The following is a 57671-nucleotide window of genomic DNA, read 5'->3' as shown; positions in this document are numbered from 1 at the left end:
GGCCTGGGTCGTCGGGGCCTTCTCCGACGCGGACGGCGACTTCTTCTCGCCCTTCGGCGCCCGGCGAATGCCCGAACGCCACTTCTTCATCGCCTCGATCAGCTGGGGGTCGAGCCACTCGGCCACAGCCCCCGCCACCACGCTCTGCCCGGTCTTCTTCCGCACCGACACCGACTCGCCGACCGACCCCCACCCCAGCGCGGGCAGCAGGAACTGGTGTACCGGCCGGTGGACACCGCCACCCGTCAGCTTCTCGGTCAGCGGAACCGCCTTCGGCGCCTGCTGGTCGGACGCCTTCAGCCAGCCGCCCTTGTCCAGCGACTGGCCCGGGTACACCTTCCGCGCCGCCCCGATCAGCGAGTTGCCCCGGTGCAGGTGCAGTCCGTACCAGGGCGCCCGCATGCCTGGGTACATGGTGTTGAGCCACAGCGAGATCTCCGCCAACTCCACCGCCGTCTTGTTGAGGTCGACGCCGTAGGCGTTGTGGAGGGCGATGTACGCCTTGACCTTCTGGAGTTCGCGCGGGTACTCCTCCGGGTCGATCTGCTCGTCCCGCTCGTGTTGCGCCAGCTTCAGGTAAAGTTCGGCCAGCTGGTTGACCGCCTCGTTCAGGAACGCGCCGGAGCCGAGTGCCGGTTCGCACACTCGCCAGCGCAGCACCTCCGCCGCCGTGACCTCGGACTTCTCCGGCTCACGCGGGTCCACCCGGCCCTCGTCGTCCAGCCGGAAGCGGAGCGTCTGCTCGACCGTCGCCTGGGTCAGGGACTCCGGCGTGTAGTACGAGGCGCTCGTCTGCCGGTCCCGGCCGGCCAGCCGGTATACGTACGAGCCGACCGGGTGCACCACCGAGTCCGGCTCGCCCGTCTCCGGGTTGATGCCCTCCTCCTTGACGAAGACGCTGTCGCCCGGCGCGTCCGAGTACAGCCCACTCCGTACCTGGTCGGTCGTGATCAGCCAGGACCCGCCCTCCGGGTTGCCGCCCTTGGCGACCTCGTACATGGGTTCGGTAGCGATGAAGCCGGTGTACGACATCAGGCCCTCGTACACCGCGCCGAGGTGGTTGATGCTGAGGTTGGCGTAGCTGATGAACCCGCCGCGGCCCTTCCCCCGGCCCTCGACCAGCGTCAGGTGGCGAAGGACCTGATGCAGCACCTTGTTGCGCAGCCGCAGGTCCAGGGGCTTCGCCGGGGCCGGCGAGCCGTCAGGGAGAGCAGCGTGCGGGTAGGAGATCCGCTGCCCGACCAGCTTTATCGACTTCGGGTCGAACAGCCGCGAGCGGAGCGCCTCGATGCGTACGCTCTCGTGGCCGTCGTCCTCGGCCAGTTCGGGCGCCTCCTCGATCGGCGCGTTTCGGTCGGTGACCGTGTTTGCCACCGGGTGGCCGGTGAAGACCTTCTCGAAGAGCAGGGCCAGCGACTCATGGAAGTGGAACCGATCCCGGGACGCGCTGCCGAGTTTCTCCTGGACGACGAGCTCGCGCAGCCGGGCCACGCTGTACCCGGTGGCGTATGCCTCGCTCTTTACCGGCAGGATGTCGAGCTCGGGCCTGGCCTCCGCGTACAGGAGGAACAGAATCCGGTACAGGTAGCGCAGCGACTCCTCGGTCAGCAGACGCGGTAGGTCGCCGGGCTCCTTCAGGGCGTCGGGCAGCCAGTCCGGCAGGTCTTCGGGGTGGACGCCGGACTCCTCGCGGGCTCGTCGCAGCACCTCGTTGGCGATGAGCTGGACGGACTTCTGCAGTCCGACCCGGAGTTCGGCGGTCACGCCCACCGAGTGGTCCCGGGACTCGGCGACCAGCTTGGCGATCTCGTCGTCCGAGCCGTCCTCGCCGGGCCGCAGGGACGAGGCCGCGAAGATCGCCGCGATCAGGTCGATCTCGTTGGCCTTCGCCCCCTTCGCCGCCTTGCGCGGCAGCGCCGTGTCCAGGTTCACCGCCAGATAACGGCCCCGGGAGAATGCCTGCCGGTCGGCGAGGATCATCACGCTGCCGAAGAGGAGCAGCGCGTAGCGCGGGGCGTTCTCCGCGTTCAGCACCCACGAGGCCAGCTCGCGGACGGTCGTCAGCGTCTTCGAGGCCGAGAGCCGGACCGGGGCGGGGAGGAGGTTTGCGGGACCGTCGCCCCGGGTGGCGTCCAGGTCCTCCGCGAAACCACCGGTCAGGACGAGGAGGCCGGGTTCCGAGTGGGCCACGGGCACGGCGACCGGGCCGGTCGGGGTGTGGGCGGTGAAGTGACCCGGCCGCGGGGTGAAGTCCAGCGCCTCCAGCAGGCGTTCGTGCCACCCGGCCAGGGTGGCTCGCCACTCGCCCTCGGGCGTGGTGTCCGCTTCCGTCTCCGACGGCGTCGGCTGGAAGGAGGGCGGTTCCATGTCCGGGCCCGCGGCCTTGAGCGCGGTGGCGGCCGTCTCCTGCGCGGCGACGGCCGGCGCGTACGGAAGCGCGTTGTACTTCTCGGCGTCCGGGCCGAGCACCGCCCGTACGTCCATATAGGGGCGGGTCAAGTCGCGCAGGTTCTGCCGGGGAGTGGCCTGGCCCTGACGCTCAAGGGCCGACCATTCCTTGAGGGGGCCGCTCGCGAGCTGCTTCGGCAGGATGTCGTCCAGGTAGAAGGACGGGAAGTACTCGCGCTCGTTGATCAGGGAGTCGAACGTCACGCCTGCTGCTCCTGCTCGCTGCTGTTCATGGGGGTGCGGTCGAGGGGGCGGGGACTCATGCGCCGGGCTCCAGTACGGCCAGGACCCGGACCATCGGGTCGCCCGAGGTCCGCAGCCGGGCGGCGGCCTCGGCCAGGCGGTCCGCCGCGTCGTCGCGGGTGGAACGGGTGAACCCCGGAAGCAGATCCTGCCGCCAGTCGCCGACTTGCTTCTCGTACGCGCGCAGCGGGGCGTCGACCTCCCGGTCGGCGATCTCCCGCAGACCGTCGAGCGCCCGCCGGGTCTCGGCCACGGCCTTGGGGACCAGCGGCTGAAGGTCCTCCAAGGGACCCGGGGTGTAGTGGTCGGGCATGTCCGGGCCGATGCCCAGTTCGGCGAGGAGCTCCGGGGTGAGTTCCCGGACCCGGGGTTCCGGCTCGTCGACGCGGTCGACGGCGAGCCAGGCGACCAGGGTCGGCCGCCCCTCGGCGTTGGACCACACGCCCTGGGTGAGGACCACCGGCGTGGGCGCGACCAGGGGATCGACCTGGAGGACCTGGGCCTGCTGACGGCCGAGCTGGACGAGCACTTTGTCGGTGATCCACTCGACCACGGGGTGGAGTTCGCCGACGTAGTGGGCGTCCGGCCAGAGCGAGGACGAGCCGGAGTCCTCGCGGGCCCTCTTGAGGGAATCGGCCGCGTCCTCGCGGCTGAAGGTCAGCTTCATCCGGCGGGCGATGTTCTGATCGCGCAGATACCCGGGTGGCAGCACGTCGAGCCGGTCGGCCAGGTCCTCGGGGGTGTCGAAGCTGAGGTCGGTTCCGGTGAAGGCGGTGTTGAGGTGGAACGACTCCAGCTTGGCAAGCTCGTCCAGGCCGGTGCGCACGTACAGGAGACGGTTCCGCTCCGGGGCGGGGTCGAACAGTCGCAGCTCGTCCACGGTCGGGATGCCGGAGTCGTCCGTGGTCGAGGCGGGTCGGTCCCGCACCGGATTGGACTCTTCCAGCGCGTGGGACCCGTAGTCGTCCAGGTCGAGGTCCAGGCCGAAATCGAAGTCGGCGTCGAAGCCGGAGACATCGGCTTCCGGCTCCACCGGGGCCGGGCCGGTACCGAACTCGCTCATCGTCCGGCGGGCCACTGGGAACTCGTCGCTCAGAGCGCCGCCTTCGGCGAGCGCGTCCACGTCGACGGCCTGGAGATCGGCGACCGCCTCCTCGGGCGGAGCGTCGCGGAGCAGCGCCTCCATCACCCGGCGCTCCTCCTTGCTCCAGTCGTCCTCCTTCGTGGCGGCCTCCACCGCACCCAGTACCTCGTGGACCCGTGCCTCGCGGGCGAGAACCTTCTCTGCGACGGTCCGGTCGTCAAGGGCGCCGTCGACCTCACTCCGCAGGATCAGCGCCCGGAATTCCGGGTTCTTGGCCTGCCCGTAGCGGTCGATACGGCCGTTGCGCTGTTCGACCCGGATCAGGCTCCACGGCAGATCCCAGTGGACGAGGTGGTGGCACTGACGGTGGAGGTTTACGCCCTCGGAGGCGCCGTCGCCGGTCAGCAGCAGCCGTACGTCGCTGCCGGCGCGCGCGAACTCGTCCACGTAGTCCATCTGCACGGTGTCGGAGACCTCGCTGTGCATCACCTTGACGGCGGCTTCACCGTCCTTGGGATTTTTCCAGCCCAACAGCGCGGGGAGGACCGTGCCCAGCCAGTTGAGGGTCTCGCGGCGCTCGGAGAACACGACCGCGCGGGTCGGGCCGCCCGGTCCGACCTTGATCTGCCGGAGATAGGTGACGAGGGCGGCAAGCTTGGCCGTGGCCGCGACTCCGGCCGCCGACGCCTGCTCGATCTCGCGGGCGAGTTCCGTGAGCCGGAGCAGCGAGGCGACCTCCGGCACCGCCGAGTGAGCCTCCGCACCAGTCACCGGCGGATCGGTGACGTTCTTGTGCCCCTCCGGCAGGGCATGTCCCAGGCCGGCCAGCTTCTTGCGGGCCGTCACGAACAGCGCGCGGTGCGAGGACAGGAAGGACTTCAGCAACACGTATGGGAAGAGATGATCAGCCCCGTGCGGGTCCGGATTCCGCAGCCAGCTCTCGGTCAGCTCGGAGAAGACGCGCTCCTCCAGCTCACCCGCTGTGCAGGGGATCGGCTTCGACTCGCCGCGAGGCGCCCACGCGCCGTCCAGCGCCTTGGCCACCTCCTTGCTCACCTTGGTACGACGCAGCATGAGGTGGTGCAGCTCGGACGCCTTCGGGTTCTGCTCGTCCTTGACGGCCATGGGGTCCAGGAGCCGGACCAGGCCGGTGAAGTCCCGCATCACACCGTTGTGCGGGGTGGCGCTCGCGAGGATCAGGGCGTCGGTCTGCTTCGCGAGGAGCTCGGCCAGGATGCGGCGGTCGCTGGCGCGGTTGATCAGGTTGTGGGACTCGTCGATCACGACGGCGTCCCATTCGATGCCCTGGAGCCAGGCGCCGTAGCGCTTGGCGTTCTTCAGAGTGTCCATCGAGATGATGACGCGCTTGTAGTAGGCAAACGGGTTGCGGCCGACCGGGATCTTCCGCTCGATCCGGGAGATGCCCACGCTGTCCAGGCGGACGAGGGGCAACGAGAAACGGGTCCACATCTCGTGCTGGAACTGCTCGAGCACCGGCGCCGGGGTGACCACGAGAATGCGCTCGCCGCGACCACGGCGGATCAGCTCACCGAGCAGGATCCCGATCTCCAGGGTCTTGCCGAGGCCGACGACATCACCGATCAGCAGGCGCGGCCGCAGCGGATTGGCGAGCGCCTTCTCGGCCGGCCGCAGCTGGTAGTCCATGCGGTCGAGCAGAAAGCCCTCGGTGAGCGCGAGACGGCGCTCGATCTGGGGGAGCGGGGTCTTGCGCAGGACCGCTTCCAGGAACAGCCGACTGAGGCGGTATCCCTCGGACGTGTCGTGGACGAGCCGGGTGTTCTCGGGGCGGAGGACGCGGGGCATGCCGTCGAGCGAGGTGAGGAAGCGCGCCCGGTGCCCGCGGACCAGCTCGGACGCGCCGGTTGCGTCGATCACAAACTCACCGGGGCGGACCAGGTCGCTGTGGCGGACCAGCCACTCCTCGTCCCGTACCTCGATCACAGTGCCCGCCGGGGGCGGGCCCGAGGGGAGGTCGGACGCTGCGTCGGGCATGGCGGGCGGTTCCTTTCGACAGGACGGTGGGACGCACACCGGACTAGGCGTGCGCGGTTCTGTTTCTACCGGTGAGGGGGTGGCGCGAGGCCCCTTTTGAAGCCTAAACGGACAAAGGCCCCCGCGATCCGGGATCTACAGCTCGTTCTCGAGGGTCCGTACCGAGCCCCATGCCCTGGCAGGTCAGAGGCGCCCGCTGTGGGCGTATGCCCTCCGCAGCCGCTCGGCGGCTCGCAGGGCGACGGGCGGTGCCACGGCGGGCTCGGCCGCCGAGGGGGGCTGCGGCGGCGCGAGGCGATAACTGGTCGCCGTCGGCTGCGCGAGGCCTGGTGCGGCAGCCTCTGGAGCCGGTTGCGCGGCCGGGTCCACCACGGTCGGTACATACCCGGCCGGGCCGGGCTCGGGCTCGGCCGCCACGTCCAGGGGCTCCAAGTTCTCCGCCTCGGCGGCCAGGAACTCGTCGAACAGGTCGGGCGTCCACGGACTGTCCGGAGCGGCCCCCTGGTCCACGGCCTGCTGGGCCGCCTGCTGGACCTCAGGGTCGACCAGGTCGGAGAGGGCCTTCGCGGGGAGGTCGGGGATCAGACCTGACTCCGCGACGAGGGCCCGCAGCTGGTCCGCGGCGGTCTCTTCCGTTAGCCCGTGACCGGCGAGCAACTGGCGCAAGTCGCTCTCGATCTCGTCGAGCGACGGCCGCTGCGCCGCCACCTGCACCAGAATCCGGCCCAGCAGCGGCAGGTACGGCGCGTACACGTCGTCCCACTTCGGTGCGGTGGGCAAGGGAGAGTATGGGTACGGAGGCCGCTTGGCGGCCGCGAAGAAGAGCACTGCCCCCAGCGAGTAGATGTCCGCCGACTCCGTGACGTGCTTGGTGTCGGTCGCCTGCTCCAGTGACATATAGGACGGGGTGCCGAAGCTCGCGCCCGTCTTGGTGAGTGCGGCGTCGCTGTCCCGTTCGGTGAGGACGGCGAGACCGAAGTCGAGCACGACGGGGCCGTCGGGACCGAGAGCGATATTGCCCGGCTTGAGGTCCCGGTGCAGCAGCTTGGCGCCGTGGATGGCGCGCAGAGCGTCCACCAAGGCGAGGCCGAGTGCTCCGTAGGGGCCTACCGCCAGTGGACCGCAGGTGTGGACGAGCTTGTGAAGAGTTGGGCCGTGGACGAAATCCATGGCCAGCCACGGCTGCTCGGCGTCGGTGTCAGCCCCGAGCAGCGCCGGGACCCGGGCACTGACCACCGTACGCATCGTCTCGATCTCCTGCGCGAACCGCGCCCGGGCCTCCTCCTCGGAATGCTCGGAACTGTCCCGCAGCTTCGACGGCTTGATCACCTTGACCGCCGCCAGAGCCGGCTGGGCGGACTCCCTGGATTCGGTCAGGTGGTATCCCGTCTCCAGTTCGGGGCCGAGGTTCTCCAGCGGGAGCCTGCGCCCGAGGTACGTCCGGCCCATCCCGCCCTGTCCGAGCACGGCCAGCAGTTCGAACGGACCCAGTACCGCCGGATCCTTCTCCTCGTTCAGCTCGTACATGGCTCGTGCCCCCACCCGTGTCGAACCTTGGACCTGGTTTCGTCGGCGGATGCATGCGGCTTTGGGGAGCCGGACGCTTGGAAGGGCCGCGTCCGGCCGACGGCGCACACAGCTCGTCGGCCAGTTTACGGCGGGTGCTCCCCTTCTCTGCTGGGACCGGAGTAGGCCAGGGTCCGAGGCCGGATCAGAGCGCGTACTGGCTGAGAACTGACCTGCGGGGCTGGAGCATCGGCTGAAGATCCCGGCGCAGCAGATCGGCGTCCGGCTCGGGCAGCCGCAGTGATGCACGGCGCATCCGGGCACTCCAGGTCTTTGGGTCCGGGAAGACCTGAAGCTGCGGGACGAGGTCGGCGACGACCACCCCCTCATGGCGCTGGGCGAGTCCGTGCACCTGGAGGGCACATCCGGAGGTGAAGTCCCGGTCGCCGAACGAGACGGGGACCGGGAGTGTCGCGACGTCGGACGTGACGGTCGCCAGGCCCATGATCCGCCCCCGGTCGCGCCCGGGATTCCGGAAGCAGCCCCTCGTCGTATAGAGGAAGATCTCGTCACCCTTCTTCGGGAGCCCGGTGGTGCGCCCGGCGGGGAAGGCCATCCGCTGGTTCTCCAGCACCCAGGCCAGGGGCTCCCGGTCGCCGATGATGATTAGATGCGTCGCCATCAGGCCCCGCCTCGCAGCTGCTCGCGGAGGTCCTGAAGGCGGATCTCCGGGTTCCCCTTGAGGACGTACTTGCCGTAGCCGTTGATGTCGACTCCGGTCTGCGCCTTGAGCGCGGGCGAAGGCTTGGAGAACTCGCGGCCGTCCTCGATCTTGATCCAGCCGTCTGCTGTCACCGTGGCCTCGTGGGTCAGCCCGCGACGCGGCTGGATGTGGATCAGCTTGTCTCCAGCCTTCAGCAGACCGGCCCTGATGAAACGCATCAAGTCTCCGGGGCGACGCTCCGCCAAGGTGGCCGGCGGCTGGCGGGAGCTGCCGAGGAGTAGCCGCCGGAGCACGTCGTTGGGGGTGTCCACCAGCGGCTCGCACTGACTCTGCAGGAACGCGAACACCTCGTCATCGATCTCGATGGAGCGCATGGGCGCGGTCGGCCTCCGATCATCTCCAAGCATTCAACCCCTAAAGTTTGCCAGATTTGCAGTTTTCTGGCAAGTGCGGCCGTGGCGGTGTCAGGGCATGGCGGACTGCCCCTGCTGCGGATTGGATCGAGGTTTTCGCTGAGGGGTGGCGGTCGCTTCGCTTGCCCTGGCTCGGTCGTCTCGCCGTCGTCGACCAGTAGGCCGGGCGTCCGATCGTCCCAACACCGTGCGGATTACGCCGCGATATTCCGCTGCCGCAAGACGCGGGGGTGCGCGACCGGCTGACCGTCTGGGAGTCGTGGTCCTGGTCCAGTAGGACTTGCGTGGACTGGCGGGAGGTGCTGGGCACTGCAGGTCGCTCGTGGGCAACTCCAGTCCCTTAACGGGTCGATGGAGGTGCCCGATCTCCTTGGCGACGCCAGAGGGCGTCGGCTGGAGTGCTCTTGGCGGCTTGGAAACGGAGAAGCGGGACACCGTTGCCTGACTAGGTCCAGATTGCCTGGTCACCGGCCGGAAGGCAGGAGTCGCACGTGACTTCTCTGCTGTTGCTGTTTTGGCATGTACGACAAAGGCCCTGACCGACATTTCTGCGGTCAGGGCCTTGGCACCGAAGTGCCCCCGGCAGGATTCGAACCTGCGCACACGGCTCCGGAGGCCGTTGCTCTATCCCCTGAGCTACGGGGGCGTGTCGGCCGGTTCGCGGTTTCGCTCGCGGCGACGGGTAGAACACTACCAGCTTCCGGAGGGTGTCCTGCAACCTTGATCGAAAAGGGCGGGAGGAGGGGGCCGGGTGGTCGCTCGGGAGGGGTGGAAGTGGGGAAAACCCGGACGCGGGGGCGGGGGCGCGCCTACTCTCGGGTTGTGCCTGGCTTGTCCGGCCGGGTCCTTGTTGTGGACGACAACAAGGTCATCCGGCAGTTGATCAGGGTCAACCTCGAGCTGGAGGGCTTTGAGGTCGTGACCGCGGCCGATGGTGCCGAGTGTCTGGAGATCGTGCACCGGGTGCGGCCCGATGCGGTGACCCTGGACGTCGTGATGCCCCGGCTCGACGGGCTCAACACGGCCGCCCGGCTCCGGGCCGACGCGCGCACGCGGGACATTCCGATCGCGATCATCAGCGCCTGCACCCCCTATGAGATCGAGAGCGGCTGGTCCGCCGGGGCGGACGCGTTCCTGGCCAAGCCGTTCGAGCCGGCCGAGATGGTGCGGCTCGTGCGGAGGCTGGTGGGGTGGCCGGAGGGGGCGACGGGGGGCGCCGAGTCCGTCGTCCGTCCCGCAGGGTGAAACCGGTTCGCGGACCGCGGCACCTTCTCCCCTAGGCTTGCCCTGTGACCCCCGCCGATCTGTCCCGCACCGTGTTGCACACCGTGCGCCGCGCCGTCGAGGACGACGAGCTGCGCGTGCCCGTGCCGGAGCGGGTCAGCGTGCGGGTGCCCCCCCGCCCCGGCTGTGGCGACTACGCCACCAACGTCGCCCTCCAGCTCGCCAAGGCCGGCGGCGACGCCCGGGAGATCGCCGGAGTGCTCCGGCGCCGGCTCCTCGCCCGGCCCGGCATCGCCCGCGTCGACATCGCCGGCCCCGGCTTCCTCAACATCACCCTCGACGGAGACGGCGCCTCGGGTGAGGAGATCGTCCGGGAGGTGTTCGCGGCGGAGTACGAGGGGGAGGCGCTGCCGCTGTCGCCGCCGGTGGAGGACGTCGCTCGGCTCGGGGGTGACGCCGCTCGGTGGAGCGCGGTCTCCCCGCCCGGGCTCGACCGGTCCCTCCTGCTCGTCCAGAAGGACAGCAATCCGCTTTTTCGCGTCCGGTACGCCCATGCCCGGGCGCGGGCGCTCTCCCGGAACGCCCGTGATCTCGGGTTCGACTCGTTTCCCGGGGCCGTCGACAGCAGTGCCGGCCCCCTCCTCGGCGCCCTCGCCGACCACGCGCGCGTCAGCGCCGCCCGCGCTCCCGAGCGGCTCGCCCGGCACCTGGAGCGGACCGCCGACGCCTTCCTGAGATGGCAGGCCGGCTGTGCCGTCCTGCCTCGCGGTGACGAGAAACCCTTGGCCGTTCACCGCGCCCGCCTGGCCCTCGCCGAGGCCACGGGCAAGGTGCTGGCCAACGGCCTGACCCAGCTCGGCATCACCGCACCCGCACACCTGTAACAAGGGGATCGCCAGTCATGAGCCGCTCCGCCCACCCCGCCGGGCCCCGCTACGCCGACGTCCTTCCCGAGGGCCACTACGTCGCGCCGCCCACCGACCTCAACGAGCTCGATCCCCGCGTCTGGTCCCGGACCGTCGCCCGTGGCGACGACGGCGTCGTCACCGTCGGCGGAATGGACGTCAAGCGGCTCGCCGAGGAGTTCGGCACGCCCGCCTACGTCCTCGACGAGGACGACTTCCGGGCGCGCTGCCGCGCCTGGCGGGACGCCTTCGGGCCCGACGCCGACGTCTTCTACGCCGGGAAGGCGTTCCTCTCCCGCGCCGTCGTCCGCTGGCTGCACGAGGAGGACCTCAACCTCGACGTCTGCTCCGGCGGCGAGCTCGCCACCGCCCTCGACGCCGGGATGCCCGCCGAGCGCATCGCCCTCCACGGCAACAACAAGTCCACCGACGAGATCACCCGCGCTGTCGAGGCCGGCGTGGGCCGGATCGTCGTCGACTCCTTCCAGGAGATCGTGCGCGTCGCGCACATCGCCGAGCGGCTCGGCAAGCGCCAGGGCGTACTGATCCGGGTGACGGTCGGCGTCGAGGCGCACACCCACGAGTTCATCGCCACCGCCCACGAGGACCAGAAGTTCGGGCTCCCGCTGGCCGGCGGGCAGGCCGCCGAGGCCGTCCGCAGGGCGCTCAAGCTCGACGGGCTCGAGCTCCTCGGCATCCACTCCCACATCGGCTCGCAGATCTTCGACACCTCCGGCTTCGAGGTCGCCGCCCACCGCGTCGTCGGGCTCCTGCGGCAGGTCCGCGACGAGCACGGCGTCGAGCTCCCCGAGATCGACCTCGGCGGCGGCCTCGGCATCGCCTACACCGCCGACGACGACCCGCGCGAGCCGCGCGAGATCGCCGTCGCCCTGCGCGAGATCGTCACCCGCGAGTGCGGCGCCGCCGGGCTCGCCGTGCCCCGGATCTCCGTCGAGCCTGGGCGTGCCATCGTCGGCCCCACCGCCTTCACGCTCTACGAGGTCGGCACCACCAAGGAGCTGCCCGGACTGCGGACGTACGTCAGCGTCGACGGCGGCATGTCCGACAACATCCGCACCGCGCTCTACGACGCCGACTACTCCGTCGCCCTCGTCTCCCGCGCCTCCACCGCCGAACCGATGCTCTCCCGCGTCGTCGGCAAGCACTGCGAGAGCGGCGACATCGTCGTACGGGACGCCTTCCTCCCCGCCGACGTGGCCCCCGGCGACCTCCTCGCCGTCCCCGCCACCGGCGCCTACTGCCGCTCCATGGCGAGCAACTACAACCACGCGCTGCGCCCCCCGGTCGTCGCCGTCCGGGACGGCGGGGCGCGAGTGATCGTCCGGCGGGAGACGGAGGAGGATCTCCTCCGTCTCGACGTCGGCTGACGAAAAAAACCGGAAACAGTAGAAAAAATCCTGGGTGACAGCGGTCTCGGATGCTGGACGGGGAGGAATTCCCCGTCCAGTGGGTGAGACTGTGGGTCAACCGAAGGTGTATTGAGAAACGAGGTCGGATGATGCGTACGCGTCCGCTGAAGGTGGCGCTGCTGGGCTGTGGAGTCGTCGGCTCTGAGGTGACGCGCATCATGACGACGCACGCGGACGACCTCACGCAGCGCATCGGAGCGCCCGTCGAGCTCGTCGGCATCGCCGTGCGCCGCCCCGACCGGGTGCGCGAGGGGGTGCCGCAGGAGCTGATCACCACCGACGCCACCGCCCTCGTCAAACGCGGCGACATCGACGTCGTCATCGAGGTCATCGGCGGCATCGAGCCCGCGCGCTCCCTCATCACCACCGCCTTCGAGCACGGCGCCAGCGTCGTCTCCGCCAACAAGGCGCTCCTCGCTCAGGACGGCGCGGCCCTCCACGCCGCCGCCGAGCAGCACGGCGTGGACCTCTACTACGAGGCCGCCGTCGCCGGCGCCATCCCGCTGGTCCGGCCGCTGCGCGAGTCCCTCGCCGGCGACCGGGTCAACCGGGTGCTCGGCATCGTCAACGGCACCACCAACTTCATCCTCGACAAGATGGACTCGAGCGGCGCGGGCTACTCCGAGGCGCTCGACGAGGCCACCGCGCTCGGCTACGCCGAGGCCGACCCGACCGCCGACGTCGAGGGCTTCGACGCCGCCGCGAAGGCCGCGATCCTCGCCGGCATCGCCTTCCACACCCGGGTGCGGCTGGACGACGTCCATCGCGAGGGCATGACGGAGGTCACCGCCGCGGACTTCGCCTCCGCGAAGCAGATGGGCTGCACCATCAAGCTCCTCGCCATCTGCGAGCGGGCCGCCGACGGGAAGTCCGTCTCCGCCCGCGTCCACCCGGCGATGATCCCGCTGACCCACCCGCTGGCGTCGGTGCGCGAGGCGTACAACGCCGTCTTCATCGAGGCGGACGCGGCCGGCCAGCTGATGTTCTACGGCCCGGGCGCGGGCGGCGCGCCGACCGCCTCCGCCGTCCTCGGCGACCTCGTCGCCGTCTGCCGCAACAAGGTCGCCGAGGCCACCGGCCCCGGCGAGTCCGCCTACACGCGCCTGCCGGTCTCCGCCATGGGCGAGGTGGTCACCCGCTACCACATCAGCCTCGACGTGGCCGACAAGCCGGGTGTGCTGGCCCAGGTCGCCACGATCTTCGCCGAGCACGGCGTCTCCATCGACACGGTCCGCCAGCAGGGCAAGGACGGCGAGGCATCCCTCGTCGTCGTCACCCACCGGGCCACCGACGCGGCCCTGTCGGCCACGGTCGAGGCCCTCCGCAAGCTGGACACGGTGCGCGACGTGGCCAGCATCATGCGGGTCGAGGGTGAGTAAGGCGTCAGGCGAAGCAGGGAACAAGGGATAACGAGAGCAATGTCTGCCAACAACAGCCGTCCCGCCGCTTCCGGCACCCACCAGTGGCGCGGCATCATCGAGGAATACCGCGACCGTCTTCCGGTCACCGCCGACACCCCCGTCGTCACCCTGCGGGAGGGCGGCACCCCGCTCGTCCCCGCCCAGGTGCTCTCCGAGCTCACGGGGTGCGAGGTCCACCTCAAGGTCGAGGGCGCCAACCCCACCGGGTCCTTCAAGGACCGCGGCATGACCATGGCCATCACCCGGGCGAAGGAAGAGGGAGCGCGCGCGGTCATCTGCGCCTCCACGGGCAACACCTCCGCCTCCGCCGCCGCCTACGCCGTACGCGCCGGCATGGTCTGCGCCGTCCTGGTGCCCCAGGGCAAGATCGCCCTGGGGAAGATGGGGCAGGCGCTCGTCCACGGCGCCCGCATCCTCCAGGTCGACGGCAACTTCGACGACTGCCTGACGCTGGCGCGCGGGCTCTCCGAGAACTACCCCGTGGCGCTGGTGAATTCGGTCAACCCGGTGCGCATCGAGGGGCAGAAGACGGCCGCGTTCGAGATCGTGGACGCGCTGGGCGACGCCCCGGACATTCACGTGCTTCCCGTGGGTAACGCGGGGAACATCACGGCCTACTGGCGTGGATACCGCGAGTACGCGGCCGACAAGGTCTCGACCCACAACCCGCGGATGTGGGGATTCCAGGCTTCCGGTTCCGCGCCGATCGTGCGGGGGGAGCCGGTGAAGGAGCCGCACACCATCGCCACGGCCATCCGGATCGGCAACCCGGCGTCCTGGGAGTTCGCGGAGGCCGCGCGGGACGAGTCCGGCGGGCTGATCGACGAAGTGACCGACCGACAGATTCTCGCGGCGTACCGGATGTTGGCGTCGCGGGAGGGTGTTTTCGTCGAGCCGGCTTCGGCGGCGTCGGTCGCCGGTCTGCTGAAGGCGGCCGAGCTCGGGCTCGTCGATCCCGGGCAGAAGATCGTGTGCACGGTCACCGGGAACGGGCTCAAGGATCCTGATTGGGCGGTGGCGGGGGCGCCCCAGCCGCTTACCGTTCCGGTGGATGCCGGGGTCGCCGCGCGGGAGCTCGGGCTCGTCTGAGGCCGTTGTGCGAGTGTGGACGGGTGGGCAGGTTGTGCCCACCCGTTCCGCCCTGCGGAACGCCTGCCCACAACCGGGCAGCTGGTTGTAAAACCGACAGATGCACAGGTAGCAGTGCGACACGCATCGTGCGCCTCCTGTGCGCCCTATGTCGCCACTGAACCTTCCTTCGATAGGCTGTGTTCACTCCGCCCCGTCGCTGACCGTGCCGTCCCCACGCGGTATCGCCGTCGCGGCCCTTGCGGATGTCGCATGCCATCAACCACGGCCACACCAAGGAGAGTCATCGAGCGATGGCCGGTCCCGCCTTCCGCGCCGCCGCCGTCCGAGTGCGCACCCCCGCCACCAGCGCCAATCTCGGTCCCGGCTTCGACGCCCTCGGCCTGTCCCTGGGTCTCTACGACGATGTCGTGGTCCGGGTGGCGGAATCGGGGCTCCACATCGACATCGCCGGTGAGGGCGCCGAAACCCTCCCGCGCGACGAGAGTCACCTGCTCGTACGGTCCCTGCGCACGACCTTCGACCTGCTCGGCGGCCAGCCGCGCGGCCTGGAGGTCGTCTGTGCCAACCGCATTCCGCACGGCCGGGGTCTCGGCTCCTCCTCCGCCGCCATCTGCGCGGGCATCGTCGCCGCCCGCGCGGTGACCATAGGCGGGGCCGAGAAGCTCGACGACGCGGCCATGCTGGAGCTGGCCACCGAGATCGAGGGCCACCCGGACAACGTCGCGGCCTGTCTGCTGGGCGGGTTCACCCTCGCCTGGATGGAGTCCGGGGTGGCGCGGGCCATTCGGATGGACCCGGCGGATTCCATCGTTCCGGTGGTCTTCGTGCCGTCGGCCGCCGTGCTCACGGAGACCGCGCGGGGCCTGTTGCCGCGCAGCGTCCCCCATGTGGACGCGGCTGCCAACGCCGGGCGTGCCGCACTTCTCGTCGAGGCCCTGACCAGGCGTCCCGAGCTGCTGCTGCCGGCCACCGAGGACCGGCTCCACCAGGAGTACCGCGCTCCGGCGATGCCGGAGAGCGTGGCCCTGGTCAACCGACTGCGGGCGGACGGCGTCCCCGCGGTCATCTCCGGCGCGGGCCCCACGGTGCTCGCGCTGGTCGAGGACGGTGCGGCCGACAAGGTCGCACGGCTGGCGGGCGAGGGATGGGCGGCGAACCGCCTGGCCCTCGACTCCGGGGGGACGAGCGTGCTGCCGCTCGCCTGACCAGCGGCGAGACAGCGGCGCCCGGGGCGTCCAGGGGGTGTCCCGGGCCAGGAAAAAACACGATTGCCGGTCTTGGAGAGGGGGAATGTTCGTGGGATCCGGTAGTGTTAACCTCAAGTCTGCACCCGAAGCCACATCGGCTCGGTGCTCTGTGTCCCGATCAGGGACCGCTTTTCTTCCGGGAGCCTCCCCAACTGCCTGAGCAGCCTGCCTGAGCAGTTTCGAGCACGCTCCGGAATCGGCGTGGGCGACATGAGTGAAGCGTTATGTCGTGCCCTTCCCTCATTCTTCACGCCGGTAGCAACGCACTGATTTCTTCCGCCGTGACAACCGGCGGACCACCGCCCCGGCCCGGTCCGCGACGAAGGACCGCAGCCGGACAGCACAACCGGTCGCCGAGCCAGACAGGCCGACGCCCGCTCCAGGGAAGGACCCCTTCGTGAGCGACACCACCGATCTGATGGGCGTGAACGCCGACAGCTCCGTCGGCAATGCCTCCGCGCCCGCCACGGACGCTCCCGCCGCGCCCGCCACCGGTGCTGCCACCGCCCCCAAGCGGCGCCGCTCGGGCACCGGCCTCGACGCCATGGTCCTGGCCGAGCTCCAGCAGCTCGCTTCCGGCCTCGGCATCAAGGGCACCGCGCGGATGCGCAAAGGCCAGCTGATCGAGGTCATCAAGGAGAAGCAGGCCGGTGGCGGCGCCGCCGCGCCCGCCAAGACCGAGGCCGCCGCGGCGGCGGCCGAGGCCAAGCCGAAGCGCCGTGCGACCTCCCGGGCCCGTACGGGCGAGGCCGCGGCCGAGAAGCCCGCCGAGAAGGCTGCCCAGCAGCAGATCGAGATCCCGGGCCAGCCGGGTGGGGACGAGGCCCCGGCCGGTGAGCGCCGTCGTCGGCGTGCCACCGCCCCCGCGGGCAGCCCCGAGCAGGCCGTGGCCGAGGCCCGTACCGAGGCCAAGGCCGAGGTCCGCGTCGAGGAGCGCGCCGAGGCCAAGGCCGAGGCCGCCGTCGACACCGCCGAGGGCAAGGCCAAGGGCGAGCGCCAGGACCGTGCCGAGCGCGGCCAGAAGGGCGAGCGCCGTGAGCGTGGCGAGCGCGGTGAGCGCGGCGAGCGCCGTGAGCGCGACCGCCGTGGCGGCCGCGACGGCGAGGCCGGTCAGCAGCAGCGTGGCGACCGCCAGCAGCAGCAGCGCGACCGCGGCCCCCAGGGCGGCCCGCAGGACGAGGACGACTTCGACGGTGGCCGTCGTGGCCGTCGCGGCCGCTACCGCGACCGTCGCGGCCGTCGTGGCCGTGAGGAGTTCGGCGCCGGTGAGCCGCAGGTCGCCGACGACGACGTGCTGATCCCCGTCGCGGGCATCCTCGACATCCTCGACAACTACGCCTTCATCCGGACCTCCGGCTACCTGCCGGGCCCGAACGACGTCTACGTCTCCCTGGCCCAGGTCCGCAAGAACGGCCTGCGCAAGGGCGACCACGTCACCGGCGCGGTCCGGCAGCCGAAGGACGGCGAGCGCCGCGAGAAGTTCAACGCGCTCGTCCGTCTGGACTCGGTCAACGGCATGGCGCCCGAGACCGGCCGCGGCCGCCCCGAGTTCGGCAAGCTCACCCCGCTCTACCCGCAGGACCGCATGCGGCTGGAGACGGACCCGGGCGTGCTGACGACCCGCATCATCGACCTGGTCGCCCCCATCGGCAAGGGCCAGCGCGGTCTGATCGTGGCCCCGCCGAAGACCGGCAAGACCATGATCATGCAGGCGATCGCCAACGCGATCACCACCAACAACCCCGAGTGCCACCTGATGGTCGTCCTGGTCGACGAGCGTCCGGAAGAGGTCACCGACATGCAGCGGTCGGTCAAGGGCGAGGTCATCTCCTCGACCTTCGACCGCCCCGCCGAGGACCACACCACGGTCGCCGAGCTGGCCATCGAGCGCGCCAAGCGCCTCGTGGAGCTGGGTCACGACGTGGTCGTCCTGCTGGACTCGATCACCCGTCTGGGCCGCGCGTACAACCTGGCCGCCCCGGCCTCGGGCCGCATCCTGTCCGGTGGTGTCGACTCCACGGCCCTCTACCCGCCGAAGAAGTTCTTCGGTGCCGCGCGCAACATCGAGGACGGCGGCTCGCTGACCATCCTGGCCACCGCGCTGGTCGAGACCGGCTCGCGGATGGACGAGGTGATCTTCGAGGAGTTCAAGGGCACCGGCAACATGGAGCTCAAGCTCGACCGGAAGCTCTCGGACAAGCGCATCTTCCCGGCCGTGGACGTGGACGCCTCCAGCACCCGCAAGGAGGAGATCCTGCTGGGCGGCGAGGAGCTGTCCATCGTCTGGAAGCTCCGCCGGGTGCTCCACGCGCTGGACTCGCAGCAGGCCATCGAGCTGCTCCTCGACAAGATGAAGCAGACGAAGTCCAACGCCGAGTTCCTGATGCAGATCGCCAAGACCACGCCGTCGCCGGCCAACGGCAACGACTGATCCTCGGCGACCGCCGTCAGGGCCTCACGGGCCCGCGGAACCTCCCCCGTCACCTCCATGACGGGGGAGGTTCCGTTTTTTGTGATCTTCCCGTGACCTTTTGAGATATCCGCCACAGCCGGACGCCGCCGAAATGGCCGGAACCGGTGCCCTCGGAATGACCGAAACCCCAGGTGGCAGTGGGCGGAACGCGATCACACGGCGCACTTTCGCCACAGGTTTTCTAAGACGGTCCTCAGAATCCGCTGTGCAACCCTGACGCAGACTTCCCCGTCAACCAGCAGGGGGCGAACGTACAGCGAAGGACTGAGGAGCGCATGGCCGACGACAGCAGTGGTACGCGGGCTTCGCACCGCCGCCGTGCCGGGGGCAAGCGCGGTCGCCGCCGCAAGCCCCCCGTGCGCCGCAAGGGCCGCCGAATAGCCGCCTGGAGCGCCGGCGCCCTGGTGCTGCTCGGCGGCACCGGCGCGGGGTTCCTCTACTTCAAGCTCAACGGCAACCTCAGCAGCGTCGACATCAACGGCGCGCTGGGCAAGAACCGGCCCCAGAACATCGACAACGGCTCGATGGACATCCTGGTCCTCGGCTCCGACTCCCGGGCCGGCGCGAACAACAAGTACGGCCGGGACGAGGGCAGCTCCCGCTCCGACACGGCGATGATCGTCCACGTCTACGCGGGTCACCAGAAGGCCAGCGTCGTCTCCATCCCGCGCGACACCATCGTCTCCCGCCCCGAGTGCGTGACCCCGAACGGCAAGACGGCCCCGGCGGTCAAGCGCGAGCAGTTCAACGAGGCGTACTCGATCGGCGGCGCCGTCTGCGCGGTCAAGACCGTCGAGGCGATGACCGACATCCGCATGGACCACTACATGGAGGTCGACTTCGCCGGCTTCCAGAAGCTGATCGACAACCTGGGCGGCGTGGAGGTCACCACCACCAAGCCCATCAACGACAAGTGGAGCCACCTCAAGCTGGACGCGGGCACCCACAAGCTCAACGGCGAGCAGTCCCTCGGCCTGGTCCGCACCCGCCACGGCGTGGGCGACGGCAGCGACCTCGGCCGGATCAAGCTCCAGCAGGCCTTCATCAAGGCGCTGATCAACCAGGTGAAGTCCATCGGCCTGTTCACCAGCCCCACCAAGCTCTACGGCATCGCCGACGCCGCCACCAAGTCGCTGACCACCGACAAGGACCTGGCCTCCGTCGACAAGCTCTACGGCTTCGCGAACAGCCTCAAGGGCATCAGCTCGGAGAACATGCACATGGTGACCCTCCCCGTGGGCCCCGACCCCCGCGACCAGGACCGCGTGGTCCCGCTCACGGAGCAGTCCACGCTCCTGTGGCAGGCGCTGAAGAACGACCAGCAGATCCCCGAGGCGGCCGTCAAGGACGGCGACGGAGCGAAGACCCAGGCCGACGGCGTCGTCAAGTAGCCCCGGCACGCCCCGGCGCCCCCCGTCCGAGCTGCGGGAATATCCGGCGGCCACCCCCCGTTTTGGGGGATACGGCCAGTACTGGCAGACTGGTACGTCGGCCCCGGTTCACGTACGGCAATCCCGCCTGTGCGACCCGGAGCCCTCCCGAACCTAGGAGAACCCCTTGAAGCGCGACATCCACCCGGAGTACGTGGAGACCCAGGTCAGCTGCACCTGTGGCGCCTCCTTCACCACTCGTAGCACCATCGCCGCCGGCAACATCCGCGCCGAGGTCTGCTCCGAGTGCCACCCGTTCTACACGGGCAAGCAGAAGATCCTCGACACCGGTGGCCGTGTGGCGCGGTTCGAGGCCCGCTTCGGCAAGCAGGCCGCGGCCAAGAAGTAGCGACCCGCAGGCGCCGGTCCTCGGGCGCCCAGTTCACCCTGGGCGCCCGGACCGGCGCTTTGTCGTCCAGCAGGCCCGTCACTTCCAGCAGCTAGGGAAACTTGATGTTCGAGGCAGTCGAGGAACTGATCGGCGAGCACGCCGACCTCGAGAAGCGGCTCGCCGACCCCGCCGTGTTCGCGGACCAGGCCAATGCCCGCAAGCTCAACAAGCGCTACGCCGAGCTGACCCCGATCGTCGGGACCTACCGCGCCTGGAAGCAGGCCGGCGAGGACATCGGCACGGCGCGCGAGCTCGCCGCCGAGGACCCCGACTTCGCCGCCGAGGTGAAGGAGCTGGAGCGCGGCCGCGAGGAGCTCACCGAGAAGCTCCGCCTGCTGCTGGTCCCGCGCGACCCCAGCGACGACAAGGACGTCATCCTCGAGGTCAAGGCCGGCGCCGGCGGCGACGAGTCCGCGCTCTTCGCGGGCGACCTGCTGCGGATGTACCTGCGCTACGCCGAGCGCGTGGGCTGGAAGACCGAGATCATCGACTCCACCGAGTCCGAGCTCGGCGGCTACAAGGACGTCCAGGTCGCCATCAAGACCAAGGGCGGCAACGGCGCCACCGAGCCCGGCCAGGGCGTCTGGGCCCGGCTGAAGTACGAGGGCGGCGTCCACCGCGTCCAGCGCGTGCCCGCCACCGAGTCCCAGGGCCGGATCCACACCTCCGCGGCCGGCGTGCTCGTCACGCCCGAGGCCGAGGAGGTCGACGTCGAGATCAACATGAACGATCTCCGCATCGACGTCTACCGCTCCTCCGGCCCCGGCGGCCAGTCCGTGAACACCACCGACTCCGCCGTGCGCATCACCCACCTGCCCACCGGTGTGGTCGCCTCCTGCCAGAACGAGAAGAGCCAGCTCCAGAACAAGGAGCAGGCCCTGCGCATCCTGCGCTCCCGGCTGCTGGCCGCCGCCCAGGAGAAGGCCGAGGCCGAGGCCGCGGACGCGCGCCGCAGCCAGGTGCGCACCGTCGACCGTTCCGAGAAGATCCGCACCTACAACTTCCCGGAAAACCGCATTTCGGACCACCGTGTCGGTTTCAAGGCGTACAACTTGGACCAGGTGCTCGACGGCGAGCTGGACGCGGTCATCCAGGCGTGCGTCGACGCCGACTCGGCGGCGAAGCTCGCCGACAACCAGTAATCTCCGCCCCGACCGCACGCCCCGCCGACCCGGCGCCCGACAAGAAGTGAGGAAGGCCCAGTGAACCTGCTGCTCGCCGAGGTGGCCCAGGCCACCCAGCGGCTGGCCGACGCCGGCGTACCTTCCCCCCGCTTCGACGCGGAGGAACTCGCCGCGTTCGTCCACGGCGTCAAGCGGGGGGAGCTCCACAACGTCAAGGACGCCGACTTCGACGCCCGGTACTGGGAGGCCGTCGCGCGCCGTGAGGCCCGTGAGCCGCTTCAGCACATCACCGGGCGGGCCTTCTTCCGCTATCTGGAGCTCCAGGTCGGCCCCGGCGTCTTCGTGCCCCGCCCGGAGACCGAGTCGGTCGTCGGCTGGGCCATAGACGCCGTCCGGGCCATGGACGTCGTCGAGCCCCTGATCGTCGATCTGTGCACGGGCTCCGGCGCCATCGCGCTCGCCCTCGCCCAGGAGGTGCCGCGCTCGCGCGTGCACGCCGTGGAGCTGGACGAGACCGCCCACTCCTGGGCCCGCAAGAACACCGAGGGCACCCGGGTCCGGCTCCACCAGGGCAACGCCCTGACGGCCCTGCCCGAGCTGGACGGCCAGGTCGACCTGGTCATCTCCAACCCGCCGTATATCCCGCTCACCGAGTGGGAGTACGTCGCCCCCGAGGCCCGCGACTACGACCCCGAACTCGCCCTGTTCTCCGGCGAGGACGGCCTGGACACCATCCGCGGCCTGGAGCGCACCGCGCACCGGCTGCTGCGTCCCGGCGGCGTCGTCGTCATCGAGCACGCCGACACCCAGGGCGGCCAGGTGCCGTGGATCTTCACCGAGGAGCGGGGCTGGGCCGACGCGGCCGACCACCCCGACCTCAACAACCGCCCCCGCTTCGCGACCGCCCGCAAGGCGATGCCCTGATGGTCCCGGCGGCCGTCACCGGCGAACGACACCAGACAGAGAATCCGTACGAGGAGGTCCGTTAGATGGCACGGCGATACGACTGCAGCGACGCGACCGACCGCAAGACCGGTCTGCGTGAAGCGGCCGCCGCGGTCCGCCGCGGCGAGCTGGTCGTGCTGCCCACCGACACCGTCTACGGCATCGGTGCGGACGCCTTCAGCCGCGAGGCCGTCGGCGACCTCCTGCACGCCAAGGGCCGGGGCCGGGGCATGCCCTCGCCCGTCCTCGTCGGCTCCCCGAACACCCTCCACGGCCTGGTCACCGACTTCTCCGAGCAGGCGTGGGAGCTCGTCGACGCCTTCTGGCCCGGCGCCCTCACCCTCGTCGCCAAGCACCAGCCGTCGCTGACCTGGGACCTCGGCGAGACCCGCGGCACCGTCGCGATCCGGATGCCGCTGCACCCGGTGGCCATCGAGCTGCTGAGCGAGTTCGGGCCCATGGCCGTCTCCAGCGCGAACCTCACCGGCCACCCCGCGCCGCAGAGCTGCGACGCCGCGCAGGACATGCTGGGCGACTCGGTCTCCGTCTACCTCGACGGCGGCCCGACCCCCGCCGACGTGCCGTCCTCCATCGTGGACGTCACCGGCAAGGTGCCCGTCCTGCTGCGCGCCGGCGCCATCAGCGCCGAGCAGCTCCGCGAGGTGGTACCCGATCTCGAGGTGGCCAATTGATCGCCCCGCAGGGGCGTGGCATAGCGGGACCGGACACCTCCACCGACACCTTCCGCATCCTCCACGTCAGCACCGGCAACGTCTGCCGCTCGCCCATCACCGAGCGGCTGACCCGCCATGCCCTCACCCGCCGGCTCGGCGACCCCTACACGGGCGGCCTGGTGGTGGAGAGCGCGGGCACCTGGGGCCACGAGGGCGCGCCCATGGAGGCCCACGCGGCCACCGTCCTGGCCGACCTCGGCGCGGACCCCCACGGCTTCATCGGCCGTGAGCTCCTCGACGAGCACGTCATCCGCGCCGACCTGGTCCTGACCGCCACCCGCGACCACCGCGCCCAGGTCATCTCCATGGGGCACTCGGCGGGTCTGCGCACCTTCACGCTGAAGGAGTTCACCCGGCTGGTGCGGGCCATAGACCCCACGACCCTCCCGGACCCCGAGCGGGCCGGCGGGGTGGTCGAGCGCGCCCGCGCCCTGGTGCAGGCCGCCGCCGCCCTGCGCGGCTGGCTGCTGGCGCCCAACGCGGAGGCCGACGAGGTCCACGACCCCTACGGCGCCCCGATCACCTTCTTCCGCTCCATCGGCGACGAGATCAACCAGGCGCTCGACCCGGTCGTCACCGCGCTCACGGGAGTCTCCACCCGGGCCTGAGCCCCGCCTCGCGCCGGGTGATCCGCCGCCGCGCGAGATACCACCCCACAATCGGACAAATCGCCCGATCGCGGGCCTACAGTGGGTCCTGAGACCGTCGCGCCGCACAGCCCGGAGCCAGCGATGACCATCAGCCCCACGCCCACCAGGGACGCCGGCACGTCCCGTGCCGCCGCGACCGGGGCACGGCCCCCGGCGCTCCCCGCCTGGGGACGCGGTTTCGCCGCGCTCACCCGCACCGACCCCGAACTCGCCGGGCTCCTCCTCGCCGAGGCCGAGCGCCAGGCGACCGGGCTCCAGCTCATCGCCGCCGAGAACTTCACCTCCCCGGCCGTCCTCGCCGCCCTCGGCTCCCCGCTGAGCAACAAGTACGCCGAGGGCTACCCCGGCGCCCGCCACCACGGCGGCTGCGAGCTCGTCGACCTCGCCGAGCGCACCGCCGTCGAACGCGCCAGGGCCCTCTTCGGCGCCGAGCACGCCAACGTCCAGCCGCACTCCGGCACCGCCGCCGTCCTCGCCGCCTACGCGGCCCTGCTGCGCCCCGGCGACACGGTCCTGGCCATGGCCCTGAGGGAGGGCGGCCACCTCACCCACGGCTCGCCCGCCAACTTCTCCGGCCGCTGGTTCGACTTCGCCGGTTACGGCACCGACCCGGACACCGGCCTCATCGACTACGCGGAGCTGCGCGCCTTGGCGCGCGAGCGGCGGCCCCGCGCCATCGTCTGCGGCTCGACGTCCTACCCCCGCCACCCGGACTACGCGGCGTTCCGCGAGATCGCCGACGAGGTGGGCGCGTATCTGATCGTCGACGCCGCGCACCCCATGGGGCTGATCGCCGGGGGAGCGGCCCCCAACCCCGTCCCGTACGCCGACATCGTCTGCGGGACGACCCACAAGGTGCTGCGCGGGCCGCGCGGCGGGCTGCTGCTGTGCGGCGCCCGGCTCGCGGAGCAGGTGGACCGGGCGGTCTTCCCGTTCAGCCAGGGCGGCGCCCAGATGAACACCGTCGCGGCGAAGGCCGTCGCCTTCGGCGAGGCCATGGCGCCGGCCTTCACCGACTACGTCCACCGGGTCGCCGGTAACGCCCGGGTCCTGGCCGGGGCGCTGGCCGCCGAGGGGCCGCGCGTGGCCACCGGGGGCACCGACACCCACCTGGTCGTCGCGGACGTCTCCCCGCTGGCCCTGGAGGCCGCCACGGCCCGCAGGAGGCTCGCGGCGGCGGGGATGGTCCTGGATGTCTGTGGGCTCTCTCCCGGGCCCGCACGCGGCCTGCGGATGGGCACGGCGGCCGTCACCACCCAGGGGATGGGCGAGGCCGAGATGGAGCGCGTCGCGGCCCTTCTGGGGGCCGCCCTGCGCGGCGACCGCCCCGAGGGCCGGCTGCGGATGGAGGTGGCCGAACTGGTCGCCGGCTTCCCGCCGTATCGCGCGGGAGGATGAGGCCCGGCGGTCGGCCGAGTGATCCACAACGTGCCCAGTTGTGATCATTTGCAACCGGGGCCGGGCACCTTACGTCTTCCCCTCCGTTCACGGTTCGGGGGCGGACCCGAATATGGTGTGAGGCTGTGATGTCCAGCGCTATCCCTGGGGCAGCCCGTGCGTGAATACCTGCTGACGTTGTGCGTCACCGCGGCGGTCACCTACCTGCTGACGGGCCCGGTGCGGAAGTTCGCGATCGTGGCCGGCGCCATGCCGGAGATCCGCGCGCGCGACGTCCACCGGGAACCGACGCCCCGCCTCGGCGGTATCGCGATGTTCGGCGGACTGTGCGCGGGCCTGCTCATGGCCGCCCACCTGTCCAACCTCAAGTCCGTCTTCGAGCTCTCCAACGAGCCACGGGCCCTGCTCTCCGGCGCCGGGCTCATCTGGATCCTCGGCGTGCTGGACGACAAGTGGGGCGTGGACGCCCTGGTGAAGCTGGGCGGTCAGATGATCGCCGCGGGCGTGATGGTGCTCCAGGGCCTGACGATCCTGTGGATCCCCGTGCCCGGGGTGGGCTCCGTCTCGCTGACGCCGATGCAGGGCACGCTGCTGACGGTCGCGCTGGTGGTGATCACCATCAACGCCGTGAACTTCGTCGACGGCCTCGACGGCCTGGCCTCGGGCATGGTGTGCATCGCCGCGGCCGCGTTCTTCATGTACGCCTACCGGCTCTGGTTCGGCCACGGCCTGGAGGCCGCCGCCCCCGCGACGCTCTTCGCCGCCGTGCTGATGGGCATGTGCCTGGGCTTCCTGCCGCACAACATGCACCCCGCGCGGATCTTCATGGGCGACTCGGGCTCGATGCTCATCGGTCTGGTGATGGCCGCCGGCGCCATCTCCATCACGGGCCAGGTCGACCCCGACGCCCTCAAGCTGTGGGCGGGCTCCGAGCGGGCCGCCATCCAGGCGATGGTGCCGGTCTACATCCCCCTGCTGCTGCCGCTGACGGTGATCGCGGTGCCGGTGGCCGACCTGCTGCTGGCGATCGTGCGGCGCACCTGGAAGGGCCAGTCGCCCTTCGCCGCCGACCGGGGGCACCTCCACCACCGGCTGCTGGAACTCGGCCACTCGCACAGCCGGGCCGTGTTCATCATGTACTTCTGGTCGGCGCTGATCGCCTTCGGCACGGTGGCCTACTCGGTGAACTCGGCGAGCGTCTGGGTGCTGCTGCTGATCGTCGCCCTGAGCGCGATGGGCCTGGTGCTGCTGCTGATGCCGCGCTTCACGCCGCGGGCGCCCAGGTGGGCGGAGCGGTTCGTTCCGCCGCGCTACCGGCGGCGCAAGACCGTCGCTCCGGTGCCCGTGGCGACGGTGGAGGACCGGGGCGAGGAGGAGCCGGTGCCCGCCGGGCTGCACGGCGCGACGGCCATCGGCGACCGGTCGCGTTTCGCCCATGCCCGGAAGATCGGCAGCAACCACTGAGGTCCCGTGAGGGCGCCGCATTAGCAGAGATCCACTGGCTCCGTCAGCCCCATGACCAGGTGCTTGACCCCTGCGTGTGACATGCGGCACACGATGTAGGTAAAGACCTCATCAAATAGTTTGTGATACCGTTCACGAAACCCTTGGTAGAGCCGAAGGACCGTAGTGCGACGGCCCTTCAGTAGCGCTGCGCGTCTCATTCCCGGGGATACGCTCGTTCACGACGAATCGTTGCTTCCAACCCTTCGCCGGAGAAACCCTTCATGCAGTCCAACGACGCCCGAACGCTTCTTCAGTGCGCCGTCCCGACCGCCGTTGTCGGCCTGGTCGCCGTCGCCGTCAGCGCCGCGGTCGCCGGCGGCAAGGGCGGGCTCGGTGCCGTTGTCGGCGTGCTCCTCACCGGCTTTGTCATGGGGGTGGGGCTGATCATCCTCAATCGCACCGCGCGACACCTGCCTCACCTGTTCCAGGCCATGGGGCTGCTGCTCTACACGACGCAGATCCTGCTGGTGGCCGTTTTCCTTCTGGTGTTCAAGGACACGACGCTCTTCGACACCAAGACTTTCGCCTTCTCACTCCTCGCCGCGACCCTCGTGTGGATCGGGGCGCAGGCGCGCGCCTACATGAAGGCGAAGATCCTTTACGTCGAACCCGAGTCCGGAGACGCCGAGAAGTCCGCTCCGGCCGGGTCGACGTCATGACCGGTAGGGCCGGGATAAACGCTCGTGTGCTCACCTGCTATCGTCCGGTGCCATCTGAGGTGCAGCGGGCGCAGGCAGCCGAATCCCCGGTTCTCACGGGTTCGAATCGGCTTCCCGTGCAGCTGGCGCCTGCGATGACCGCCGGCTCGTGGCCGGCCTGCCGCACCCCTATCCGTAAGTCCAGTCCAGTGCCGTTCCGTGGCTGCACGCCGCGCCGACACAACGAGGTTGCCGTACCTATGCGCCACGCTGAAGGAGCTCGCGGTGAGTGCTGACCAGACGCTGCTCGCCTTCGAGACCGATTGCCACATCTTCGAAGGGTGCGGCTTCCCGGCCCCGGGCCTCCACTCGTTCGTCTTCGAGCCGCTCTTCACGATCGGCGGATTCGAGTTCAACAAGCCGATGCTGCTGGCCCTGCTGGGCTCGCTCGTCATCGTGGGGTTCTTCTGGGTCGCGTTCGGCAAGGCCAAGGTGGTCCCGGGCAAGCTCCAGATGATCGGTGAGGCGGGTTACGACTTCGTCCGCCGCGGAATCGTCTACGAAGCGCTCGGCAAGAAGGAGGGCGAGAAGTACGTCCCCCTCATGGTCTCGCTGTTCTTCTTCGTATGGATCATGAACGTCTGGTCGGTCATTCCGGTCGCCCAGTTCCCGGTGACGTCGATCATCGCCTACCCGGTGGGCCTCGCCCTGGTCGTCTATGTGCTGTGGGTCGGCCTGACCTTCAAGAAGCACGGCTTCGTCGGCGCCTGGAAGAACATCACCGGCTACGACAAGTCGCTCGGCTGGATCCTGCCGCTGGTCGTCGTGCTCGAGTTCTTCTCGAACCTGATCATCCGGCCCTTCACCCACGCGGTCCGGCTCTTCGCCAACATGTTCGCCGGCCACATGCTGCTCGTGATGTTCACGATCGCCAGCTGGTACCTGATGAACGGGATCGGCTTCGCCTACGCCGGCGCGTCCTTCGTGATGACCATCGTGATGACCGCCTTCGAGCTCTTCATCCAGGCCGTCCAGGCGTACGTCTTCGTCCTCCTGGCCTGCAACTACGTCCAGGGCGCGCTCTCCGAGCACCACTGAGCCAGCTCTCCCCGCCCCCCAGTCCAACAGACGTCCGGTGGCCAACCCCCACCGGTCCGTGAAAGAGAAGGAAGAACCGGCATGTCCGCTCTCCAGACCCTCGCCGCCACCGACGCCGTCAGCGGCAACGTCGCCGCCATCGGTTACGGCCTCGCCGCCATCGGTCCCGGCGTCGGCGTCGGCATCATCTTCGGCAACGGCACCCAGGCCCTCGCCCGTCAGCCCGAGGCCGCCGGTCTGATCCGTGCCAACCAGATCATGGGTTTCGCCTTCTGTGAGGCGCTCGCCCTGATCGGCATCGTCATGGGCTTCGTTTACAAGTAAACCGACCCACGACCACCCTTTTCGACGAAAGGCACTGATGTGTACGCCCTGATCGCGAGCGAGGAGATGGAGAACCCTCTCCTCCCGCCGATTCCAGAGCTTGTCATCGGCCTTATCGCCTTCCTCATCGTCTTCCTCTTCCTCGCCAAGAAGCTCATCCCGAACATCAACAAGGTTCTGGACGAGCGCCGGGCGGCCATCGAGGGCGGCATGGAGAAGGCCGAGGCCGCCCAGGCCGAGGCTCAGCAGGTTCTCGAGGACTACCGGGCCCAGCTCGCCGACGCCCGCCACGAGGCCGCGCGTCTGCGCCAGGAGGCGCAGGAGCAGGGCGTCGCGCTGATCGCCGAGATGCGGTCCGAGGGTCAGCGGCAGCGTGAGGAGATCATCGCCGCCGGTCACGCCCAGGTCGAGGCCGACCGCAAGTCCGCGGCCGCCGCGCTGCGCCAGGACGTCGGCCAGCTGGCCATCGACCTGGCCGGCCGGGTCGTCGGCGAGTCCCTCACCGACGCCGGGCGCCAGAGCCGCACCATCGACCGCTTCCTCGACTCGCTCGAGGTCAAGGCGGCCGACGAGACGAAGGCCGAGGCCCGCCGATGAGCCTTGCGAGCCGGGAGGCCCTGGCCTCCGCACGGGAGCGCCTCGACGCGCTGGCGGACAACACCGCCGTGGACGCGGCCAAGCTCGCCGACGAGCTGGCGGCCGTCACCGCGCTGCTCGACCGCGAGGTCTCGCTGCGTCGTGTCCTCACCGACCCGGCGCAGACCGGCGAGGCCAAGGCCGAGCTGGCCCGGCGCCTGCTGGGCGGCCAGGTGGGCGGCGAGTGCGCCGACCTGGTGGCCGGCATGGTCCGCTCCCGCTGGTCGCGCTCGCGCGACCTGGTGGACGCGGTGGAGGAGCTGGCCAGCGGTGCCGAGCTCATCGCCGCCGAGCGCGCCGGTGACCTGGACGACGTCGAGGACGAGCTGTTCCGCTTCGGCCGGATCGTCGCGTCGAACCCGGATCTGCGCGCCGCGCTGACCGACAAGGTCGCGGACAAGGCCGCCAAGGCGGCCCTGCTGCGCGAGCTGCTGGGCGGCCGGGCCAACCCGGTCACCGAGCGCCTGGTCGTCCGTCTGGTGACCGTGCCGCGTGGCCGTAGCCTGGAAGGAGGGCTGGGCGCCCTCTCCAAGCTGGCCGCCGACCGCCGTGACCGGATGGTCGCGGAGGTCGTCTCCGCGGTGCCGCTGACCGACCAGCAGAAGCAGCGCCTCGGTGACGCGCTCGCCAAGCTGTACGGGCGACGCGTCCACCTGAACCTGGACATCGACCCCGAGGTCCTCGGTGGTGTCCAGGTGCGGATCGGCGACGAGGTCATCAACGGCACCATCGCGGACCGGCTCGCCGACGCGAGCCGCCGCATGGCCGGCTGACCAGCCACCAACTCAAGAGCAAACTGACGGCCCGAGTTGGGTCGACGGTGTCCTCTGGGGGCCCAGAGCAGCGCGGCTGCTGTGGGAGAACGTCCCCAGACCCCCAGAATTACTTCGGGCCCAACAAGGAGAGCAGGGAACCCAAATGGCGGAGCTCACGATCCGGCCGGAGGAGATCCGGGACGCACTGGAGAACTTTGTCCAGGCGTACAAGCCGGACGCGGCCTCGCGCGAGGAGGTCGGTACGGTCAGCCTTGCCGGCGACGGCATCGCGAAGGTCGAGGGTCTTCCCTCGGCCATGGCGAACGAGCTGCTGCGGTTCGAGGACGGCACCCTCGGTCTCGCCCTCAACCTCGAGGAGCGCGAGATCGGTGCGGTCGTCCTCGGCGAGTTCAGCGGCATCGAGGAGGGCCAGCCGGTGCAGCGCACCGGTGAGGTGCTCTCCGTCGCGGTCGGCGAGGGTTACCTCGGCCGCGTCGTCGACCCGCTGGGCAACCCGATCGACGGCCTCGGCGAGATCACCGGCATCGAGGGCCGCCGCGCCCTCGAGCTGCAGGCCCCCGGCGTCATGGTCCGCAAGTCGGTCCACGAGCCGATGGAGACCGGCTACAAGGCCGTCGACGCGATGACCCCGGTCGGCCGCGGTCAGCGTCAGCTGATCATCGGTGACCGCCAGACCGGCAAGACCGCGCTGGCCATCGACACGATCATCAACCAGCGCGACAACTGGCGTTCGGGCGACCCGAACAAGCAGGTCCGCTGCATCTACGTCGCCATCGGCCAGAAGGGCTCCACCATCGCCTCCGTGCGAGGTGCCCTGGAGGAGGCCGGCGCCCTGGAGTACACGACGATCGTCGCGGCCCCGGCGTCCGACCCGGCCGGCTTCAAGTACCTCGCGCCGTACACCGGCTCGGCCATCGGCCAGCACTGGATGTACCAGGGCAAGCACGTCCTGATCGTCTTCGACGACCTGTCGAAGCAGGCCGACGCCTACCGTGCCGTCTCCCTGCTGCTGCGCCGCCCGCCGGGCCGTGAGGCCTACCCGGGTGACGTCTTCTACCTGCACTCGCGTCTGCTGGAGCGCTGCGCCAAGCTCTCCGACGACATGGGCGCCGGTTCGATGACCGGTCTGCCGATCGTCGAGACCAAGGCGAACGACGTGTCGGCGTTCATCCCGACCAACGTCATCTCCATCACCGACGGCCAGTGCTTCCTGGAGTCGGACCTGTTCAACGCCGGTCAGCGCCCCGCGCTGAACGTCGGTATCTCGGTCTCCCGTGTCGGTGGCTCCGCCCAGCACAAGGCCATGAAGCAGGTCTCCGGCCGCCTCCGTGTGGACCTCGCCCAGTTCCGTGAGCTGGAGGCGTTCGCCGCCTTCGGTTCCGACCTGGACGCGGCCTCCAAGGCCGCCCTGGAGCGCGGCAAGCGCATGGTCGAGCTGCTGAAGCAGGGCCAGTACGCGCCGTACGCCACCGAGGACCAGGTCGTCTCCATCTGGGCCGGCACCACCGGCAAGATGGACGACGTCCCGGTCGAGGACATCCGTCGCTTCGAGCGCGAGCTGCTGGACCACCTCCACCGCGAGAACAAGGGTCTGATGACCTCGATCCGCGAGGGCGGCAAGATGTCCGACGACACCCTCCAGGCCGTCGGCGACGCGATCGCGTCCTTCAAGCAGCAGTTCGAGACCTCGGACGGCAAGCTGCTGGGCGAGGGCTGAGCATGGGTGCCCAGCTCCGGGTCTACAAGCGACGGATCAAGTCCGTCACTGCGACCAAGAAGATCACCAAGGCGATGGAGATGATCGCCGCCTCGCGCATCGTCAAGGCACAGCGCCAGGTGGCCGCGTCCACTCCGTACGCCAGTGAGCTCACCCGGGCAGTGACCGCGGTTGCCACCGGCTCCAACACCAAGCACGCCCTGACCACCGAGGTCGAGAACCCGGTCCGGGTCGCGGTCCTGCTCGTCACGAGCGACCGCGGTCTGGCCGGCGGCTACTCGTCCAACGCGATCAAGGCCGCCGGGCAGCTGACCGACCGCCTCAAGGCCGAGGGCAAGGACGTCGTCACGTACATCGTCGGCCGCAAGGGCGTCGCGTACTACGGCTTCCGCGAGCTCCCGGTCGTCGAGTCGTGGACGGGCTTCACCGACAGCCCGACCTACGCCGACGCCAAGCGCGTCGCCGGTCCGCTGATCGAGGCGGTCCAGCGCGAGACGGCCGAGGGCGGCGTGGACGAGCTGCACATCGTCTTCACGGAATTCGTGTCGATGATGACGCAGACGCCGGTCGAGAAGCGGCTGCTGCCGCTGAGCCTCGAGGCCACGGAGGAGGAGTCGGAGACGGCCAAGGACAAGATCCTGCCGCTGTTCGACTTCGAGCCCTCGGACGAGGCCGTGCTCGACGCACTGCTGCCGCGGTACGTCGAGTCCCGGATCTTCAACGCCCTGCTGCAGGCCGCCGCCTCCGAGCACGCGGCCCGCCGCCGGGCGATGAAGTCGGCGACCGACAACGCCGAAGAGCTCATCAAGTCGCTCTCGCGGCTTGCCAACGCGGCCCGACAGGCCGAAATCACCCAGGAAATCAGCGAGATCGTCGGTGGCGCCAGTGCTCTGGCCGACGCGACCGCGGGGAGTGACCGATAAATGACCACCACTGTTGAGACGGCCGCCGCGACGGGCCGCGTCGCCCGGGTCATCGGCCCGGTCGTCGACGTGGAGTTCCCCGTCGACGCGATGCCGGAGATCTACAACGCCCTGACCGTCGAGGTCTCCGACCCGGCCGAGGCCGGCAAGAAGAAGACCCTGACGCTCGAGGTCGCGCAGCACCTGGGCGAGGGCGTCGTGCGCGCCATCGCCATGGAGCCCACCGACGGCCTGGTCCGCCAGGCCCCGGTGACCGACACCGGCGACGGCATCACCGTGCCCGTCGGCGACGTCACCAAGGGCCGGGTGTTCAACACCCTCGGCAAGATCCTGAACGACCCCGAGGCCGAGTCCGAGGTCACCGAGCGCTGGTCCATCCACCGCAAGGCCCCGGCGTTCGACCAGCTCGAGTCGAAGACCGAGATGTTCGAGACCGGCCTGAAGGTCGTCGACCTGCTGACCCCGTACGTCAAGGGCGGCAAGATCGGTCTGTTCGGTGGCGCCGGTGTCGGCAAGACCGTTCTGATCCAGGAAATGATCATGCGTGTGGCGAAGCTGCACGAGGGTGTTTCCGTGTTCGCCGGCGTGGGTGAGCGCACCCGTGAGGGCAACGACCTCATCCACGAGATGGCGGACTCCGGCGTTCTGGACAAGACCGCGCTGGTCTTCGGCCAGATGGACGAGCCCCCGGGCACCCGTCTGCGCGTCGCCCTGGCCGGTCTGACCATGGCGGAGTACTTCCGCGATGTGCAGAAGCAGGACGTGCTGTTCTTCATCGACAACATCTTCCGCTTCACCCAGGCCGGTTCCGAGGTCTCCACGCTGCTCGGCCGCATGCCGTCCGCCGTGGGTTACCAGCCGAACCTCGCGGACGAGATGGGCCTCCTCCAGGAGCGCATCACCTCGACCCGTGGTCACTCGATCACCTCGATGCAGGCGATCTACGTCCCCGCGGACGACCTGACCGACCCGGCCCCGGCGACGACCTTCGCCCACCTGGACGCCACGACCGTTCTGTCGCGTCCGATCTCGGAGAAGGGCATCTACCCGGCGGTCGACCCGCTGGACTCGACGTCCCGCATCCTGGACCCGCGCTACATCTCGGCGGACCACTACGCCGCGGCCTCCCGCGTCAAGGGGATCCTCCAGAAGTACAAGGACCTCCAGGACATCATCGCGATCCTCGGTATCGACGAGCTGGGCGAAGAGGACAAGCTGGTCGTCCACCGCGCCCGTCGCGTCGAGCGCTTCCTGTCGCAGAACACCCACGCGGCGAAGCAGTTCACCGGTGTCGACGGTTCGGACGTTCCGCTGGACGAGTCCATCGCCGCGTTCAACGCGATCTGCGACGGTGAGTTCGACCACTTCCCGGAGCAGGCCTTCTTCATGTGCGGTGGTCTCGAGGACCTCAAGAAGAACGCCAAGGAGCTGGGCGTCTCCTGATCCGAGGGCTCTTCGGAGCCCCGCGATCGACGGTCCGGGGGCGGGGCACTCCCGCCGCCGGACCGTACGTCCCCTATTCTTTGACCCAACACCCGCCGTACCCGGCGGGTGGAGACCCGAGGAGCCACGTTGGCTGCTGAGTTGCACGTCGAGCTGGTCGCGGCGGACCGAAGCGTCTGGTCCGGCGAGGCCACTCTGGTCATCGCGCGTACACCGTCGGGTGACATCGGCGTCATGCCCGGCCACCAGCCGCTGCTCGGTGTGCTGCAGTCCGGCCCGGTCACCATCAAGACCAAGGACGGCGTCGTCGTCGCCGCGGTCCATGGTGGCTTCATCTCCTTCGCCGACGACAAGCTCTCGCTGCTCGCCGAGATCGCGGAGCTCGCCGACGAGATCGACGTCGAGCGCGCCGAGCGGGCGCTGGAGCGGGCGAAGGCGGAGGCCGACGCGGCCGCCGAGCGGCGTGCCGATGTCCGGCTGAAGGCGGTCACGGGCGTTCACTAGCCCCGATCCGCTTCGAGTACGACCCTCAGCCGCGGGCCGGCCTGGAATAACTCCAGGGCGGTCCGCGGCTGAGGCCATAACGCAGGTGCGGTTGCTCTAGATGATGCGAGGAGGTCGGTGGAGATGGTCCTCGCTCTGCTCGTGAGCGGCGTCGTCGTCCTGCTGGTGCTGGTTGGGCTCTTCGTCTTCGGGCTGCGGAGACGGCTGATCCAGCGCTCCGGCGGCACCTTCGACTGCAGTCTGCGCTGGAACGTTCCGGAGCACGACCCGGAGCCCGCCGGCAAGGGCTGGGTCTACGGGGTCGCCCGCTACAACGGCGACCGCGTCCAATGGTTCCGCGTCTTCTCCTACGCCCCCCGGCCGCGCCGGATGCTGGAGCGGGACTCCATCGAGGTCGTCGAGCGCCGCACCCCCCAGGGCGAGGAGGAGCTGGCGCTCCTGTCGGACGCCGTGGTGCTCCTCTGTCTCCACCGGGGGACGCGGCTGGAACTGGCCATGAGCGAGGACGCGCTGACCGGCTTCCTGGCCTGGCTGGAGGCGGCGCCTCCGGGGCAGAGGGTCAACGTCGCCTAGCTCAGTTCGGTGATTTCTCCGGCTGCTTGGGCCAGATCGTGTAGCTCGCGGCGATCACCAGGTTGATGCCGATGACCCACAGCATCTTCGACTGCCAGTTCCGCAGCGAACTGATGTCGCCCGAGCCCTGTACGTACCAGACGGCGCACTGCAGCAGGCCGAGGGCCACGACCGCCGCGAGGATCCAGCGGCCGGCGGTCCTCCACTCGTGCAGTGTGCGTTCCTTGCCGTACTTCGGCGGCTTGACCGGCGGTGGCCCGCCCGCGAAGCGGTGGGCGAAGCGCTGGTCGACCCACTTGATGGTGGAGTGGCCGAGCCCCACCGAGAACCCCAGGTAGACGGCGGCCAGTCCGTGCTTCCAGTCGGCGGTCGCGCCGTTCTTGAGATCGATCGCGGTGGCGATCAGCAGCACCAGTTCCAGCACCGGTTCCAGCAGCAGTACCGCGACCCCCGCACGCGGCATGCGGGCCAGGTAGCGCAGGCTGAGCCCGGCCACGAGCAGGATCCAGAAGCCGATCTCACAGGCGATGATCAGCGTGACGATCACAGTCCTCTCCCTTCCCTCGCCTCCAGCCTGACGGCCGCGACCTGCGGTTTCTTCATCTGGTGTGAGGAGAAGGGACTGCATCCTTCGATGTAGCGCGCGCCCGCCTGCCGGGCCCGGCAGGGGACGACCGCACACCGGGTGACGTGCTGAGATGGGTCCATGCCCCGCAGCCTCCCGTTCCGTCCGCCCGAGCGTGCCGACCTGGCCGTCGCCGCCGTCGGGCTGCTCGGCGGGCTCCTGCTGTACGCGCTGGGGCTGATCAGTAACCCCGCCCTGCCGGCGGTGCCGCGGCGGTTCGCGCTGCTCGCCCTCGTCGCGATGGCCGGCGCGGAGCTGCTGCGGCGCAGGGCACCGCTGGTGGGGCTGGGCGTCGGGACGGCCGCCCTGGCGCTGGACGTCTGCGCGGGCAGTCTCGTCGCCAACGTCGGGATGTTCACCGACCTCGTCTACGCGGCCGTGCTCTACGGCCCGCCCGCCGCCTACCGGTTCATCCCCCGGGCCACCGAAGTGCTCACCGTGCTCGGCACGCTGCTGGCCCTGGCGGTGATGCGCCAGCCCGCCGCGCTGCTGGTCGGCATCGCGCTGGGCGTCCTCACCATCGCCCCCGCCTGGACCGGGGTGGGCGTCCGGGTGCACCGCGACGCCGCCGAGGCCGCCCGGCTGACGGCGGAGCGGACCGCGCTCCTGGCGGAGCTGGACCGGCGCGAGGCCGTGGCCGCCGAACGGGCCCGGATGGCGCGGGAGCTCCACGACATGGTCGCGGGCCATCTGTCCGCCATCGCCATCCACTCCTCGGCCGCGCTCTCGATCGACGAGCCGACGGCCTCCCGGGAGGCGCTCGGGGTGATCCGGGAGAACAGCGTCCAGGGCCTGGCGGAGATGCGCCGGCTGATCGGCCTGCTGAGGGAGACGGCCGGCGCGGACCGGCCCGCTCCCACCCCTCGGCTCGACGGCCTCGACGCCCTGCTGGAACGGGCCCGCACGAGTGTCCGGGACGACCGTTTCTCCTTCGTGCTGCGCGACGGCCGGGGAGCGGGTGAGCTGCCCGTTCCGGTGGAGCTCGCGGCGTACCGGATCGTCCAGGAGTCGCTGACGAACGCCGTGAAGCACGCCGCCTCCGGCGAGGTGCGGGTGGAACTGGACCGGGTGGACGGCGGCGGTCCGCTGACCGTCCGGGTGACGAGCCCCCTGGGCGCGACCCGTCCCGGGCCGCGGGCGCCGGGCGCGGGCGCCGGGCTCGTCGGCATGCGGGAGCGCGTCGCGCTGCTGAACGGGGAGTTCGAGGCGGGACCGGTGGACGGGACATGGACGATCCGGGCGGTGCTGCCCGTGGACGAGGAGAGGTCGGAGAAGCCATGACGGGCGTGACGGACATGACGGGCGGGATGGGGCCGGTACGGGTCGTCGTCGCCGAGGACCAGGCCGCGGTGCGGTCCGGGCTGGTGCTCATCCTGCGCTCGGCGCCCGGCGTCGAGGTCGTCGGGGAGGCGGCCGACGGCGAGGAGGCCGTGCGGCTCGCCCGCGAGCTGCGCCCCGACGTGGTGCTGATGGACATCCAGATGCCCAGGCTCGACGGGGTGTCCGCCACCCGGCTGCTCACGGCCGAGGGGGTCGCCGATGTGCTGGTGCTGACCACCTTCGACCTCGACGAGTACGTCTTCGGCGCGCTGCGGGCGGGCGCGGCCGGCTTCCTGCTGAAGGACAGCGAGGCGGCGGACCTGGTGGCGGCCGTGCGGACGGTGGCCCGGGGCGAGGGGCTGATCTCACCGGCCGTCACCCGCCGGCTCATCGCGGAGTTCGCGCGCCCCGCGCCCGTCCGCCCGGAGCCCGGCGACGGCGCGGCCGCGCTGGAGACGCTCACCCGGCGGGAACGGGAGGTGCTGGTGTGCCTGGGGGAGGGGCTGTCGAACGCGGAGGTCGCGGGGCGGCTGGGGATGGCCGAGGCGACGGTGAAGACGCATGTGAGCAGGCTGCTGGCGAAGCTGGAGCTGCGCAGCCGGGTGCAGGCGGCCGTACTGGCCCGGGAGTGGGGTCTGGTCCAGACCTCTTGACCATTGGTACGGACCTTCTTACGCTCCCCTCACAACGCGCACCCCCCACCCTGTTTCTGGCCCTCACCCGAGGAGCACGCCTTGATCACAGGAATCCCGGGACACGCACACCTTCCCTCTCTCCACAGACGCACCCGCTTACGGGCCGTCATGGCGGCCATCGCCGCCCTGCTGCTCCCCATCGGCCTGATCGTCGGCCTGGCTGCCCCGGCCCATGCCGCCGCCTCCGCGACGGCGACATTCGTCAAGACCTCCGACTGGGGGACGGGCTTCCAGGGCGCCTGGACCATCAAGAACACCGGCACGACCGGCATCGACTCCTGGACCGTCGAGTGGGACTTCCCCGCCACGACGACGGTCGGCTCCTACTGGGACGCCCTGGTCAGCAGCTCCGGAACGCACTTCACCGGCAAGAACCGCGAGTACAACGGCACGATCGCGCCCGGCGCGAGCGTCACCTTCGGCTTCGTCGCCGCCGGCGACGGCGGCCCCACCGGCTGCAAGGTCAACGGCGGCGGCTGCGACGGCTCCTCACCCGGCGACGATCCGCCGGGCGCGCCGGGCACCCCGACGGCCTCGTCCGTCACCGCGAACAGCGTCGCGCTGAAGTGGACGGCCGCGACGAGCGGCAAGGGCATCAAGAACTACGACGTCTACCGCTCGGGCGCGAAGGTCGCGACGGTCGCCAAGCTCGCGTACACCGACTCCGGGCTGAGCGCGGGCACCCAGTACACCTACACGGTCGTCGCCCGCGACACCGCCGACCGCACCGGCCCGGCCAGCGCCCCGCTGACCGTACGGACCACGGGCGGAGGCGGCGGCGACCCCCAGCCGGGCGGCGACTACGCCAGGGTCGGCTACTTCGTGCAGTGGGGGATCTACGGGCGCGGCTACACCGTGAAGTCCCTGGACGCCACGGGCGCCGCCGCGAAGCTCACCCACCTCAACTACGCCTTCTCCAACATCGACCCCGTCAACCTGACCTGCCTCAACGGCGTCACCAAGGCCACCACCCCCGGCCCCCAGGACCCCAACCAGGGCGACGGCGCGGGTGACTCCTGGGCCGACTACGAGAAGGGCTTCGGCGCGGGCGAGTCCGTCGACGGCGTGGGCGACACCTGGGACCAGAAGCTGGCCGGCAACTACAACCAGCTGAGGAAGCTCAAGGCCAAGTACCCCACGCTGAAGATCAACCTCTCCATCGGCGGCTGGACCTACAGCAAGTACTTCTCGGACGTCGCGAAGACGGACGCGTCGCGGCAGAAGTTCGTCAAGTCCTGCGTCGACATGTACATCAAGGGTGATCTGCCCGTGTCGAACGGCCGGGGCGGCCCCGGTACGGCGGCCGGGATCTTCGACGGCTTCGACATCGACTGGGAGTGGCCGGGCTCGGACGGCCACGCCGGCAACCACGTCTCCAAGGACGACAAGGCCGACAACTTGCTGCTCTTCGCGGAGTTCCGCAAGCAGCTGGACGCGCTGAGCCAGACGACGGGGAAGAAGTACCTGCTGACCGCCTTCACCCCGGCCGACCCCGCGAAGATCGACGCGGGCTGGGACATCACCACCAAGGACGGCACGCCCAGCGTCTTCGACTACATGGACTTCGCCAACGTCCAGGGCTACGACTTCCACGGCTCCGGCAGCGACAACAGCTGGGAGCCCAACCGGACCGGCCACCAGGGGAACCTGTACGCCGACGCGAAGGACCCGTACAGCACGAAGTTCAGCGTGGACAAGACCGTCCAGACCTACCTCGACGCGGGCGTCGACCCCCGCAAGGTCGTCGTGGGGCTGGCCTTCTACGGCCGGGGCTGGCAGCAGGTCGCGGACGGCGGCGCGCATGGGGTGTGGCAGGCCGCCGGAGGCGCGGCGCCGGGGCAGTTCCCGGAGGAGTCCGGGACGCGCGGCTACGACAATCTGCTGGCGTCCGTGCCGAATCTGACCGTCTATCACGACGAGGCGTCGGTGGCGACGTACGGGTACACCGGGGACGGTGGGCAGTGGTGGACGTTCGACGACGCGTGGTCGATCGGGAAGAAGACGGCGTGGCTGAAGGGGAAGAAGCTGGGCGGGGTGATGATCTGGGAGATGTCGGGGGACAGCGGCAGCCTTATGCGGGCGGTTGACGACGGCTTGCGGTAGCGCCTGCGGAGGGCTCTTCCCAGGGGGCTCCGCCCCCTGGGAATCTCCCGGCTACCGGTTCTCGCCCGGTACCCACAGGACGTCGCCGACCTCCTGGTTCGCCGACCGCGCCAGGATGAACAGCAGGTCCGACAGCCGGTTCAGATACGTCGCCGTCAGATGGTTCATCGTGTCGCCGTGCATCTCCAGCGCCGCCCACGTCGACCGCTCCGCCCGTCGTGCCACCGTGCACGCCTGGTGGAGCAGCGCCGCACCCGGCGTGCCTCCCGGGAGGATGAAGCTGCGCAGCTTCTCCAGCGGCTCCAGGAAATGGTCGCAGTCCGCCTCCAGCCGGTCGATGTAGGTCTGCTCGACCCGCAGCGGCGGGTACTTGGGGTCCTCCACTACCGGGGTCGCCAGATCCGCGCCCACGTCGAAGAGGTCGTTCTGCACCCGGACGAGGACCTTCACGATCTCCTCGGGGAGCTGCCCGAGCGCGATGGCCACCCCGATCGCGGCGTTCGCCTCGTTGGCGTCGGCGTAGGCCGCGATGCGGGTGTCGGTCTTGACGGTGCGGCTCATGTCGCCGAGGGCGGTCGTGCCGTCGTCGCCGGTGCGGGTGTAGATGCGCGTCAGATGGACCATGGGTACGAGCGTAGCTACGCACCCGCCCTGCGGAAGTACCGCGTGCCGGCCGTCACCGAGACGGCCATCAGTATGAGGGCCGCCAGGGCGCCGCGCGCCAGCGCCGGGTCGGCGTAGTGGCCGACGAACGCGGCGCGGACCGCGTCCACCAGGTAGCGCAACGGCATCACATGGGAGAGGGCGTCGAGCCAGCCGGGTGCGAGGGACATGGGCAGCAGCAGACCGGAGAGCAGCATGGTCGGCATGGTGACCGTGTTGACGAGCGGGGCGAAGGACATGGGTGCGGCGGCCTTCATGGCCAGCGCGTAGGACAGGGCCGCCAGCGAGAGAGCCAGTGCCGCCGTGAAGGCGAAGCCCAGCAGGACGCCGGGCAGCGGCGCCCGCAGCCCCATGGCCACGGCGACGAGGACGATCACGCCGGCCTGCGCGGTGAGCAGCGCGGCGTCCCGCAGGACGCGCCCCAGCAGCAGGGCGAGCCGGCTGACCGGGGTCACCCGCATCCGGTCGACGATGCCGTGCTGCTTTTCGATGATCAGGCTCATGCCCGCGAAGGCCGCGCCGAACAGCGCGAGTTGTAGCAGCAGCCCCGGGACGAGGACCTGCCAGGAGGAGCCCGTGCCGCCGAGCGGCATGTCGGTGAGCAGCGGGCCGTAGAGGACGAGGTAGAGCGCGGGCATCAGCGCGCCGAAGGTCATGGCGGCCTTCGAGCGCAGGGTCTGGCGGGCGTACCGGCCGAAGACCAGGGCGGTGTCGGAGAGGAGGGTGCGCACGGGGCCTGGCTCCTGGTGGGCTAGACGGCTACGGGGGTGGTGTCCTGGGCGGCCGGGCCGCGCCCGGTGATGGCGTGGAAGGCGTCCTCCAGCGTGGCGTCGGGGGAGCCGGCGTGGCGGGTCTTCAGCTCGGCGGGGGTGCCCTCGGCGACGACCGTGCCCTTGTCGATGACGACCAGCCGGTCGGCGAGCGCGTCGGCCTCGTCGAGGTAGTGGGTGGTGAGGACGACCGTCGTGCCCCACTCGGCGCGGAGGCGGCGCACGAGGTCCCAGAGGTCCGCGCGGCTGCCGGGGTCGAGGCCGGTGGTGGGCTCGTCGAGGAAGAGCACCTCGGGCCGGTGGGTGAGGGCCATGGCGATGTCGAGCCGGCGCCGCTGCCCGCCGGAGAGCGCGGCGCACGGCCGCTCCAGGAGCTCGGTGAGGCCGAGCTCCCGCGCCAGCTCCTCGGCACGTTCCTCGGCCCGGTTCTTGCGCAGCCCGTAGAGCCGCCCCTGGGTGACGAGTTCCTCACGGACGGAGACGGCCGGGTCGACGCCGCCGGACTGGGCGACGTAGCCGATGCGGCGGCGCACGCCTTCGGGGTCGCGGGCGAGGTCGTGGCCGGCGACCGTCGCGGTGCCGCCGCTGGGGGCGAGGAGCGTGGTGAGCATGCGCAGGGTCGTCGTCTTGCCCGCCCCGTTGGGGCCGAGGAGGCCGAGTATCTCGCCGCGCCGGACGGTCAGGTCGACGCCGCGCACGGCCTCGACGGGGCCGCGCGGGCCCGGGAAGGTCCGGGCGAGCCCGGACGCGCAGATGCTCTCGGAGCTGTCGGAGCTGTCCATGCCCCAAGAAAAGCAGAGTCGGTGAAAGTTTGCAATGGCCCCAAGTTTTCCGAGGATGCAAGTTTCCAGGAGACGCAAGTTTTCAGTGGACTCAGCGAAGCTACGATGTGGACATGACGGGAGAAGGGCTCAGGGAGCGGAAGAAGCGGCAGACCAGGCAGCACATCTCGGACATCGCGACCGGCCTGTTCCTGGAGCACGGCTTCGTCACGGTGACGATCGCGGACATCGCCTCGGCCGCGGACGTGTCCGTCAATACCGTTTACAACTACTTCGGGTCGAAAGAGGAGCTCTTCCTCGACCGCGAGGACGACGCCGTCGAGTGGCTCGCCTCCGTCGTCCGGGGCCGCCGCGCGGGCGAGTCCCCGGTCGCGGCCGTGCTGCGCGCCCTGCGCGCGGAGGTCGTGGCCGTCTCGCCGCGCGTGGGCCTCATCGACGGGTACGAGCGGTTCATGCGCGTCATCGAGGAGTCGCAGGCCCTCCGCTCCCGCGTCTTCGACATGCGGCGGCGCGCCACCGACCTGGTGGCCGACGTGCTCGCCGAAGAGGCGACGGCGGCCGGGGAGGAATCCGCCCCGCTCCCCGCCCTGGTGGCCGGTCAGCTGGGCTGGATCCAGGCGTACGTCGTCGAGCACATCCAGCGTGAGCTGGTGGCGGGACGCACCGCCGCCGAGGCGTCCCGCTCGGCGCTCGTCGTTCTCGACGAGATCGAGGGGATGCTGAGCGACCGTCTCCTGGAGTACGGCACCCGCCCCGCCGCCGTGTGACCCAAGGGGCTCCCGGGGTCCGAGTGGCCCAACTGCGGGGTGTGGTCCGGCCCGTGGCCGTCTCAGTGTGATGTCCGTCATCCGGGACGTGACGCGCATCTCTTACCGCCCAACGGCGCGCCCATGAACGCTAAGGTCCGGGCGGAGAGCCGTAAATGAACAGATTCATGCACAGGGAGTAAGGGGACAGCCGTGGCCAAGAAGCTCGCCGTCATCGGTGCCGGACTGATGGGCTCGGGAATCGCCCAGGTCTCCGCCCAGGCGGGGTGGGACGTCGTGCTGCGGGACGTCACCGACGAGGCCCTGAAGCGCGGGACGGACGGCATCAAGGCCTCGTACGACAAGTTCGTCTCCAAGGGCAAGCTGGAGGCCGCGGCCGCCGAGCAGGCGCTGGCCCGGATCACCCCCACCACCGACATGGACGCGGCCGCCGACGCCGACATCGTCGTGGAGGCGGTCTTCGAGGACATCGAGACCAAGCAGGGCATCTTCCGCACCCTGGACGGCCTGGTGCGGGACGACGCCGTGCTCGCCTCCAACACCTCCGCCATCCCGATCACCAAGATCGCGGCTGCCACGAAGCGCCCCGAGCGCGTCGTCGGCGCCCACTTCTTCTCCCCGGTGCCGATGATGCAGCTGTGCGAGCTGGTGCGCGGTCACAAGACCAGCGACGAGACGCTGGCGAAGACCCGCGAGTTCGCCGAGGGCATCGGCAAGACCTGCATCGTCGTCAACCGCGACGTCGCCGGCTTCGTCACCACCCGCCTGATCGCCGCCCTCGTCGTCGAGGCGACCAAGCTCTACGAGTCGGGCGTGGCCAGCGCCGAGGACATCGACATCGCCTGCAAGCTCGGCTTCGGCCACGCGATGGGCCCGCTGGCCACGGCGGACCTGACGGGCGTGGACATCCTGATGCACGCGACCGAGAACATCTACACCGAGTGCCGGGACGAGAAGTTCGCCTCGCCCGAGCTGATGCGCCGCATGGTCGACGCCGGCGACCTCGGCCGTAAGAGCGGCCAGGGCTTCTACCAGTACTGAGCCCGTACGGCCAGCCCTCTTCACCCTGTGGGGTGAAATAAGTATCGGTTCGCTTACAGACGGCAACTTTGTCGTGTGAGAGGCAGTCAGTTCTTTAGAACCAGGACCCACCCACACCACGCACCACTCGGGGAGCGCATATGCACATCAGGGGCGACCACGCCGAACTGGTCGTCGGGGGACGCCTCGACGTCCGCAGCGCGGCGGACGCCCGTACGGTCCTGCACTCCGCCCTCGACGCCGGGCGCGGCGACCTGGTCCTGGACCTCACCGAGCTCGACTCCTGGGACGCGACCGGGCTCGGCGTCATCATGGGCGCCCACCGCCGGGCCGGGCGCACCGGCCGGCGGCTGGTCCTGCGCGGCGTGCCCGACCGGATGCAGCGCGTCCTGGTCGCCACCCGGCTCCACCGCATCCTCGCCATCGAGGAGGAAGCGGCCGCCCCGGCCGGCGCCGCCCACGCGGCGGCCCGGCCGGTGACCCGTCAGCACCCGCAGCGCGGCGGGTGACAGGGGCGCCGGGCGAGCCGGACGAGCCCTCCGGGGCGTGAGTACCCCGATCCTCACGAGACTGTGACGTCCCACGACGACGCGGCACCATCCGCGTCGTAGATACTGTGGCGAGGTCTGTTCGGTTTCCCGCCGGCTTCGGCGGGCACCGGGCCGAAGGTCGAAGGAGTGCGGACAGGCCGGAGAGCACGACGGCACGCCACGCATCTTGGGGGCTTCAGAACCATGGACCCGACGAACCGGGGATCCGAGGCATTCCACGACGACGAGCAGTCCTCCACGGGCGGCCCGCGGAAGCGCCGCACGCCCCGAGAACCCGAACGGGCGGACACCACGCCCGGCGGCCAGGGCCCGGTACGCGTCGTCCAGCTCGTCTCCGGTGACTATCTCCTGACCGTCAATCCGGTCGACGGCAGCGAGATAGAGCCCTGCCCGCCCGGCTCCCTCCCCGCCCGCCCCGAGCGGCACGGCCCCGAGCAGCGCGCCGAACTGCGCCGCGCCGCCGCGCCCCCGCCGCCCGCCCGCCGGGCCGGACCCCAGCTGCCCCTGCTCCACCGCGAGGAGGAGCGGGAGAGGCTGGGCCGGCTGCTGTCGCGCGGCCGGTCCGTGCGGCTCACCGGCCCCGCCGGCTCCGGGCGCAGCGTCCTGCTCGACGCCGTCGCCGAGGACTGCGCGGACCTCGCGCCCGACGGCGTCGTCCGGCTCAGCGGCTACCGCCGCACCGCCGGCGATCTGCTCCACGAGCTGTTCGCCGCCGTCCACCACGCCCCGCTGCACCGGCCCGACCGGGCCGGGCTGATGGCCGCCGTGCAGGGCATCGGCGCCGTCGTCATCCTGGACGACCTGGAGTTCGGCGGCGTCGCGCTCGACGAACTCCTCGACGCCACGCCCGAGTGCGCCTTCCTGTTCTCCGCGACGCCCGACGTCCCCGCCCCCTCGGCCGACTCGCACGTCGAGGAGGTCTTCCTCGGCGGCCTCGGCCGCACCGGCTGCCTGGAGCTGCTGGAGCGCGCCGTGGACCGGGCGCTGACGGACGAGGAGGCCGACTGGGCCGCCGACCTGTGGTTCGAGTCCGAGGGGCTGCCCCTGCGGTTCGTCCAGGCCGGTGCGCTGCTGCGGCTGGGCGTGACGGCCGGTACGGCCGGCTCCGAGGCGTTCGACGCCTTCGGCGAGCGGCCCGCCGCCGGGGACGGGACGGCCGGGGAGGACGAGGGCAGAAGAACCGTCCCGCTGCCCACCCTCGCCCAGGCCGCGGCCCCCGCCACGCTGCTGGCCGCCGCGCTCGGCGAGGCCGCGCGGGAGACCCTGCGCTTCGCGGTCGCCCTCGGCGGCGAGGTGCCCCACCAGGCGCACCTGCCCGCCCTCGTGGGGGACACCCACGCCGACGCGGCCGTCGGCGAGCTCCTGGCCTGCGGCCTCATCACGCCCGTCGCCGCGCACTACCGGCTGGCGACCGGCGTCGCCGACCAGCTGATCGCCGGATACGGCGAGGAGTGGGCCCGGCAGTCGGCCGCCACGGCCCACACGGCCGCCCAGCACTACGCCTGGTGGGCCGGGCACCCGTCCGTCTCCCCCGAGCGGATCGCCGTCGAGGCCGACGCGATCCTCGCCGCCCTGGCCGCGCTGACCGGCGACGAGGACTCCGGGCACCGGGCCGCCGCCGTGCTGCTGGCCCGTACGGCGGCGCCCGCGTTCGCGGCGGCGCTGCGCTGGGGCGCCTGGGAGCGCTGCCTGCGCCACGGCCAGGAGGCGGCGCGGATCGCGGGCGAGGTCGGCGAAGAAGCGTATTTCCACCACGAGTTGGGCGTACTGGCCCTGTGCACCGGCAATCTCGACCGGGCCCGGGCCGGGCTGGAGGCGTCCATCGGGCTGCGCGGCGTCCTCGCGGACAAGCGCGGCACGGTCGCAGGCCGCCGGGCGCTCGCGCTCGTCGCCGACCGCTCCGGGCTGGCCCTGGGCGCCCGCGCGCTGCCCGGGAGCACCCCGCCGCGCGCCGTGGGCGCGGTCCCGCCGCTGCCGCCGCCGCGCACCGGCGTGGGCGGTCGCACGTCCGCCGGTGAGGAGGTCCCGGACGCGCGCAGCGAGCAGTCGGCCGCGCCGCCCGCCAAGACCAAGGTCACCGACGACACCACGGCGATCATCAACAGGCTCCCGGGCGGTGCCACCGCCGCCGCTGCCGCTGCCGCCCCCGCCCCCGGGGCGCCGGGGCGGCAGGCCGCGCCGGCCACCCCGCGCCCGGCGGGCGCGGGCAAGGGCTCGTGGGCGCAGAGGCTGATGTCCGGCGGCAACCGCCGCAACCTCCTCGCGGCTGGCGCGGGCGCCCTGCTCGCCGCCGTCCTCGGCACCGTCGTCACCCTCGGGGCCGCCTCCGGCGGCGACGCCCCGCGCTCCGGCCCGGTCAAGCCCGGCCAGTCGGCCTCCCAGCAGGACGGCGACGGCGGGCTGAGCGCCGACGAGCCGGCGGCCGGGGAGCCGGGGGCGCCGCAGGTGCCCGCCCGGCGTGGCGGACACGGGGACAAAAAGGGCAACTGGGGCGACGAGTCGGCCTCGCCCGGCCCGTCCGGCTCCGCCACACCGTCCTCGGGCTCGGAGACCGGCGCCTCGCCCGGCACGCCGTCGAAGTCCCCGGGCGGCAACACCTCGCCCACCCCGTCGAAGTCCCCGGGCGGCGGCGATCAGACGAAGACGCCGCCGGTCGATCCGACGCCGTCGAAGTCGCAGGGCGGCGGTGACCAGACGAAGACGCCGTCGGCCGACCCGTCCCCGTCGAAGTCGCAGGGCGGTGGCGACCAGACCAAGACACCGCCCGCCGGCGGCAGCAACTCGGCGAGCGGCCCCGCCCCGGGCGGCAAGCCGACCACGGGCAAACCGGCGGACGGGACGCCGGTGGCATAACGGAACGGCGGACGGCCGGGGTCTTCACCCCGGCCGTCCGCCGTCCCGCACGCAGGCTCGTAAGCGTGATCAGCTGTGATCAGAACAGCCGCAGCTTGTCGTCCTCGATGCCGCGCAGCGCGTCGTAGTCCAGCACGACGCAGCCGATGCCGCGGTCCGTGGCCAGCACCCGTGCCTGGGGCTTGATCTCCTGGGCGGCGAACACGCCGCGCACGGGCGCCAGGTGCGGGTCGCGGTTGAGCAGCTCCAGATAGCGGGTGAGCTGCTCCACACCGTCGATCTCGCCGCGCCGCTTGAGCTCGACGGCCACCGTCTTGCCGTCGGCGTCCCGGCAGAGGATGTCCACGGGACCGATCGCCGTCGGGTACTCGCGGCGGATCAGCGTGTAGCCCTCGCCGAGCGTCTCGATACGATCCGCCAGCAGCTCCTGGAGGTGTGCCTCGACACCGTCCTTGATCAGGCCCGGGTCGACGCCCAGCTCGTGCGAGGAGTCGTGGAGGATCTCCTCCATGGTGATGATGAGCTTCTCGCCCGCCTTGTTGATCACCGTCCACACATTGTCGTCGCCCTCCTTCAGCGTGCACGGCGGCGACATCCAGTTCAGGGGCTTGTAGGCCCGGTCGTCCGCGTGGATGCTGACGCTCCCGTCCGCCTTGACCAGGATCAGACGGGGGGCGGAGGGCAGATGGGCGGTGAGCCGGCCCGCGTAGTCCACGGAGCAACGGGCGATGACGAGACGCATGGTGAGCCACGCTACTCGACTCCCGCCACTTCACGCGATTCGCCCTGGAAGGGGCCCTACGGCTTCGGCCAGTTGTCGGTGTTCTCCTGGTGGGGCCGCAGTGGCCGGATTACCGTTGAACCGGGCGGTCGCCGTACGGGCACGGGGCGTCGTCGTCCGCTCGCCCATCCCTGAGATCCCCCGCGCGGGGGGTCGCGAGAGGAGAACCCATGTCGCTCGACGTCTCACCGGCCCTCCTGGAGCAGGCCGAGCGAGGCGAGGTCGACGAAGCAGCGTTCGTCGACTGCGTCCGGACCTCCCTGCCCTACGCATGGGACATGATCAGCTCCCTGGTGGACCGGCTCTCGGCCGAAGGCGGCGAGTTCGCCGACAACCGTACGCCCCCGCCGGACGAGCAGGCGCGCGGCCAGCTGCTGCGCGCGTTGGCGAGTGACGCGATCCGCGGTGCGCTGCAGCGCCACTTCGGGGTGCGCCTGGCGTTCCAGAACTGCCACCGGGTGGCTGTCTTCCCGGTGGGCCCCGCGGCGGACGAGCGCCTGGCCCGCTTCACCTCGATCAGGGGCCAGCTGCTGAACCAGTCTCCGGAGCTCCGCGACTGCTGACGCGTTCCGTGCTGCCGCTCCGGGCGCGGGGAGGTGCGAACGAAGGGGAGCGGCAGCTCCGGCGGGGCGGCCCCGCGAGCGGCTCAGCCGAGCAGGGGCAGCACGTCCGAGCCCAGCCTGCGGAGGTTCTCCTCGGTGCCGGCGAGATCCCCGGAGCCCTCGGCCAGCAGCGCGAAGCGGTGGATGCCCGTGCGCTCGGCCGTGGCCGACAGCCGGTCGGCGCACAGCCGGGGCGGGCCCACCGGATGCAGTGCGCAGAGCAGTTCCGTGTACGCCAGCGGGTCCCGCATCCGGCGCTGCCGCCCGTCCACCGTCACATGCGCGGAGAGCCCGTGGTGGAACCAGCCCGGCATCGCCTTCAGCAGCGTCTCCGCCGCCTCCTCCCGCCGGTCCCCGACCTGGACGACGCCCGCCGCCACATGAGCGGCCGCCGCGATCTCCTCGGGTGAACGCCCCGCTTCCCGCGCGCACTTGCGCCACAGGGTCACCATCTCCGCCTTCTCCTCGTCCGTGCTGTGCATCCCGAGCAGCATCGGCAGCCCGTGCCCGGCCGCCAGCCGGACGCTCGCGGGCGAGGTGCAGGCGACGATCACCCCAGGGCCGGTGGAGTCCCCGTCCGTGTCCAGGAGTTCGTCGGGGCGCGGTACGACCGGGACCTCACGGAAGGAGAACCGCTCCCCGGTCGAGCCGACCCGGGGCTCCCGCAGCCACCGCATCAGCAATTCGAGCGATTCCGGGAACCCCTCTTCGTACGCCCCCAGGCCTGAGTTGAACACCTCCAGGTCGACCCACGGGCCGCCCCGGCCGACGCCCAGCACGAACCGGCCGCCCGAGGTGAGGTGGAGCAGCGCCGCCTGCTCGCCCAGTGCCACGGGGTGGGTGGTGGGCAGCACGCTCACGGCCGTGCCGACCTTGATCGAGCGGGTGCGGCCGAGCAGCAGGGCGGCCAGGGTGACCGCCGACGGGCACACCCCGTACGGCACGAAGTGGTGTTCCGCCAGCCAGACCGCGTCCAGCCCCGCCTCCTCGGCGACCTCGGCCGAGCGGACCGCCCGGTACAGCGCCTCGCCGTGCCCCTGGCCCGGGAACTGGGCGGCGAGGACAAACGTTCCTACGCGCATCGCTCTTGTACCTCCTAGCGACCGACGCGGTATCCCCCTGGTGGCAATAACGGCTGACACGTGCCGAAGGTACGGCTGCGCGTGAAGTTTTCATGATGATCGGAGCACAAGCGCCATAGAGCCGGGGGCACTCCGGGGCGGGCCGGTGACCATGGCGCGTACGCTGGTCACGACCCGTAGCCCACGACCTGCCGAGGTGCCCTGTGTCCCCGCGCCGAAACCGCCCGCGAGGCGGCGCCGCCAGCCAGAGCCCGATCCCGCGCGACGAGAGCGGCATGCGGTACGGGCTGGAGAGCACGGAGAACTGGCAGGGCGAGGAGTGGGCGGTCCGCGCCGTCGGCGGCGGCGCGGCCGCCAAGCACTACCGTTGCCCGGGCTGCGACCAGGAGATCCCGCCCGGCGTGCCGCATTTGGTCGCCTGGCCGCGCTTCGGCGCCGGCGTCGACGACCGGCGGCACTGGCACAAGGCGTGCTGGAACGCGAGAGACCGCCGGAGCGCTCGGCTCCAGCGGTCTCGTAACGCGCCGCGGTACTGAGGGCTACGCGTCCCGCCTGGCCAGCGAGAGGTAGGCGCCGCCGAGGGCGGCCCCGGTCACCAGCGTCATGATCCACAGCGGGTCCCAGCCGCTCGGTCCCTCGCCGGCGGCCGAGACGTCGTAGAAGACGCCCAGCTGGTTGGGGATCGAGTAGAGCAGCAGCCACGACCGCAGCTCGGTCAGGTCCGACACCCCCAGGAACATCGCCAGCACCAGCGGCATCATCACCACGGCGAGCATCACGGCGATCGCCCCGGCGGAGTGGCGCAGCATCGCGCCGACGGCGAGCGCGAGCACACCGACCAGCGACATGAACACGCTCACCCCGACCGTGGCCTTCAGCCACTGCCCGGCGGTCGGCACGGCGCCGAGACGGCCGGCGATCCCCTCGGTGGCCACGGCCACCAGCGTCGTCGCGACCGTGGTGGTCACGAACGTGAGCAGGAAGAACACGATCGCCTTGGCCGTGAGCACCCGCGCCCGGTCCGGGCAGGCGGTCAGCGTGGTGCGGATCAGGCCCGTGCCGTACTCGGACGACATGGTGAGCACGCCGAGCGTGATGACGCAGATGAGGGAGAGCATCGTGCCGTAGATGCCGAGGATGAGGACGGGCATCCGCTCGGTCTGCGTGGCCCCCGTGGAGTCCGTCGCGCTGACGACGAAGGCGGCGAGCAGCCCTATCCCCACGACGAGCAGCACCATCGACCCGAGCGTCCACACCGTCGACCGGATCGACCGGATCTTCGTCCACTCGGCGGCGACGGCGTCGGCGAGGGTGGCCTTCCGGATCGGGATCGGCGACACGTAGCCCCCGAGGGGCGCCTGGCCGGGCCAGGGCGTCTGCTCCTGCGGGGTGCGCTGGGGGACGGGCAGGCCCTGGGTGGGTGCGGGCTGGTTCGGCGGCTGCGTCCGGGAATGCGCGGGCGCGGGCGTGGGCTGGGACTGGGGGGTGCTCATCGGGCGTCCTCGCTGTCGCGCTTGATCAGGTCGGCGGGGGCCGGTTCGGGCTGCCCGGTGCCGGGAGTCGCTGGTGCGCTCGCCGCGGGCGGCGTCGCGTACCGGTTCGGGCGTTCGCCCGGGAGGACCGGGTAGGCCTGTTCCGCCCAGCCCTCGTGGAGCCGCTGCGCGGGCGGCCCCGGCTGCGCCTGTGGCTGCGGCGCCTGGAAGCCCGAGCGCTGGTCCGCCGTCGAGCGGTAGTCGACCGCGCCCTGCGTCATCCGCATGTATGCCTCCTCCAGGGACGCCTGGTGCGGGGAGAGCTCCCAGAGGCGGACGTCCGCGCCGTGCGCGACGTCGCTGACGCGGGGGAGCGGCAGACCGGTCACGCGCAGGGCGCCGTCCGGCTCCGGCAGGACCTGCGCCCCCGCCGCGACCAGCGCGTCCTTCAGCCGGTCGTGGGCCTCCCGGTCGTCGTCGGGCGTGCGGACGCGCGCGAAGTCGGCGGAGTTCGCGGCGATGAAGTCCTTGACGCTCATGTCCGCCATGAGCTGCCCGCGCCCGATGACGATCAGGTGGTCGGCCGTCAGCGCCATCTCGCTCATCAGGTGCGAGGAGACGAAGACCGTGCGGCCCTCCGCCGCCAGCCGCTTCATGAGGTTGCGGACCCAGAGGATGCCCTCCGGGTCGAGGCCGTTCACGGGCTCGTCGAAGAGCAGCACCTGCGGGTCGCCGAGCAGCGCGGCGGCGATGCCCAGGCGCTGCCCCATGCCGAGGGAGAAGCCGCCGGACCGCTTCCGTGCCACGTCCTGGAGGCCGACGACGCCGAGGACCTCGTCCACGCGGCGGGCCGGGATGCCCGCGAGCTGGGCGAGGGACAGCAGGTGGTGGCGGGCGCTGCGGCCGCCGTGCACGGCCTTCGCGTCGAGGAGGGCGCCGACCTGTCGCGGGGCGTTCGGCAGCTCGTGGAAGGGGTGCCCGGCGATCGTGACGTGCCCGGCGGTCGGCCGGTCCAGGCCGAGGATCATGCGCATCGTCGTCGACTTGCCGGAGCCGTTGGGTCCGAGGAACCCGGTGACGGCGCCCGGCCGCACCTGGAACGTCAGGTTGTGCACGGCCGTCTTGGCGCCGTAGCGCTTTGTCAGGCCGACTGCCTCGATCATTCTTCGCCCCTCGGCGCTTCGACGTGCTTCGGTTCGTGCGTGCTTCGGTTCGTTCGACTTTGTACAAGCGCAAAGCCCTCGTAAAGGTTAGGAGGATAGACGAGACGTTGACGGTTCCCGGTGTGCCGGGCGTTACAGCGGGCGCAGGTCGCCGTAGATGAGGGCGCCCGGTGTCGCGGGGTCGTACGCCGGGAGGCCCACCGTCCGCTCCACCCAGCCCTCCTCGGCGAGGATCCGGGTGCCCTCCTTCCCGCGTTCCGGGTCCGCCGCCGCGCGCTCGACCCAGTCGCGGGGGCCGGGCCCCAGCAGCGCGCGGAGCCGGGCCGAGCCGGCGAGCAGTGTGGCGAGCAGCGTGCCCTGGTCGCCGCCGCCGGGCCGGGGTGGCCCGCCGCCGGGCGGGCCGGTGAGGACGCCCCATTTGCTGACGTACAGATAAGCGCCCCGCAGCCGTTCCCCGGACGGCAGGGTCACGGGGAAGCGGTCGCCGGGCAGCAGGACCCGCCGGTAGTTGAACTCCGTGGCGTCGACGACCGCCAGCTGGTGGCCGTCCAGCCAGCCGGCGACCAGCGTGGTCCGGGCCCCGGGGGCGGCGTAGGGCGCGGCGGCCACATAGCCGTGCCGCCCGATGTGCCCCGAGCAGCCGACGGCGACGCCGCCCACCCGCACCGGCACCAGCGGCACCACGGCGGACAGGCCGCCGACGGCGAACTTGTGGGCCAGCTGGGCGGGGGAGGCGTTGGAGCCGACGGCCAGCACCGGGTGGCGGCGGTCGGCGGGCTCCCGGCCGAGGGCGGCCAGGAGACGGTCGAGCGACGGCTCCTCCGGCCCGTCCGGCCCGTCCGCCCCGGACGGGCGCCAGGCGCCCAGCGGCACGGGTCCGGGCGTGAGCGGCAGCAGCTCCGGCCCGGTGAGCAGGGCGGGCCCGGTGGCCGGACGGCCCGGGTAGGTCAGCGGGCGCAGCGAGGGGACGACGTCCAGCCCGAGGGCCCGCAGGGTCCACCGCGTCATAGGCCGATGTCCTCCGTGTTCCCGTGCGTCCGCCGGCCCGTCCTCGGTGGGCGGCCTCGCGGTTGCCTTTCCCGGCCGTCGCCGAGGGACGTCCGGCGGTGGGGAGAGGCTCCCCCGTCCCGTGCGCCCCCGAAACCGGCGGAATCCGCGCCCGGCTCGCCGCCGTAGCCCCACGTGCCCGTCCGGCGGAGGACTACGCGTCGCGCCGGCTCAGCACCGCGTAGCCGCCGATCAGTGCCGCGACCACCCACAGCACCATGATCGCGAAGCCGCCCCAGGGCCCGTACGGCGTGTCGCTGCCCACCGTGACCACCTGCATCACCTTCTGCCCGGCCTGGTCCGGCAGGTACTGCCCGACCTTCTTCGTCGCCGAGACATTGCCGAGGATCGCGGAGATCAGGAAGAAGAACGGCATGAGGATGCCCAGCGAGAGCATCGGGCTGCGCAGCATCGTCGCGACGCCCATCGAGAAGACGGCGATCAGCGTCATATAGAGGCCGCCGCCGATCACCGCGCGCGGTACTCCGGGATCGGCCAGCGTGGCGCCGTAGTCGCCGAGCATCGCCTGGCCGACGAAGAACGCCACAAAGCTCGTGATCATGCCGACCACGAATGCGAGCAGCGCCGCGACGGCGATCTTGCTGAAGAGAAACGTGGCGCGCTGGGGAACGGCGGCGAGCGAGGTACGGATCATTCCCGTGCTGTATTCATTCGCCACCACGAGCACCCCGAAAACGATCAATGCGAGCTGACCGAGGCCCATCCCGGCGAAGCTGATGAACGTCGGATCGAAAGCGATCTTGTCTCTGGGCGACAGATTGCCGAAGTCCTTCTTGGTGAGCGCGCTGATCAACGCGCCGAGGGCGACCGTCACCACGATCGCGAGGCCGAGCGTCCACACCGTGGACCGGACGGACCTGATCTTCGTCCATTCCGACCGGAGGGCCTGCGTCACCACCGCCACGATTCAGGATCCCTTCTTCCGCCAGTCGGCTCCCCAGCCCCCACCGGGCCCCGCCGCGGATTCCGCCGGGGATTCCGGCGGGCGGTGGTTCTCATGGGCGTGGTACTCCACCGAACCGGCCGTCAGCCGCATGAACGCCTCCTCCAGCGAGGCCGAGCGCGGGCTCAGCTCGTGGAGGGTGATCCGGTGCCGCGCCGCCAGCTCGCCCAGGTGCGCCGCGTCCTCGCCCTCGACCTCCAGCGCGCCCTCCTCGCCGGGCGTGACGTCGATCCCGGCGCCGCGCAGGATCTCCCGCAGCCGCTCCTGCTCGGGGGAGCGCATCCGGACGTAGGAGCGGGAGTTCTCCTTGATGAAGTCGGTCATGCTCGTGTCGGCGAGCAGCTTGCCCTGGCCGATGACGACCAGGTGATCGGCGGTCAGCGCCATCTCGCTCATCAGGTGGGAGGAGACGAAGACCGTACGGCCCTGGGTGGCGAGGCTCTTCATCAGATTGCGGATCCAGTGGATGCCCTCGGGGTCCAGCCCGTTGACCGGCTCGTCGAACATCAGGATCCGCGGATCGCCCAGCAGCGCCGCCGCGATGCCCAGCCGCTGGCCCATGCCCAGCGAGAACCCCTTGGTCCGCTTCCTGGCCACCGAGGTGAGGCCGACCGTGTCCAGGACCTCCCGCACCCGCGCCTTGGGGATGCCGTTGCTCTGCGCCAGGCACAGCAGATGGTTGTAGGCGCTGCGACCGCCGTGCATCGCCTTGGCGTCCAGCAGGGCGCCCACGACCCGCAGCGGGTCGCGCAGTTCCCGGTAGTGCCGGCCGTCGATGCGGACCGTCCCGCTCGACGGATTGTCCAGGTCGAGCATCATCCGCATGGTCGTCGACTTGCCCGCCCCGTTGGGCCCCAGAAAGCCCGTGACGATGCCGGGCCGGACCGTGAACGTGAGGTGGTCGACGGCACGGACGTCGCCGTAGTGCTTGGTCAGCCCCTCGAGCTCGATCATTCAGCCACGGTAAGGGCGCCCGGCGGGCCCCGCCACCGGTGGCGCCGCACAGGACGACGCGCCCCGTGCCACCGGCGGGCGGCACAGGGCGCGCTGAGCACAGGGTCCCCCGACAGCGTGCGTCATACGGCGTGCGTGGAGCGGCGAAGCGATGGAGCGGTACGTGATCAGCGGCTCTGCTGCGCCGGCACGCCCCGGCTGATCGGCTCGTCGTCGCCGGGGACGCCGGCCGCGGCCACCGCCGCGCCCGTCAGCGTGGCCAGCATCTCGCGGACGTTGGTCAGCTGGGCGTTGATGCTGTCGCGGCGGTTGGTGAGCGCCGCCAGCTCCCGCTCGGACTCGCTGCGGATACGGTCCGCCTTGGCGTTGGCGTCGGCCACGATGTCCTCGGCCTGGCGCTGGGCCGTCTCCACCGTCTGGCGCGCCCGGCGCTCCGCGTCCGTGCGCAGCTTCTCCGCCTCCAGGCGCAGCTGCTCGGCGCGGTGCTCGATCTCCGCCAGCCGCTTCTCCGCCTTGGCCTGGCGGGAGGCGAGGTCGCGCTCGGACTGCTCACGGCGCTTGGCGAGGTTGGTCTCGAAGTCGGCGGCGGCCTGGGCGGCCTTGGCGCGGGTCTCCTCGAAGAGCGCGTCGGCCTCCTCCCGCTTGGACTGCGCGTCCTTCTGCGCCTCGGCGCGCAGCGAGGCGGCGTCGCCCTTCGCCTTCTCGACGATCCGGGCGCCCTCGTCCTCCGCCTTCGCCTTGCGGTCCGCGGCGAACGACTCGGCGTCGTTGCGCACCTGCTGGGCGGCCGACTCGGCCAGCTCGCGGTGCTGCTCGGCGGCGCGCCGGGCCTCCTCACGCAGATCCTTGGCCTCTTCCTCGGCCAGCCGGAGGATCTTCTCGACGCGCGCGCCGAGCCCCGCGTACGACGGCTCCGCGTCATTGATCTGTGCCTGAGCGTTCTGCGTCTCGAGGTGGAGCTCCTCGATGCGCTTTTCCAGAGAGGTGATCCGGGCCAGTGCGCTGTCACGGTCCGCTACGAGCTTCGTAATGCGGTCGTCCACCTGGCCGCGGTCGTATCCACGCCGCACCAACTCGAAGCCGAAGGGGGAGGAAGTGTCGCTCATGGGGTTCCTGTCATTGGAGAACCGGTGAGGTGATAGAGGAATCCTAGGGGCGTGAGCGGCGTGTCATCCGGCAGATGGTTTAAGACAGTTGGGGAATCCGGAAAATGACCCCTCGATTGAGTGGCTACTTTCGGTCCTGCTTGCCACCCGATCGAGTAGCTCCGGCACCGGCCGTCGCCTTCACCCCACCGTCCTTGGAGCCGCCCGCCCCCGGGGACTCAAATGATTCCAACGCCTCCAACACGTCCTGGACACGGGAAATCTCCTGCTGAATGTCCTCGCGTCGGCGGACGAGCACCTCCAACTCCCGCTTTCCTTCCTCCAGAAGCCGCGCGGCCTCCTCCTGAGCCTCGGTGCGCAGGCGCTCGGCGTCGCGTACGGCGGCGGTCTTCTTCTGCTCCGCCTCCTTGATCAGCGCGTCCGCCTTCTTCACGGCGGTGATCCGCACCTTGCTGGCCTCGCTCTGGGCGTCCGACAGCAGCTTCTCCGCCTTCTCCTCGGCGTTCGCCAGCTGCTCGGTCGCGGCCGCGACGAGCTTGTCGCAGCGCTCGCCCGCCGACTGCATCGCCTCGGCGGCCTCCCGGCGCGCCCGCTCGTGGAGCTTCTCGACCTCGCTCTCGATCCGGCCGCGCAGCTCGTCGGCACGGTCCCTTATGGCCGTGGCGTCGCCACGGGCCTCGGCGAGCATCGTGTTGGCGTCCGTACGGGCCTGCTCCACCAGCGTGTTGCCCTCGGCGGTGGCCTCCTGGACGATCCGGTCGGCCTCCTTGCGGGCCGCGCCGACCATGGCGTCGGCCTGCTCCTCGGCCGCGGTGGCCGCCAGCACGGCCTCCTCCTGGGCCTTGGCGACCAGCGCGTCCGCCTGCTCGGCGGCGTCCGCGAGCCGCTTGGCGCCCGCGTCCCGCGCCTGGTCCACCGTCCGCTCGCCCTCGGCCCGCGCCTCGGCGCGCAGCCGCTCGGCCTCCTGGACCGCGTCCGCCTTGATCCGCGCGGAGTCCGCACGGGTGCTGTTGGCGTTCTCCTGGGCGGCCGCCAGCGCCTCGGCGGCCTCGGCGGCCATCCGCTCGGCCTCCGCCGTGGCCTCGGCGATCAGCGCGTCGGCCTGCTCGGCCGCCTCCGCGCGGCGGGTGTTGGCGTCCTGGCGGGCCTCGTCGGTGGTCCGGGTCGCCTCGGCACGGGCGTTCTCCAGCGCCGCGTCGGCGTCGGCGCGCAGCCGGTCGGCCTCCGCGTTCGCCTCGGAGACGACGCGGTCGGCCTGCTCGACGGCCTCGGCGATGTGGGCGTCGGCGGCCTTGTC

General features: G+C 71.0%; 51 protein-coding genes, 1 tRNA gene and 1 pseudogene (1 of these 53 running past the window's edge). 34 read left to right on the top strand and 19 right to left on the bottom strand.

What is annotated here, in order from left to right:
• The 6 genes from ACX9I7_RS21075 to ACX9I7_RS21050 all read right to left on the bottom strand — a co-directional run.
• Positions 1-2652, bottom strand: the start of a protein-coding gene (locus tag ACX9I7_RS21075; protein WP_459388172.1) for an Eco57I restriction-modification methylase domain-containing protein. It extends 2889 nt beyond the left edge of the window; only the first 2652 of its 5541 coding nucleotides appear in the window; its start codon is at positions 2650-2652; the stop codon falls past the left edge of the window.
• Between the two features lie 55 nt (positions 2653-2707).
• Positions 2708-5788: an SNF2-related protein gene (locus ACX9I7_RS21070; protein ID WP_459388171.1), complete on the bottom strand. Its 3081-nt coding sequence runs from the start codon at positions 5786-5788 to the stop codon at positions 2708-2710.
• A gap of 183 nt (positions 5789-5971) precedes the next feature.
• Entirely contained in the window at positions 5972-7315 is a 1344-nt protein-coding gene (locus ACX9I7_RS21065) for a serine/threonine-protein kinase (protein ID WP_459388170.1), read from the bottom strand.
• 184 nt (positions 7316-7499) lie between these two features.
• Positions 7500-7976: a hypothetical protein gene (locus tag ACX9I7_RS21060; RefSeq protein ID WP_459388169.1), complete on the bottom strand. Its 477-nt coding sequence runs from the start codon at positions 7974-7976 to the stop codon at positions 7500-7502.
• Positions 7976-8392 (bottom strand): restriction system modified-DNA reader domain-containing protein, encoded by a 417-nt coding sequence (locus ACX9I7_RS21055; RefSeq protein WP_459388168.1) that lies wholly within the window; start codon positions 8390-8392, stop codon positions 7976-7978. Before ACX9I7_RS21055 ends, ACX9I7_RS21060 begins: the two co-directional genes overlap by 1 nt.
• Before the next feature lie 613 nt (positions 8393-9005).
• Positions 9006-9077: transfer RNA gene (locus ACX9I7_RS21050), tRNA-Arg, on the bottom strand.
• Between the two features lie 128 nt (positions 9078-9205).
• On the opposite strand from ACX9I7_RS21050, the gene ACX9I7_RS21045 reads away from it, so the two are divergent.
• From ACX9I7_RS21045 to ACX9I7_RS20925, 25 genes are all read left to right on the top strand, one after another.
• Positions 9206-9676, top strand: a complete 471-nt coding sequence (locus ACX9I7_RS21045) for a response regulator (RefSeq protein WP_459388194.1) — start codon at positions 9206-9208, stop codon at positions 9674-9676.
• A 44-nt stretch (positions 9677-9720) separates the two neighbouring features.
• A complete protein-coding gene (nrtL, locus tag ACX9I7_RS21040) occupies positions 9721-10539 on the top strand; it encodes an ArgS-related anticodon-binding protein NrtL (RefSeq protein WP_387566237.1) in 819 nt (272 codons plus the stop codon).
• A 17-nt stretch (positions 10540-10556) separates the two neighbouring features.
• A complete protein-coding gene (lysA, locus tag ACX9I7_RS21035) occupies positions 10557-11948 on the top strand; it encodes a diaminopimelate decarboxylase (RefSeq protein ID WP_387566234.1) in 1392 nt (463 codons plus the stop codon).
• A 128-nt stretch (positions 11949-12076) separates the two neighbouring features.
• Positions 12077-13369 (top strand): homoserine dehydrogenase, encoded by a 1293-nt coding sequence (locus ACX9I7_RS21030; RefSeq protein WP_387566231.1) that lies wholly within the window; start codon positions 12077-12079, stop codon positions 13367-13369.
• Positions 13370-13408: 39 nt separating this feature from the next.
• Positions 13409-14500 carry a threonine synthase gene (gene thrC, locus ACX9I7_RS21025; protein WP_189451421.1) on the top strand — a complete coding sequence of 364 codons (1092 nt, stop codon included), beginning with the start codon at positions 13409-13411 and terminating at the stop codon, positions 14498-14500.
• Positions 14501-14793: 293 nt separating this feature from the next.
• On the top strand, positions 14794-15708 hold the full coding sequence (gene thrB, locus ACX9I7_RS21020; protein ID WP_126916076.1) for a homoserine kinase: 915 nt from the start codon (positions 14794-14796) through the stop codon (positions 15706-15708).
• 439 nt (positions 15709-16147) lie between these two features.
• Complete coding sequence (gene rho, locus ACX9I7_RS21015) at positions 16148-18181, top strand: transcription termination factor Rho (RefSeq protein ID WP_459388167.1); 2034 nt, start codon at positions 16148-16150, stop codon at positions 18179-18181.
• Between the two features lie 317 nt (positions 18182-18498).
• Positions 18499-19614, top strand: coding sequence for an LCP family protein (locus ACX9I7_RS21010; RefSeq protein WP_387566223.1), 1116 nt, complete (start codon positions 18499-18501; stop codon positions 19612-19614).
• Between the two features lie 166 nt (positions 19615-19780).
• Positions 19781-20002 carry a 50S ribosomal protein L31 gene (gene rpmE, locus ACX9I7_RS21005; RefSeq protein ID WP_189451417.1) on the top strand — a complete coding sequence of 74 codons (222 nt, stop codon included), beginning with the start codon at positions 19781-19783 and terminating at the stop codon, positions 20000-20002.
• A 104-nt stretch (positions 20003-20106) separates the two neighbouring features.
• On the top strand, positions 20107-21186 hold the full coding sequence (prfA, locus tag ACX9I7_RS21000) for a peptide chain release factor 1 (RefSeq protein WP_358627039.1): 1080 nt from the start codon (positions 20107-20109) through the stop codon (positions 21184-21186).
• A gap of 60 nt (positions 21187-21246) precedes the next feature.
• Positions 21247-22092: a peptide chain release factor N(5)-glutamine methyltransferase gene (gene prmC, locus ACX9I7_RS20995; RefSeq protein ID WP_387566218.1), complete on the top strand. Its 846-nt coding sequence runs from the start codon at positions 21247-21249 to the stop codon at positions 22090-22092.
• 65 nt (positions 22093-22157) lie between these two features.
• Positions 22158-22805 (top strand): L-threonylcarbamoyladenylate synthase, encoded by a 648-nt coding sequence (locus ACX9I7_RS20990; protein ID WP_189451414.1) that lies wholly within the window; start codon positions 22158-22160, stop codon positions 22803-22805.
• Complete coding sequence (locus tag ACX9I7_RS20985; protein WP_387566215.1) at positions 22802-23455, top strand: arsenate reductase/protein-tyrosine-phosphatase family protein; 654 nt, start codon at positions 22802-22804, stop codon at positions 23453-23455. The genes ACX9I7_RS20990 and ACX9I7_RS20985 overlap by 4 nt, the downstream gene beginning before the upstream one ends.
• Before the next feature lie 123 nt (positions 23456-23578).
• Positions 23579-24895, top strand: a complete 1317-nt coding sequence (locus ACX9I7_RS20980; RefSeq protein WP_387566212.1) for a serine hydroxymethyltransferase — start codon at positions 23579-23581, stop codon at positions 24893-24895.
• Between the two features lie 156 nt (positions 24896-25051).
• On the top strand, positions 25052-26359 hold the full coding sequence (locus ACX9I7_RS20975; RefSeq protein WP_386728536.1) for an MraY family glycosyltransferase: 1308 nt from the start codon (positions 25052-25054) through the stop codon (positions 26357-26359).
• Between the two features lie 263 nt (positions 26360-26622).
• Positions 26623-27060 (top strand): hypothetical protein, encoded by a 438-nt coding sequence (locus ACX9I7_RS20970; protein WP_387566209.1) that lies wholly within the window; start codon positions 26623-26625, stop codon positions 27058-27060.
• A 264-nt stretch (positions 27061-27324) separates the two neighbouring features.
• Complete coding sequence (gene atpB, locus ACX9I7_RS20965; protein WP_386728534.1) at positions 27325-28137, top strand: F0F1 ATP synthase subunit A; 813 nt, start codon at positions 27325-27327, stop codon at positions 28135-28137.
• 81 nt (positions 28138-28218) lie between these two features.
• Positions 28219-28461 (top strand): ATP synthase subunit c family protein, encoded by a 243-nt coding sequence (locus ACX9I7_RS20960; protein ID WP_358627062.1) that lies wholly within the window; start codon positions 28219-28221, stop codon positions 28459-28461.
• Between the two features lie 39 nt (positions 28462-28500).
• Positions 28501-29058 carry a F0F1 ATP synthase subunit B gene (locus tag ACX9I7_RS20955; RefSeq protein WP_387566206.1) on the top strand — a complete coding sequence of 186 codons (558 nt, stop codon included), beginning with the start codon at positions 28501-28503 and terminating at the stop codon, positions 29056-29058.
• Positions 29055-29870, top strand: a complete 816-nt coding sequence (locus ACX9I7_RS20950) for a F0F1 ATP synthase subunit delta (RefSeq protein WP_459388166.1) — start codon at positions 29055-29057, stop codon at positions 29868-29870. The genes ACX9I7_RS20955 and ACX9I7_RS20950 overlap by 4 nt, the downstream gene beginning before the upstream one ends.
• 145 nt (positions 29871-30015) lie before the next feature.
• Entirely contained in the window at positions 30016-31590 is a 1575-nt protein-coding gene (gene atpA / locus ACX9I7_RS20945; protein ID WP_126916088.1) for a F0F1 ATP synthase subunit alpha, read from the top strand.
• A 2-nt stretch (positions 31591-31592) separates the two neighbouring features.
• Entirely contained in the window at positions 31593-32513 is a 921-nt protein-coding gene (locus ACX9I7_RS20940; protein WP_387566199.1) for a F0F1 ATP synthase subunit gamma, read from the top strand.
• Positions 32514-33956 (top strand): F0F1 ATP synthase subunit beta, encoded by a 1443-nt coding sequence (gene atpD, locus ACX9I7_RS20935; protein WP_189451406.1) that lies wholly within the window; start codon positions 32514-32516, stop codon positions 33954-33956.
• Positions 33957-34085: 129 nt separating this feature from the next.
• Positions 34086-34460 (top strand): F0F1 ATP synthase subunit epsilon, encoded by a 375-nt coding sequence (locus tag ACX9I7_RS20930; protein ID WP_126916091.1) that lies wholly within the window; start codon positions 34086-34088, stop codon positions 34458-34460.
• A gap of 123 nt (positions 34461-34583) precedes the next feature.
• A complete protein-coding gene (locus ACX9I7_RS20925; protein WP_459388165.1) occupies positions 34584-35033 on the top strand; it encodes a DUF2550 domain-containing protein in 450 nt (149 codons plus the stop codon).
• A 1-nt stretch (position 35034) separates the two neighbouring features.
• On the opposite strand, the gene ACX9I7_RS20920 is transcribed toward ACX9I7_RS20925, so the two are convergent.
• The gene (locus ACX9I7_RS20920) at positions 35035-35580 is read right to left on the bottom strand and encodes a hypothetical protein (protein WP_387566194.1); all 546 of its coding nucleotides are present in this window, start codon (positions 35578-35580) and stop codon (positions 35035-35037) included.
• Between the two features lie 159 nt (positions 35581-35739).
• On the opposite strand from ACX9I7_RS20920, the gene ACX9I7_RS20915 reads away from it, so the two are divergent.
• The 3 genes from ACX9I7_RS20915 to ACX9I7_RS20905 all read left to right on the top strand — a co-directional run bounded on the left by ACX9I7_RS20915 (position 35740) and on the right by ACX9I7_RS20905 (position 39776).
• Positions 35740-36939, top strand: a complete 1200-nt coding sequence (locus tag ACX9I7_RS20915; protein ID WP_459388164.1) for a sensor histidine kinase — start codon at positions 35740-35742, stop codon at positions 36937-36939.
• Positions 36936-37631, top strand: coding sequence for a response regulator (locus ACX9I7_RS20910; protein ID WP_387566188.1), 696 nt, complete (start codon positions 36936-36938; stop codon positions 37629-37631). Before ACX9I7_RS20915 ends, ACX9I7_RS20910 begins: the two co-directional genes overlap by 4 nt.
• A 150-nt stretch (positions 37632-37781) precedes the next feature.
• The gene (locus tag ACX9I7_RS20905; RefSeq protein ID WP_387566185.1) at positions 37782-39776 is read left to right on the top strand and encodes a glycoside hydrolase family 18 chitinase; all 1995 of its coding nucleotides are present in this window, start codon (positions 37782-37784) and stop codon (positions 39774-39776) included.
• A 51-nt stretch (positions 39777-39827) separates the two neighbouring features.
• Here the strand turns inward: ACX9I7_RS20905 and ACX9I7_RS20900 are convergent, their stop codons facing one another.
• The 3 genes from ACX9I7_RS20900 to ACX9I7_RS20890 are packed head-to-tail and all read right to left on the bottom strand — an operon-like array spanning position 39828 to position 41991.
• The gene (locus tag ACX9I7_RS20900) at positions 39828-40400 is read right to left on the bottom strand and encodes a cob(I)yrinic acid a,c-diamide adenosyltransferase (RefSeq protein WP_126916095.1); all 573 of its coding nucleotides are present in this window, start codon (positions 40398-40400) and stop codon (positions 39828-39830) included.
• Between the two features lie 14 nt (positions 40401-40414).
• Entirely contained in the window at positions 40415-41170 is a 756-nt protein-coding gene (locus ACX9I7_RS20895; protein ID WP_386728516.1) for an ABC transporter permease, read from the bottom strand.
• A gap of 20 nt (positions 41171-41190) precedes the next feature.
• Complete coding sequence (locus ACX9I7_RS20890) at positions 41191-41991, bottom strand: ABC transporter ATP-binding protein (protein ID WP_459388163.1); 801 nt, start codon at positions 41989-41991, stop codon at positions 41191-41193.
• A gap of 113 nt (positions 41992-42104) precedes the next feature.
• On the opposite strand from ACX9I7_RS20890, the gene ACX9I7_RS20885 reads away from it, so the two are divergent.
• The 4 genes from ACX9I7_RS20885 (at position 42105) to ACX9I7_RS20870 (ending at position 47203) form a co-directional block, all read left to right on the top strand.
• On the top strand, positions 42105-42758 hold the full coding sequence (locus tag ACX9I7_RS20885; RefSeq protein WP_387566175.1) for a TetR/AcrR family transcriptional regulator: 654 nt from the start codon (positions 42105-42107) through the stop codon (positions 42756-42758).
• Between the two features lie 192 nt (positions 42759-42950).
• Positions 42951-43799 (top strand): 3-hydroxyacyl-CoA dehydrogenase family protein, encoded by an 849-nt coding sequence (locus tag ACX9I7_RS20880; RefSeq protein ID WP_358627099.1) that lies wholly within the window; start codon positions 42951-42953, stop codon positions 43797-43799.
• Between the two features lie 140 nt (positions 43800-43939).
• Entirely contained in the window at positions 43940-44308 is a 369-nt protein-coding gene (locus tag ACX9I7_RS20875; protein ID WP_387566172.1) for an STAS domain-containing protein, read from the top strand.
• 225 nt (positions 44309-44533) lie between these two features.
• Complete coding sequence (locus tag ACX9I7_RS20870) at positions 44534-47203, top strand: ATP-binding protein (RefSeq protein ID WP_459388162.1); 2670 nt, start codon at positions 44534-44536, stop codon at positions 47201-47203.
• Positions 47204-47282: 79 nt separating this feature from the next.
• Here ACX9I7_RS20870 and nucS read toward each other — a convergent pair whose 3' ends face one another.
• On the bottom strand, positions 47283-47945 hold the full coding sequence (gene nucS / locus ACX9I7_RS20865) for an endonuclease NucS (RefSeq protein WP_358627105.1): 663 nt from the start codon (positions 47943-47945) through the stop codon (positions 47283-47285).
• Positions 47946-48154: 209 nt separating this feature from the next.
• Between nucS and ACX9I7_RS20860 the strand changes: the two genes are divergently transcribed.
• Positions 48155-48547, top strand: a complete 393-nt coding sequence (locus tag ACX9I7_RS20860) for an SCO5389 family protein (RefSeq protein WP_387566166.1) — start codon at positions 48155-48157, stop codon at positions 48545-48547.
• Between the two features lie 83 nt (positions 48548-48630).
• On the opposite strand, the gene ACX9I7_RS20855 is transcribed toward ACX9I7_RS20860, so the two are convergent.
• Positions 48631-49668, bottom strand: a complete 1038-nt coding sequence (locus ACX9I7_RS20855; protein WP_387566163.1) for an LLM class flavin-dependent oxidoreductase — start codon at positions 49666-49668, stop codon at positions 48631-48633.
• A gap of 203 nt (positions 49669-49871) precedes the next feature.
• Between ACX9I7_RS20855 and ACX9I7_RS20850 the strand changes: the two genes are divergently transcribed.
• Positions 49872-50204, top strand: a complete 333-nt coding sequence (locus tag ACX9I7_RS20850; RefSeq protein WP_189451392.1) for an ATP/GTP-binding protein — start codon at positions 49872-49874, stop codon at positions 50202-50204.
• A 3-nt stretch (positions 50205-50207) separates the two neighbouring features.
• Here ACX9I7_RS20850 and ACX9I7_RS20845 read toward each other — a convergent pair whose 3' ends face one another.
• The 7 genes and pseudogenes from ACX9I7_RS20845 to ACX9I7_RS20815 all read right to left on the bottom strand — a co-directional run.
• Positions 50208-51161 carry an ABC transporter permease gene (locus ACX9I7_RS20845; protein WP_459388161.1) on the bottom strand — a complete coding sequence of 318 codons (954 nt, stop codon included), beginning with the start codon at positions 51159-51161 and terminating at the stop codon, positions 50208-50210.
• Positions 51158-52303 (bottom strand): ABC transporter ATP-binding protein, encoded by a 1146-nt coding sequence (locus tag ACX9I7_RS20840; RefSeq protein WP_387566154.1) that lies wholly within the window; start codon positions 52301-52303, stop codon positions 51158-51160. Before ACX9I7_RS20840 ends, ACX9I7_RS20845 begins: the two co-directional genes overlap by 4 nt.
• A 132-nt stretch (positions 52304-52435) precedes the next feature.
• On the bottom strand, positions 52436-53311 hold the full coding sequence (locus ACX9I7_RS20835) for a hypothetical protein (protein WP_459388160.1): 876 nt from the start codon (positions 53309-53311) through the stop codon (positions 52436-52438).
• A gap of 193 nt (positions 53312-53504) precedes the next feature.
• The gene (locus ACX9I7_RS20830) at positions 53505-54275 is read right to left on the bottom strand and encodes an ABC transporter permease (protein ID WP_358627124.1); all 771 of its coding nucleotides are present in this window, start codon (positions 54273-54275) and stop codon (positions 53505-53507) included.
• A 3-nt stretch (positions 54276-54278) separates the two neighbouring features.
• Positions 54279-55268, bottom strand: a complete 990-nt coding sequence (locus ACX9I7_RS20825; RefSeq protein WP_387566149.1) for an ABC transporter ATP-binding protein — start codon at positions 55266-55268, stop codon at positions 54279-54281.
• 167 nt (positions 55269-55435) lie between these two features.
• On the bottom strand, positions 55436-56374 hold the full coding sequence (locus ACX9I7_RS20820) for a coiled-coil domain-containing protein (protein WP_189451387.1): 939 nt from the start codon (positions 56372-56374) through the stop codon (positions 55436-55438).
• A gap of 124 nt (positions 56375-56498) precedes the next feature.
• A pseudogene (locus ACX9I7_RS20815) lies at positions 56499-57671 on the bottom strand (hypothetical protein); the annotation flags it as partial.

It is taken from the genome of Streptomyces sp. L500 (assembly GCF_054551825.1).
Note: the sequence above shows the minus strand (reverse complement) of the source record. Positions and strands in the feature narration are given on the sequence as shown.

Excerpts from the sequence above, each read along its gene's own strand:
- thrC (WP_189451421.1), top strand. The coding sequence starts at position 13,409 with ATGTCTGCCAACAACAGCCGTCCCGCCGCTTCCGGCACCCACCAGTGG.
- ACX9I7_RS20910 (WP_387566188.1), top strand. The coding sequence starts at position 36,936 with ATGACGGGCGTGACGGACATGACGGGCGGGATGGGGCCGGTACGGGTC.
- ACX9I7_RS20855 (WP_387566163.1), bottom strand. The coding sequence starts at position 49,668 with ATGCGCGTAGGAACGTTTGTCCTCGCCGCCCAGTTCCCGGGCCAGGGG.
- atpD (WP_189451406.1), top strand. The coding sequence starts at position 32,514 with ATGACCACCACTGTTGAGACGGCCGCCGCGACGGGCCGCGTCGCCCGG.
- ACX9I7_RS20870 (WP_459388162.1), top strand. The coding sequence starts at position 44,534 with ATGGACCCGACGAACCGGGGATCCGAGGCATTCCACGACGACGAGCAG.
- ACX9I7_RS20970 (WP_387566209.1), top strand. The coding sequence starts at position 26,623 with ATGCAGTCCAACGACGCCCGAACGCTTCTTCAGTGCGCCGTCCCGACC.
- ACX9I7_RS20900 (WP_126916095.1), bottom strand. The coding sequence starts at position 40,400 with ATGGTCCATCTGACGCGCATCTACACCCGCACCGGCGACGACGGCACG.
- ACX9I7_RS20825 (WP_387566149.1), bottom strand. The coding sequence starts at position 55,268 with ATGATCGAGCTCGAGGGGCTGACCAAGCACTACGGCGACGTCCGTGCC.
- ACX9I7_RS21010 (WP_387566223.1), top strand. The coding sequence starts at position 18,499 with ATGGCCGACGACAGCAGTGGTACGCGGGCTTCGCACCGCCGCCGTGCC.
- ACX9I7_RS21060 (WP_459388169.1), bottom strand. The coding sequence starts at position 7,976 with ATGGCGACGCATCTAATCATCATCGGCGACCGGGAGCCCCTGGCCTGG.
- nucS (WP_358627105.1), bottom strand. The coding sequence starts at position 47,945 with ATGCGTCTCGTCATCGCCCGTTGCTCCGTGGACTACGCGGGCCGGCTC.
- thrB (WP_126916076.1), top strand. The coding sequence starts at position 14,794 with ATGGCCGGTCCCGCCTTCCGCGCCGCCGCCGTCCGAGTGCGCACCCCC.
- atpA (WP_126916088.1), top strand. The coding sequence starts at position 30,016 with ATGGCGGAGCTCACGATCCGGCCGGAGGAGATCCGGGACGCACTGGAG.
- ACX9I7_RS20840 (WP_387566154.1), bottom strand. The coding sequence starts at position 52,303 with ATGATCGAGGCAGTCGGCCTGACAAAGCGCTACGGCGCCAAGACGGCC.
- ACX9I7_RS20940 (WP_387566199.1), top strand. The coding sequence starts at position 31,593 with ATGGGTGCCCAGCTCCGGGTCTACAAGCGACGGATCAAGTCCGTCACT.
- ACX9I7_RS20835 (WP_459388160.1), bottom strand. The coding sequence starts at position 53,311 with ATGACGCGGTGGACCCTGCGGGCCCTCGGGCTGGACGTCGTCCCCTCG.
- ACX9I7_RS21065 (WP_459388170.1), bottom strand. The coding sequence starts at position 7,315 with ATGTACGAGCTGAACGAGGAGAAGGATCCGGCGGTACTGGGTCCGTTC.
- ACX9I7_RS20980 (WP_387566212.1), top strand. The coding sequence starts at position 23,579 with ATGACCATCAGCCCCACGCCCACCAGGGACGCCGGCACGTCCCGTGCC.
- ACX9I7_RS20845 (WP_459388161.1), bottom strand. The coding sequence starts at position 51,161 with ATGAGCACCCCCCAGTCCCAGCCCACGCCCGCGCCCGCGCATTCCCGG.
- ACX9I7_RS20950 (WP_459388166.1), top strand. The coding sequence starts at position 29,055 with ATGAGCCTTGCGAGCCGGGAGGCCCTGGCCTCCGCACGGGAGCGCCTC.
- ACX9I7_RS20905 (WP_387566185.1), top strand. The coding sequence starts at position 37,782 with ATGGCGGCCATCGCCGCCCTGCTGCTCCCCATCGGCCTGATCGTCGGC.
- ACX9I7_RS20890 (WP_459388163.1), bottom strand. The coding sequence starts at position 41,991 with ATGGACAGCTCCGACAGCTCCGAGAGCATCTGCGCGTCCGGGCTCGCC.
- ACX9I7_RS20820 (WP_189451387.1), bottom strand. The coding sequence starts at position 56,374 with ATGAGCGACACTTCCTCCCCCTTCGGCTTCGAGTTGGTGCGGCGTGGA.
- ACX9I7_RS20990 (WP_189451414.1), top strand. The coding sequence starts at position 22,158 with ATGGCACGGCGATACGACTGCAGCGACGCGACCGACCGCAAGACCGGT.
- prfA (WP_358627039.1), top strand. The coding sequence starts at position 20,107 with ATGTTCGAGGCAGTCGAGGAACTGATCGGCGAGCACGCCGACCTCGAG.
- ACX9I7_RS20860 (WP_387566166.1), top strand. The coding sequence starts at position 48,155 with ATGTCGCTCGACGTCTCACCGGCCCTCCTGGAGCAGGCCGAGCGAGGC.
- ACX9I7_RS20960 (WP_358627062.1), top strand. The coding sequence starts at position 28,219 with ATGTCCGCTCTCCAGACCCTCGCCGCCACCGACGCCGTCAGCGGCAAC.
- ACX9I7_RS21070 (WP_459388171.1), bottom strand. The coding sequence starts at position 5,788 with ATGCCCGACGCAGCGTCCGACCTCCCCTCGGGCCCGCCCCCGGCGGGC.
- ACX9I7_RS21055 (WP_459388168.1), bottom strand. The coding sequence starts at position 8,392 with ATGCGCTCCATCGAGATCGATGACGAGGTGTTCGCGTTCCTGCAGAGT.
- ACX9I7_RS20875 (WP_387566172.1), top strand. The coding sequence starts at position 43,940 with ATGCACATCAGGGGCGACCACGCCGAACTGGTCGTCGGGGGACGCCTC.
- ACX9I7_RS20925 (WP_459388165.1), top strand. The coding sequence starts at position 34,584 with ATGGTCCTCGCTCTGCTCGTGAGCGGCGTCGTCGTCCTGCTGGTGCTG.
- ACX9I7_RS20885 (WP_387566175.1), top strand. The coding sequence starts at position 42,105 with ATGACGGGAGAAGGGCTCAGGGAGCGGAAGAAGCGGCAGACCAGGCAG.
- lysA (WP_387566234.1), top strand. The coding sequence starts at position 10,557 with ATGAGCCGCTCCGCCCACCCCGCCGGGCCCCGCTACGCCGACGTCCTT.
- ACX9I7_RS20915 (WP_459388164.1), top strand. The coding sequence starts at position 35,740 with ATGCCCCGCAGCCTCCCGTTCCGTCCGCCCGAGCGTGCCGACCTGGCC.
- ACX9I7_RS21030 (WP_387566231.1), top strand. The coding sequence starts at position 12,077 with ATGATGCGTACGCGTCCGCTGAAGGTGGCGCTGCTGGGCTGTGGAGTC.